We start from the raw sequence: 57,671 nt of genomic DNA, 5'->3' as shown, positions 1-57,671 counted from the left end.
CCCTGTTTGCCGTCCACCCGATGCCTTATCGCGTTCACCCGGAACTGCCTTTCCTGCATATGCACATACTGCTCCATCTCCGTCTGCATGGCTTCCTCCGCCTGCTTGATGAGTCCCGCTAACGAAGGCGAGGAGAGGATGAGGCTGCTTCCTTGAAGCTGATCCTCCTTAGTCCCGAGAGGCCGGCATGCCGCCTGATTGGCATAACGAATCGTTCTGGTCTCATCCAGAACGACGATTCCGCGTGAGTCCGCAGCCATGATTTGTTCATAAAAACGCATTTGTTCCCGCCCCCGGCGGTACACCTCGTACACCCTGCGAACGAGATCCAACGCTTCCGTGACCGACTCCCGGCCGGAGGTGATCAGGATTCCGTGATAACCCATCTCCTGGGCCGTCCGTACGGTGACGACGTCGCCGAGCACGATTTTCACCCCGGAACGAAACGCTTCCCGAAGCGCGCCTTCCACCTGGGATTCATGGTCGACAACGTATGCCGGAATATCGATGTCGAGCAAGCTCGAAACGGCTGCGCCCCCATGGCAAACGTTCGGGAAACCGATGATTGCCACTTTGGAGTTGGCATTTTTGATCAGCGTCAGCACGCGCAAAATATCGTATCCGGAAACGGGAATATCGACAACCGGCAGCGCGGTATGCTTTCGGATTAACGTTGCGGTGCCGCCCCTGCTGACAATGATGTCGTACCCTTTCCGTTCGGCCTGCTGGGCAAGCGGAATTGCTTCCTGCAGATCGGCCGTCTCCACATCCATATCGATCGAGCCGTCATCCCCAGCCATATCCACCAGCAGGTCCTTTAAACCGGGATACGGCGCGATAGCCAGCACTCGGATTTTCATACTATAGTCCTCCCCTTGTTGCAAAATGAATCAATTTAACCATAGTATACTACAAATGGAGCAACCTTCTGCAAAAGAAGTGGATCCCCATGTTGATAAAAGAAAAAGCCCCGATCGTTTCCGATCGGAGCGTATATCGATTTTTATGGAATATTTCAGAGTAAAAGCAAAGGGATGTTACGTCGTTTCCAGCTCTCCTACGAGACGATCGAACAAGGACAACAAATCGGTGATCGGCTCCGGTGTCAACAGATCGACGCCTGTATTGCGGAGCAGCTCCAGCGGGTACTCCGAGCCGCCGCTCTTCAGGAACGTCAAGTACGACTGGACCGTTTCCTGATCCCCGTCCAGTATCCGCGTAGCGATGCTGATCGCGGAAGCGATGCCGGTAGCGTATTTATATACATAGAACGCGTTATAAAAATGTGGAATGCGCGACCAGCCGTATTTCAACTCGGGATCGAGCACCACCTGCTCGCCGTTATAGGTGCGGAACAACGATTCATACGTTTCGCTGAACGAATCCGCGGTAAGCGCTTCTCCGCGCATCGCCTTCTCGTGGACGATTTTCTCGAATTCGGCGAACATGACCTGCGTGAAAAAGGTACCTTTGATCGTATCGATAAAATGATTGACCAAGTATCGCTTCAGCTTCGCGTCCGCCGTGTTGTTCAAAAGATGATGAATGAGAAGCACTTCGTTGACCGTACTCGCCACCTCGGCTACGAAAATCGTGTACTGCGCGGAAATTTTCGGCTGATTGGCGTCGGACAAATACGAGTGCAGCGCATGCCCCATTTCGTGGGCAAGCGTAAACATGCTGTCAAGCGTGTTGTTATGATTGAGCAGCACATACGGATGCGTGCCGTAAGGCCCCCAGCAGTATGCCCCCGACCGCTTTCCCTGCGTCTCCCGCACATCGATCCATCCCGACGTTTTCGCCTGCTTCAAAATGCTTATGTATTCTTCGCCAAGCGGCGCAAGTCCGGCCAGCACCGTGTCGTAAGCCTCCTCATACGGCTTAACCAGCTCAAAATCCTCTACGAGCGGCACGCTCAAATCGTAGACGCGCAGTTCGTCCAGACCTAGTCTTTTTTTCCGATAGTCGACATATCGGTACATCGGAGCCAAATGATCGCGCGTCGTCTGGATCAAGTTTTCATAAACCGACACCGGTACGTTATCCGCAAATAAAGAGCGCTGCAGCGGCGATTCGTAATTTCGCATTTTCGAGAACAGCACGTTGTTTTTCGCCGAGGCGCCCAGCGTGGCCGCGATCGTATTCTTCAAGCCGACGTAAGGCTTGTAGTACGCTTTGAACGCTTCGGCGCGGCGCTCCCGGTTATGGCTCTCCAAAATGCGGGAATACATCCCCCGGGTCAGCGTCACTTTCTTTCCGTTCTCGTCGGTTACTTCGCCAAATTGAATGTCCGCGTTGTTGATCATGCCGAATACCGTTTTGGGGACGGACATTACTTCGCCCAGTTGCGAAAGCACTTCTTCCTTCTCCTTGCTCAACACGTGCGGTTTATATTTAAATTCCTCGTACAAATCTTTCTTGAAGTAGTCGAGTCCCTGTTCTTCCTCAATGTACCGGTCGAGCGTCTCCTTCTCCATGCTGAGCAGAAACGGACGGAAGAAGGACGTGGCGGATTTGATCGTAACGCCCAAGCTTCTGGCCTTATCGACAAACGCCTGCGCTTCGGTTACCCGCGTATCTTCGTCCTGTTTGAGCGAGGCGTAGACGAACAGCTTCTCGTAAACAAACGATAAGTCCTCATTCAGCTTCAAGAAAGCAAGCAGTCCGGCCGCATCGTGAATGTTATCCTGAAAAGCCTCAATCTCTTTGCTTAATGCCTGTGCACGGTCATAGTCTTCCTCCCATTGTGACGTATCCGCATAAATATGCGTTAAATCCCATTTTTCGTGTGCTGAGACATCCGATCGTTGCAGTTGATCGCTCATCGGGGGAACACTTCCTTTTTTATAATAGTGGTGGTATAACCTATCCCATTCTTATGATATTCGCGGATTTCAATTGAAACCCTTTATTTTCCACCATTTCTCGTTTACAGAAGTTTAATGCAATAAGGATTGACATTGAATAAAGCAGATAATAAACTTATTTGTGCAAATACAAGCGTATTCAAGCATAAAATCGATACATACAAACACAAGCACGGCGGTCCAACCTGCCGCTTCGCCTGAAGCGGTATGAAACAGGAACATCTACAACGTAAAGGAGTGATTCCTATGGGCAAGCAGTTTCATGATCATGATCACCTCGACCGGCCGCAGCTAGAGTCGAATGGAACGCGAATCAGCCGCAGAAAGCTGATCGCTTCGCTCGGAACGGTAGGCTTGGCCAGCATGGCCGTATCCGCCGGCGTCTACAGCCAATCGGTGAGTGAGAGCGTCTACGGGCCGCCGGATGCGCCCGATTCCCCCAATAACAAGCGGCCTGCCGTCAGCACCACCATAGCGGCGCTGCGTGCGGAATCGCGCCCCTTGCATTCCGACTTGTTCTACGTCACCGACCCGAAACGCGAAGGCTTCTTCGTACACGACCCGAACGATCAGATTACGGCGGACAATAACGGCACCGTCCTTGTAACCGCTTCCGGAGCGAGGCTGAAGCGCATCGTGGAAGGAAATACCGTCTCCGCGACTTGGTTCGGCGCCATCGGCGATGGAACGCATGACGATACGTCCGCCCTTCAGGCCGCATTGAACGAAGCCGTCAACCGGTCGTATACGATCGTCACTATTCCTTCAGGCACGTACAAGCTGACGCAAGAGCTGTTTCTGGTCAAAAACACGAGCGTCGTCATGGAGCAAAAGACCGAGCTGCTTCGCAGCCATGGAAATAATATATTTCGCAACTACCGCACATCCGACGTCTTCAACGGCTACGAGGGCAATGGAAACATTACGATCGAGAACGGTATCCTGAACTGCAATGCGCTGCAATATCCCCATATCGCAAGCGGGATGGCGTTCGCCCATGCCGAGTGCGTTACTTTGCGCAATGTGACGATCAAAGATCTTCCTTCGGGGCATGCCGTGGAGCTGACCGCGATGAAGAACGTAACGTTCGACCGCTGTTCGTTCCTCGGATTCTCCCATGACGGCTCCAAATATTATTCCGAGGCGATACAGATCGAAACGGCGACGCAGGCCGGTTTCATCGGGTACTCCAAAGATCATACGACGACTCGCGACGTGACCGTCCAGAACTGTTATTTCGGCAACAGCAGCACGCCGGGCATGGTTCCGTGGCCATGCGGCATCGGGGCGCACGGGTCTTCCTATAACGGCTATTACGACCGGATCCTCGTCGTCAACAATACATTCGACGGTTCCTCTTATTGGTCGATCCGTCCGTTCAAATGGACGAACTCCGTTATTACGGGGAACGTCATGAACAATGTCAGCGGCGGCATCTTCGTCACGATGCCTGCTCCCGGCTCCGAATCGACGAAAGACGTGAACGGTGTCGTCCAGCCAACGCAGCCGGCCAGCAGCGTCGTGATCGCCGACAATATTATCAATACGGCCAGCAACACCGGCATTTACGTCGAAGGGCAAATCTCCGTAAATATTCATAAAATCATCGTTACGGGAAATATCATACATAAGACGGGCGGACATGCCGTCAACATCAAGGCATGCAACAATGGGATTATCGCCGACAATATGATCGAAATCAGCAGTAAAAACGGCTTCATTGTGGCGGATTGCAGTAACACCGTATTCAGCGGCAACATCGTCCGGGACGTCACATTTTACGGTTTCAACGTGAGCGGCTCCTGCAAAATGCTGACGATCGAAAACAATAAAATTACGAATGCCAGTCAAACCGGCAACAACGTCTACGACGGCATCATGCTGACGGGCACCGGCTCGGATTTACGCATCATCCATAATGTCATCCGTACCGATCTGGGGAAAGCGAGACCGAGATACGGCCTCAATATTCATCGAACAAACGAAAAAGTCGTCCGCTATGGGAACGACTTGAGATGCGACGCGGTATCGGGCGCTTTGAGCGACCTCTCCCCTGCTCCCGTCACGAGCCAGGAAGATTTATTGTCCTGATACGGTCATATTGATTTTCGGCTTTTTCACGGGATCGATGATGCCCAGAAGGCGAACCAGATGTTCGTAAGCCACGGCGACGCAGCCTAGTGTCGGCGTATCGCCGCTCTTCCAGCGATGAAGGAATATCGCGCTTCCTTTGCCTTTGACGACCGGATCCTCATTATACTTGATGATAATGGCGTGGGTGTAGAGCGGATCGGTTAGCCGCTCGAATGATTTCCAACGTTCCGAAGCGTTTCCTTCGTAGTGCACCCAGCGGTTATAGTCATCGGACTCCGGATCGTCGACCCAGTAATCATGCTCGGTCACGATCCGGTAAGGGAGAGCCGTGCCTTCCGGCGCAGGCGATGTCCCGAACGCCTCGCCCAATTCGTAAAGCCCTTGAGGCGTTTTCTGATCGCCTTCTACTTTATGAGCGTCGATGCCGTGCTTTCCTACGACGGCGGGGATGTTTTCCATCGTCTGAACCCAGCCCGCCCCGTCGTTCTGGTAAACCGCAAGCACGGCGCGGATGGACGTCGGGCTCTCGCTTTCTACGGTAATCAACTGCCGGCAAATCGCTGACGTATCGCTTACATTCGTCATCGCGTACCTCCTGATATTCGTTTCTTGTTGCAGCACACGCAGAACCACCTCCACTGCATCGTCAAAGGGCGATGCAGTGGAGGTGGCTTGTCAAACGCATTCGAGCAGTTCTTCCATACGGTATAGCACGTGAGTGGCTATATAGTCCGGCGGAAGCGGAACCGCGGCAAGCGACGGGCTCTCCGCTTTTAATTTATTCTCGCAGATCGCGATAAATTCTTCACTCGCCGAACGCTTCTCGATCGGAAGCTTCCGCAGCGCTTCCGGAAGGTCGCGGTAAATGAACATGGACGGAACCCCGAGCCGGTTGGCCAAATAGACGTCGTGATCGAGACGGTCGCCAACATGCGCCACCAGCTCGCCGGATTGCCGCAGCTCACGCACCATGTCAATGTTCGGTTTGCCGCAGCCGACCTTTTCCGGCGTAATGATCTCGTCGAACCATTCGGCAAGTCCCAGCTCTTTCATTACGGGAAACTGGTATTTATAAAATCCGTTGGTCGCTACCGCTAAGGAATATCCTTTTTGTTTCAGTTTCTCGAGCGTCGTCAGGATCGTATCTTCGAGCAAATAGATTTTCGGCTGCACCGAATGCTTGAGCACCAACTGCTCGATATCGATATCGAGCTTTACGTTCAATTGCCCCATCAACTGCTGAAGCATCTCGTCCCAATCGTAAGCGGCGACGGTTTCATTGCGATCCATGCGGGACTCATGCTCACGGACGAGCGCCTTTCGGACTTCGTAAGGCTCGCTCAAGCCGGCGGAGACAAGTGCTTCCACCTCCGGAAAAATCCACTTGCCAAACGGGTTTTGCATCAGCGTGCCGTCCAGATCAAACGTTATCCATCGTTTCATTACTTCACCGCTCCTGACGTCATTCCTTCAATAAGCTGCTTGGATGCTAGCAAGAAAGCGATAATCATCGGGAGCGATGACAGCGTCAAGCCGCAGAACAGCAAGTTCCAATCCGTATCGTGCTCGCCGAACAAGGTCAGCATGCCGAGCGGAATCGTGTTTAATTCCGAGCTTTTGATAAAAATAAGCGGGTAAAAAAAGTCGTTCCAAATGCCGATCAAATCGACGATGCTGACGGTTGCCAGCGCCGGGCGCATCAGCGGCAGCACGATTTTGTAATAAACCTGAAAGTCGTTGCAGCCGTCGATCCGCGCGCTTTGGTCCAAATCTTTCGGCAGCGTCCCGAAAAATCCATAGAATACGAACACCGCAAACGATATATGACCGGCCACGTAGACGATGATCAGCGAGGCGTACGTGTCGAGCAGATGGAGCTTCAGCATCATCATGTAGAGCGGCGAAATCGCCAGCTTCATCGGCAGCATCAGACCGAGCATGAAGAAGAACAGCAGCGCCCCGTTCCAGCGGAACGAATAGCGGGACAAGTAAAATGCGGCCATCGACGAGACGAGCAAAATGAACAGTACGGAGACCACGCTGACGAATACGCTGTTTAAGAAATTATCGGCGAAATGGATCTCTTTCCAAACCATAATGTAGTTTTCGAGCGAAAACCGGCTTGGCAGCGCGAGCGGCTGCGTCGTAATTTCTTGCTTCGTCTTAAACGACGAGGCGATCATCAGAAATATGGGATAGATCGACACCAATGCGAAAAATGTCAGGATGATGTATTTTAAAGATTGCTGCAGTCGCAGAGCCATGTCTAACCTCCAAGGATGAATCCCGGGTCCTGCTTTCCCATACCCGAGTTTGGCAAATTTTCTAGTGCTCGACTTCCTTGCGTTTAAAGAAGAACATCGAGATGGCCGTAGCTCCTGAGATCAAGATAAGCAATACGACGGCCAGCGCCGAACCAAGACCGATCGAGTCTCCTCCGCTTACGGAACCGAAGGCTAAACGGTAGAAGTATAGTCCCAATACGTCGGTTGAAAAATACGGCGAACCGGACGAGCCCTGCATCGCAAAAATAAGCTCAAACGTTTCGAATGCCCCGATAAAGGTCAGAATGGTCATGATCATGATGGACGGCATCGCAAGCGGAATCGTGATCTTGAAAATCATTGTCCAACCAGATGCTCCGTCAATGCGGGCCGCTTCGTAAATTTCAGTCGAGATCGCCTGCAGGCCGACAAGGAAGATGAGCATCGCAAAGCCAAAACCATACCAGCTGTTAACCAGGATGATCGAATTCAGTGCAGTCTTCGGATCTCCGAGCCAAGGCCTAGCCCAGCTCTCCAGGCCGATGACGGTCAAAATTTGATTGAGCGCCCCGTAAGAGGGATTCAAAATCAAGCTGAACAAGTAACCTACAACGATGACGGACAATAATTTCGGCAGGAAAAAGAGCGCCTTGAACAGTTCTTTTCCTTTGATTTTGCTGTTGATCATCATTGCAAGCGCAAACGCGATAACGAGCTTGAACACCATCGTGCCGACAAAATAGATGACATTGTGTCCCAAAGCCCGGGAAAACGTTTCTTTAAATGGCGATTCGGTAAACAGTCGAATAAAGTTTTGCAACCCGATAAAGTCGCCCCGCACAAGCCCCTTCCAGGAGAAGAAGCTGTTTAGCAGTGCCTGAAAAATCGGGTAAACCATGAAACCTACATAAAACAGAAGCGACGGAAGCAAAAACAGGTGCACCAGATGCTTCGTAAATCGTTTCTTTTTCGCTGCTTTCGGTTTCAGTGCATCGAGTTCCTTGGCGCGATCGATAGCCGTCATAAGCTGCTCCTTTGCTTTGCAGTATTCGCGTAAAGATGTAATTAAGGACTTTGCGCTTCGCCCGGCGACGGAAAAAGCGCGGCGGCAATTTCATCATGCAGTGTGCGGCGCAGGTGGCGAACCGGATTGTTGCGACCGAAATGCACCGCATTCGTTAAAAAGACGACCGCGAGCTCGCGGACAGGGTCGATCCACAGGCTTGTACCGGTAAACCCGGTGTGACCGAAGCTGCCCTTGGTCCACGTGGCGCCGCAGCTGGCGGGAATTTTATCCGGATCCTGCCATACTTCCCAGCCGATGCCCCGGTTTTGAAACGGATCCTGAACGCATTCGCGAAGAAGCTCGGGCGGAAGAAGCGCCGCTTTCTCCGGATGCAGCCAAAACTGCGCGTAACGGGTCAAGTCCTCCGCCGTTCCGAACAGGCCGGCGCTGCCGGAAACGCCGCCGAGATGCAAGCATTTCTCGTCATGCACTTCCCCGTGCACATAAACGCCGTCCACAAGCTCCGTCGCGGCAATCCGCGGCTTGAGGCTTGCATCGGGGTTAAAGCTTACGCTGTCCATGCCAAGCGGCTCGAAGATGCTGCGCTGCACAAAGCGGTCGAGCGGCTCGCCGGAAACCCGCGCAATGATTTCTCCGGCCAAAATCATGCCGAGGTCGCTATACGTGACCTCCGTTCCCGGCGGGGCGACCGATTCCTGCTGCAATACTTCGGATAAAACATCGCGTCCTTGAGCGGCGCGGTTTTTGTATGGTAGATCGGCGCGCAGGCCTGACGTATGCATTAGCAAGTGTTTTATCGTAATGTCCGGATACGCGAATTCGGCAATAAATTGGTTAACCGGATCATCCAGTTTGAGCTTTCCCTGCGCAACTAACGTCAGCATCGCAGGAAGCGTGGATACGACTTTGGTCAAAGACGCAAGGTCGAATAACGTATCGAGTCCGATTGGATTATCACGAATTCCGTCGGAATACGAACCGTACGCTTTTTGAAATTGAAAGCGATTGGCCACGGTGACGCTTAACACGCCACCGGGTATTTTATGCTCACGAACCCATTCGTCAACCAAAACGTCAAAGCGATACATGCGTGTTAGCCCCTTATCCATTACATTGATGCTGCATTATGTCCAGTATCGTCTCGATGTGCAATGTTCTTCAGCAAGCCGGAACCCGCTAAGTTCAACGAGCTCCACGGCACCTTTCGAATCCGGCGAATGCAGCATCCGGTTCCCGCCGGCGTAAATACCGACATGGTGAACTCTTCCTTTTCCTTTGTCATGCGCGAAAAAGAGCAAATCTCCCGGCTCCAGCGATTCGTTCGCGATCGCCCGACCTTCACGGGCTTGATCGGAAGCGTCCCGCGGAATCAGAATGCCTTGCGACTTGTACATGCTGCAGGCGAAGCCGGAGCAGTCGTAACCGAAAGCGGACATGCCTCCCCATAAGTAAGGCAGCCCCAGAAAACTCATTGCTTGATCGACGATGCGGAACCCGGCATGCAGGTGTTCCGGTGCCTGTTGCCCGATTCCGTCGCCAATGATTCGCACATCCTTGGCGGCGAGAACCCCGATGCCGTCGTCCGGTGTACGGACGATGATTTCTTCCCCTGCCGTTTCTATGACCGGCAAACGCGTCAGATAGCTGATCTGAATCGGAGCCGCCCCGGAGCGGGATTGCAATCCGGCCCGCGGTGAGACCACTTCAGCCCAAATGCCACCCGTTGTCGTGTCCGGCGCATGCGTCAATTGACGCTTCGGCAGCCAACCCGGGTAGCCGAGCATATTTTTGGAAGTGAGCTGATCCGGAATCCGGACACTGACCCATTCACCCTTTTCTTCCGTAACGGTAACTTCCGAACCGTACAGCAGCTGCGTCTGCACCCGATTCGCATCGCTCAGGTCCAGCTTATCCTCCAGCGTCATCGATGCCAGCCAGCCTTCGATATTCGCCGGGTTTGCCGTTGCAGGCTCATCCAGCGGTCTGGGCGATTCGGGAGAAGTCCATACGGTTGCAACGGACACGGCTACCTGCATTTTCCTCGATCCGCTCATCAAACGACCTCCATGCCGAATGTGTTCACCACATCTTGAATGCCGAGACCCGGTGCCTTAGGAAATGTCATGAAGCGGCCGTCGTACTGTACCCCTCCGATGACGGGATCCTCTCGCAGCATCAGCGGCGCGTCGAGATCTACTCGCGTAATATTGCGTTTGCTTGCTGCCAGATGGGCAGCGGCCGTCGCGGCAATGCGCGATTCGATCATGCTTCCCACCATGCATTCTACGCCGTATTCCTCCGCCAACTGATTAATGATCTGCGCTTTATAAATGCCTCCGGCTTTCATCAGCTTGATATTAATCATATCGGCCGCGCGGCGCCTTAGAACCTCGAATGCCTGCAAAGGTGAAAATACCCCTTCGTCTACCATAATGACCGTTTCGACCGAATCGGTCACGTATTTCAATCCTTCCAGATCATGCGCCTTGACCGGCTGTTCTACAAGCTCAAGGTCCAGCCCCATCTCTTCCATGCGGCGGATCGCTTTCACCGCTTCCTTCGCCTGCCAGCCTTGATTCGCATCGACCCTGATTTTGATCTCGTCCCCGACGCGGCGCCGAACTTCTTGAATTCGCTTGATGTCGTCCTCGATCCGGCCTTTGCCAACTTTTATTTTCAATACGCTAAAGCCGGCCTCCACATAACGCTCGGCGTCCTCGCCCATTTCTTCCGGCGCGTTCACGCTCACCGTATAGTCCGTTTCCAAAATCTCCTTGCTTCCGCCGAGAAATTGATACAGCGGCAATCCGCAGTACTGGGATACAAGATCGTAAATGGCCATATCGACCGCCGCTTTCGCGCTGCTGCAGCCGACCATGGCATGGTGCAAGGATTGCAACAACGGCTCGTAAGCGAGCACGTTTTTGCCTGTCAGCAGCGGTGCGAACACTTCCGTAATCGCGGACTCGATGCTCGCCAGGCTGTCGCCGGTGATGACCAGAGTAGGGGGGGCTTCCCCCCACCCGACTCTGCCGTCATCCGTTACGATCCGCACGATGATGGAATCGGCGCGGTGTACAGTTCGAAGCGACGTAATAAACGGCTTTTTTAAAGGAACGGACTGGCGTATGACTTCCACTTTTTGAATTTCCAACTGGGCCGCCCTCCAAAGCGCTGTTTATTTTTGAGGCTTGAACCATTTGTCGGCGGATGCTTGCGTATCTTGCGCTACTTTATCCACCGTCAGCTTGCCGATGTACATCCCTTGCAGCGAATCTTCAAATGTTGTTTTCGTCGTCGGCGTACCTTGACTAAAGTTCGTGAGCAGCAAGTAAGGCGTGCTGCTTTTCTCGCTGAGCGTCGCCATTCTCTTAAGCAGAGGATGTTTCGGCTCAACGCCTTTGATCGGGCTTACCCGGGTAAGCTCGTCGCTGAACAATTGACCGAACTGCTTCGAAGCGATAAATTCGATGAACTTCTTCGCTTGTTCCGGGTACTTGGAGCTTTTCGCAATAGCATAGGAACCGTCAACCCAAGTTGCGATTTGCGCCGGCTCGCCCTTCTTGGCGGAAAGCCCAGGGATAAAGTCGATCGGGAAGTCCACTTTGTTCGCTTCGAATGTCTCGATCCGGTGGCTGCCGTTGATGTACATAGCGGCTTTGCCGGTGTAAAACAATGCTTGTGCGTCCTTATCCTCAAGCGCCACGAAATCTTTAGGGAAGAACGTATCGAGTTGCTTCATCCGGTTAATGGAATCGACAAATTTGGCATCGGTAAATTTCGTTGTCCCTTTAAGCAAGGCTTGTACATAATCGTTGCCACCGTAAGCGCTCGGTCCGATAACGGTGTGCGTCATAGAGAGCAGATAAGCCGCTTTGCCCGATTGCGCGATCGGAACAATGTTTTTGCTCTTCAGCGTTTCGCCGACTTTGACGAATTCGTCCCAAGTCTCCGGCACTTGAATGTTGTTGTCTGTGAAAATTTTCTTGTTGTAGAAAATGACCGCATTGTTCAGCATGAACGGTACGCCGTATACTTTATTGTCGCTGCCTCTGGCCGCGTCCAAGTATGCGCTTGGAATTCCATCGAGGCCTTTTACGCCATCGACAGGTACCAGGTAATTCGCATCCGCCAGCGCTCTCGCGCCGTCATACGGGCGAAGCTGCAAAATGTCGACGCCGATGCCGGATTGCAGCGAATTGGCCAAAATCGTGTTGTACTCCGTCGATTTGAGTGGTTTGAAATCCACTTTGATGTCCGGGTTGTCTTTCTCGAATGCCGCAATAATTTTTGCGTAGCCTTCTTTGTCTTCCGGTCTCCAGCTGTACATCGTCAGCTTCACCGGATCCCCCTTCGGTTTGCTTACTTCGCCCCCTGCTCCCGCTTTTGCATCATTTGGTGTGGAAGCGTTTCCACACGCACTTGCCAGTGCAGTAGTCAACAGAAGCATCGAACTGAAAATTAACTTGCTCCGTTTCATTTTTACGTCCTCCTCGGAAAAGTCGTCCTCTTCAACTATGATTATATAAAATTATGTTTCTTATTGTAAACAGTTTCGTGAAATTTTGTTTCTTGTTTTTTTCAATCATTTCCATAATTCATTTACATAACGGAATTATAACAAAAAAGACCGACCGCCAATACGGGGTCGGCACATGCAATATTTTACTGTTATTCGTACCACGGATTAATGTGAATTAACACTTCATCCACGTCAGCGTGCCTGTCGGTAATTGCCTTTTTGATTTTCCTCGAGATGTCGTGTCCTTCTTGAATCGTCTTGTCGCCCGGCACGCTGACGCGAACGTCCACCAAAATGTAGTGACCGTGCTCTCTTGCGCGCAGCCGGTCGATGCGTTTGACTTCGGGCACCGACATCACAAGCGCCGCGTATTGCTCGAGCTTCTCTTGGCTAACCGCCTTCTCCATCAGCACATCGGACGCTTCCTGTCCCATGTGGTAAGCCAGCTTAAGCACGAGTACGGATACGATTATACCGGCGAACGGATCTCCGTATGTCAAGTAGTGCAGCCCGTAATGCTCGCCGATCAGGGCGAGCCCGATGCCGGCAACCGCCGCGAGTGATGCATACACGTCGGCCAGATGGTCGTAAGCGGTCGCGATCAAGCCTTTACTGTTGGCGCTTTTGCCTATGCGAATCGTGTATACATACAAAATCTGCTTCCATATTAGCGAAACGACAGCGGCGATCAGCGCGGCTACGCTCGCCCTCGCAGGCTCTTCGAAAAATGCGGTGACCGATTCGTATGCGATATACAGCGCCGCGATCGCGAGTATGATTGCTACGATGCCCGAGCTGAGCACTTCCGCCTTGCCGTGTCCGTAAGGATGATCTTCGTCCGCCGGGCGCTTGGAAATGCGCATGGAAGTGAGCGATGCCGCCGTCGCGATGACGTCTCCCGCGTTATGAACGCCGTCGGCGAGAAGCACCTGGCTGTTGAATATAAAACCTACGACCAGCTTCATGACCGTTAATACAATATTGCTGATCAGACTTATCCACGCCGCAATCATCGACGCATTGTTACCTTGACCCATCTTTTATTACCCCCGCCAGAACTTTTTCCCCAAGGAAACAAAAAACCTTGACCGTCTCCGGTCAAGGTTTGGTAGCCATTGGCATTGTATAAGTTCGAAATGTACACCGTGAATTATTCGCACGCACTATCCATCACCACATTCATAATATAAGCGTTAGATCAATATAGCATACATTCGTCGATACGGCAAAGTGTCTTTCGCATATTTTAGAAACGACTGCGTCGGGGGATAGATCCAATTTTCGCGCGAGACCGTGGTAGCCCGCTCTCCTTATTCAGCCGTGCCGGCGCGGTTCGCTGCCATCGGCGCACGCATATACGTTGCGAGCGGCTCGATTCCCGCTTCCTGAACGCATTCCGCTACCAGCCTCGCAATCTCGATCGCCCCTCGCTCTGAAAAATAGGTGTTGTCCTGCAGCCCCTCCGGGAAGTTTACACATTCGCCAGGCGCTGCCCAAAGGAAAATGTGTTTCGTCGCATCCTCGCCGAGCCGCTCGAAATACGTTTTGCTTCGCGCCGCCAAATCGATATACGGCACACGCTCCGCCTCGGCCAGCTGCTTCATCGCTTCGATATAATCGCCATGCGTATTGCGGATGTTCCCTTGCTCGTCGAAAAACCGTCTGTGCATCGGGGATACAAGGACGGGATAAGCGCCGCGATGTCTTGCCCCGTCGATATACAATTTCAAATGCTGCTGATACGTCGAAAACGGCTCCGTTCCGCCGTCGTTGTCTTTCTCGTCGTTGTGGGCGAATTGAACGAGCAGCACATCGGAAGGCCTCAGTTTCTTCCATATTTTATTCAGACGGCTTTCACTAATGAAGCTCTTGGAGCTTCGGCCCGAACGGGCCTGGTTCGATACGGCGATATCGGATGTCAAAAATAAACCTATCATTTGTCCCCAGCCGGAATATGGATACTGGCCGGAGGGCTGATCCGTCACCGTGGAATCCCCGGCCAAATAAAGCGTCGGCAGGACCGGGGCCCGTTCGATTTCAACGGATCGGATCTTTGGCGCGGCGCCAGCCACTGCAAGCTTGAGTTGTCCGTCTTCCACGTGAACGGCGAACGACCTGCGAACCGTTTTGCCCGGCGGCAATGCGAAGTCTTTCAACAGGATATGTCCTAATCCCGCTTTCACCGTCGTATCCGATGCCGATTCTTCGCTCCCCAGCGTGATCGTTACTTTATAGTTCCCGTACGGGACGTCGATAAGCAAAGTGGGTACCGGCTGATCGAAGTAGTCGCCGGGCCAGGAATCCCGCAAATCCTCGTTCTTCGAAGCTTCCGCAGCCACGGTAAAACCGAATCCCGAAACCGGATCGTACGGATCGTCAAGTGCGAGCCTGGTCCATCCCGGTTCCTCATCCCGCTGCGCATCGTTGATCGCAAACTTCCACTGTATGTTCATATTCATTTTCCTTTCGCGCAAAGGCGTAAACTAAAAAGACCACCAGCCAAGGCCGATGGTTGAATCGGATCGATTCCGTTCATTTCGCTTCCGCTAGCTTCTGATTCGCCTGCTCTTCCATTTCGCGCGCCACCGTATTTACATCCTTAGAGCCGGTAGCAAGCTCCTTTCTGGCATTGTCCGGAAAGGCGCGGATCAAGTTTTCGTTCTTGGTGATCAAGTAAGGCGCCCCAGGCTTCGTCTTGAATAACGCCTGGCTGTTCTTTCCTTTATATTGCGCCACTTGCGTCCCATAGCTTTTTTTGATTTCTTCGTTCTTCAACACGCTAGGCGTCCCGAGTTGGCTCATTTTCATCTGAACTTCATCGGATGTAATCACTTTCAGCACTTCCATGGCGGCATCCTTGTTTTTACTGACGCTGGAAACGGCGAGCATATGAATATCGACCGAGCGGCCCTGGCCCAAACGCTCCTTGAAATTCGGCACCGTTACCATATCCCAATTCATGCCCTCCAGCTCCTTCTGCGCATTCAGCACCTGCAGTGCCCAGACGGGAAGCATCGCTACCACTTTGTCTTTCACAAAACCGTTCATGCCGTAATCGAATTTGCCGTTCTGTACGTAGCCGGGAGCCGAATATGCGTTTTTGAACTGGGCGAAAATACGTTTCCAATCCTCGTTATTGAACAGCGACTTGTTCGCCTTTTCGTCCAAATAAGTCAAAGAAATGCCCGAAGCCATATTCGAAACCGTCCCCGGATCAAATCCGATGTATTGAACGCCATTGTCCACACGCGTCAGCTTGCGGCCAAGATCGGTGACTTCGTCCCAGGTCATGCCGTCCTTCGGGTACGGCACGCCGAAACGGTCGAAAATATCCTTGTTGTAGAGCAGCGCGCCATAATTGGCCGAGAACGGAATGCCGTACATCTCCCCGTTGTTCCCGAACAGCTTGATCGCATCGGTGCTCCACGGCTCAAATCGGCCTAAATCGACGTTATGCTTTTTAAATAAATCGTTCATATTGTTTTGAAGATTCATCGTTAAATAAGAAATAAACCCTACGTTGCTGCCGTAGTACAAATCAGGGAACGAGCCGGCGGCAACGAGCTCCTCGAGCGTCGAGCCCTTCTCGTGCTTGATCACTTGAAGCGTTACATGCGGCAGCTTTTGCTTCAGCGGCTCGATTAAAAATTGCTGGATGCGGTCTTCGGATATATTGTTGAAGTGGTTGTACATGGTGACGGTGACCGGCTCTTTCGGTTTGTTATCCGCGGTTTTGTCCGTAGCGGAAGGATTGTCCGCCGTGGCGCTCTCTTTGGCGCAGCCGGCAAAGACGGAGGCCGTCATCGCGGTGACAAGCAGGAATGCGGTGAGTTTCGTTCTACTTTTCATCGTAGCTTTTCCCCTCTCGCTATATACGTCGGCTTATTGATTTCGCAGGCAACCATTTCGTTTCGTTTATCCTTAACATAACAAACCGTGAAGCCCAAAGTCTTTGCACGATGTTTCTCATTATTTGTACGAGGAATAACACGATGATCTCCATTATTTGCACACCTGCCGGTCATTCGGAAAAAGCCTTGTTTGCGAAAAAAGGAAAGCAGGATGCCGAGCAGCCGGATACAATCCCGTTGCCGCTGCGGCAGCCATGCGTATGAAAGAAGTGGCAGCCTTTGTGGGCGGATGCCTGACGAAAGAAGAGTATGAAGAAGAAGATGCCGCCGCTTGCACCGGATCAATCTCTTGGCGGCAACAGCGCGAGGCGTTCCTTGAAGCTGTCGCGCATTGTTTTATTCGTAGCCTGTAAATCGAAGCATATATGTAAGCCCGGCGCCAACTCGGTGCCGGGCAGCTTGGAGCCGACATCTCAAAGCCGGCTTAAGCGGAGTATATGTGCGGGTTCTGTCTGCGGCATTCCTCCATGACCGCCATCTGCAGCCTGACCTGCTGCGGCGTCACTTCGAGCGCTGCTCCGTCCACCATCGAACGGTGGAGCATCCGGTAAAATTCACCCGTCATGAAGTCGAAGGAAGATACGCCCGCAGGGAGCGACAATTCCCAATTGTCGTTATACCATGTAAGCGTTTCTTTGCAATACGCCGGATTTCCGTTCTGGTCGAACAACGGCTCCTGCGTAAGCTGTTGAGCCGGTGCTTCTTCCGGCTTGAAATATTTCCACTCCAACTTGTTCGTATTGCCGGTAAGCCCGCCGTTCGTTCCTTGAATATTGAATTGCGGTCTCGAATACGAGCAGCAGGACGAGATCTCCAGATCAATGACCGGTCGTCCCGGGGCGCGCATGATCAGTTTCACGTAGTCTTCGGCATCGCCGAACGTATTGGCGCGATCCATGACGCAGAGCACCTGCGGCATATCCGGCCCCAGCAGCTGCAGCGCCTGATCGACCGGGTGCGGGCCCGTGTTAAGAAGGTTGCCTCCGTTGTTGCTTTGCAGCGTCTGCCAGTCCCATCTGCGGGCGAATCCGTTGTTCGCAAAATCGACCTGCACAATGCGGCCCAGTACGCCGGAGTCGATCACTTTACGCAGCTGCACGTAAGCCGGCATGAAGCGGGATTGCTGAAAGACGGCGAGCATTTTCCCGGATTGCGCGGACGCCTCGATGAGCCGATCCACTTCTTCCGGCGTCTTGGCCAGCGGCTTTTCGCATAGCACGTTGAAGCCGCGGTTCAGCAGCTCGAGTGTGCTGGAGAAATGCAAATGGCTCGGGGATGCGTTGACGACAAGATCCAACTCTTCTTGCTCAACCATCTCGTTCCATGTAGCATACGCATTGCAGCCGTATTCCTTCTTCGCCCGCTCGCGCCGGTCCTCCAGACCGTCAGCTACCGCAGTTATTTTGAATAATTCCGGCCATTTGATCAAATTGTTCCCGTGAATGTTCCTACCGCTACGTCCTTGTCCGATGATCCCGACCTTCACCACGCGACCGCTCATTGAATTGTTCCTCCTCTTCGCCATTCCCGTTTAATGATAAGTACAAGTTCCCCTGATGATACTGCCACCTGTTCGTAACGGTTTCACCGTAAAATTCGCCGAGCCCGCTATCAAACGACTGGTAGTTCATTTCTGGTTCATATCCATAATAAGCGGTTTCATTCCATCTTGTAAACACTAGATTTCGTCAATTCAAAATCTCTTCGAGTCTGCTGCACACCGTCTGCTCCGACGACAATCCGGACCAATACAGCTTCGCTTCGCGCAAAGCAGCATTGAGCTGCGACTCCTTCAAATTCAAATCGGTGTACAGACTAAACGTCGGCGCAATCTCGCGATACAGATGGAAGCGCGACGGCCGGTACATCGATTCTTTCCCGACCCATTCGGCTGCCGTCTTCAGACTCGGCACACTTAGCGTATGCTGCCGGATCAGCAGTTGAGCGCGATACGAAATCAAGTAATCGATCAAAATTTGCGCCGCTTCCTTCTTCTTGGAATTCGAACAAAGCGCAAGCCCGATTGTCAGCATCAGCGTCCTGGCTTGGTTCAAATACGGAATCGGTGCGATGTCATAAGGAAACGAGGCGCCGGACAACCGGTTCAGCCGGAAGTAGTTCGTCATAATGATCGATACATGCTCCTCCAGAAACAGCTTCTCGGCTTCCGCTTCATTTTCGAAGATCGGCGGTATTTTGAATTGCTGCAGCAAATCTTTGCAGACGCGCAGTCCTTCAATGCACGAAGTTCCGGTCACCTGATAGCGCCCGTTTTCTCCTTTTTGAAACCGGTAGCCGCTTTGCAGCAAAAATACGGGCCATCGGTTATTCGAGAACAAATGCACGTAAAAGCCGAGCCCGTCATTTTTCTCGCTCAATTTCAGCGCGTTATCGATCAAGTCTCCCCATGTCCAGCTGCTGTCCGGTTCAAGCAGGCCCGCTTCGGTAAAATGCTTCTTGTTATAGCAAATGACCAGCGGCGAGAAAATGAAGGGCTGAACGAGCAGCTCGCCATCGCTGGAGAACGCTTTATTCAAATACGGATAAATTTGCGGACTTGGCTCCTGAGGCTCCAGCATATCCAGCAAATCCGCTTCCATGAACGATCGGAAATTGTTGTAGTTGAGCGTCACCGCATCGAGCAGCCCCGCTTTGATGTACTCGTCGATGCTGTTGTTCTGGATCGGGACGGGTACGACTTGAATGTGGGGAAACTGGTCGTGAAAGTCGTTGAGCAGCAAGTGCAGCGCCGCTTCTTCCAGCACTGTCGGATGATACCCGAACCGGATCGTAAATTCCGTATTGCCCGGAGGGGTTACAATTTTGTTGCCGACTTTCGGAATTTTCTCGATCAGTCCTTCGGCGAGCAGCACGTCGAGCCCTTTGCGGATCGAATTATTGCTTAAGCCGAACTGCCCGCTGAGCGCTTTTTCCGAAGGCAAAAAATCGCCGACCTGGCGTTTCCCGGAAAGAATGTCGCTTCTTATCGATTGTATAAATTGTTCTAATTTCACCCGAAACTTCGTTCGGCCGCTTGGATTCGTCAATTTTTATCCCACCGCATGATACGATTTTTTTGATAAGCCCGATACTCCCGTGACGACTCGTCATGGAAGGCTCAAATTCTAGCATATCGCAATGGTCATAACGTTGCAACAAGCTTGGGTATCGGGATGATCTCGGGCTTAGGCGCAATCCCTCGAGCAGCAGGAAAAGGAAAGAGCGATTGCGGCCCTTTCCATCATCATGCGTATTCATTCATTATGCCATCGTCTCCAGCATTTTGAGCGATACCCGGTACTGGAGCGCTTCCTCCTGCACATATCTGCGAAATTCATCGATCGCGTATTTGGCCATACGCTCGACTTCCGTTTGGTTGCTGCCCGCGATATGCGGAGTCAAAATGACGTTGTCCAGCTTCAGCAGCTCGCTTTCCGGCGGGACGGGCTCCGGATAAGTGACGTCGAGTACGGCGGTTCGGGTAGGTACGTCGCTAAGCGCGCGGATCAAATCGGTCTCAACCACCTGTTTGCCCCTGCCCGTATTAATAAAAGTCGCATACGGGAGCATCCGGTCAAAATGTTCTTTGTTCAGCATCCCTACCGTTTCCGGCACATTCGCCAAATGATTGGAAATCGTCTGGCATTGCGAGAAAACGTCAATCAGACCGGTCTTGGCGACATTCAGCCGGGCGGCCGTTTCATCGGGCAAGAACGGGTCGAACACCCAAATTTCAAGCTGATACGGCTTCAACATCTCGATCACTTTACGTCCGATCATGCCCGCGCCGATGATGCCGACCTTGGCGTTGTAATTGCCGGGAAACGCCCTCGCATACCGCGCCGCTTCCTGACGGCTTTGCTTGTTCAGGAGAGCGCTTTGAAAGTAGCCTTTGTTGGCAAGCACGATTTGCGCGGCCGCATACTCAGCCACGGGGACGGCGTTGGCAGCCCAGGCGCTAACGACGGTGACGCCGCAATGCAGAAAAGGCCGGGCGAAAGATTGCACGCTGCCCGCCGCATAAAATAGCGCTTTCAAATTTGGCAAATAGCGCCGTATTTCATTCTCGGTCAGTGCCGGCATGCCCCAGGTGGAGAATGCGACTTCGATCGATTGTAGTTCGGAGGCATGTTCCTCCAACTGTTCCCTGCTCACGATTTCCGGATAAATGTCCGCAAGCTGGTAGAGCTCATTTCGTATTTCGGGATTGTATACCATCTGAATGCTTTGCGGCCTTCCAATAAACAACGCCTTTTTCTTCATTGAACCTATCACCCACCGATCATAGCATCGTATGACAGAGCTCGGTCTAAGCTGGTTCCCATCTAAACGATTATAATTATAGATCAGGCGGTTTGTGATGTAAATCATTCCTTTGATTCCTTTTTTCCTATGTAACGCCGATGATGTAACGCAGCGGATCGCTGGCGCTCACGATCCGAAGCCGGGTTCCCGACTCGATCTTGGCTACGAATTGGCCGCCGGCGGTCTGAACATGAATGTAATCGGTTCCCGGTCTGAAGCCTTCCGCCTGCCAGCCTCTGGCCGTTTCATGACGAAGCTCGCCGGAGGAAACGGCTCCGGTCGCGACGATAACGATTCTATATTTCGAAATATCGTCGAGCAAATCGACCGTTCCGGCGGAAATATTCAAAGTCCCCGTGAGCATCGTCTCCCGGTTCTCCGGAGCGATCCGTGTATCAGCCGCTTCGCTGCGAACCGTGCCCGAAGCGCCTCTCGCCATGTAATTGCCGCTCGCCGTGGTTCCCGCATTGCCGGCAGCGATATACAAGGCGTAACCGTAAAGCTTGTCATACCCGTCATTGCTTACGTGATTGCCGCTTGCTTCCGTGTCAGTACAGCCTTCAAGACGAATGGCGTTGTACCCGCCCGCCTTCTCCTGAGACGCCCCGCGCAGCACGTTGCCCTTCACCGTGAGCCGGCGCGTGTCAGAAATAAAGACGGCTTCCCGGTTTGCGGCCGCGCTGCAATTGCCCGACAACGTAATTTGATCGCCGGAAATGACCCGAATCGCGCTGTATTTCACATTGTGAATCACGTTGTCCGATACGCGAATGTGTACGGACGGTTCTTCAAAACCTCCGTTTACGCTTTTCCGTGAGACGGCGATGCCATGCTGCCCGATCTCGCGAAGCACGTTGCCGCTGATGAGCACCTGATTGCAAGAGTACAGTGCGATCCCGGCGCCGCCGGTTTGCTCAATCGTATTTCCCGTCACGACGGCATTTCTGTAGCTCTCCGGCTTGATGGCGATGTCGGCCAATTGTTTGAAGTGGTTGTTGACGATTCGAATGTTTTCATGAAACACCTGCTTGCCGGAAGCGTCATACTTGGAGCCGTGCGTACCGACTCCCCTATGGCCGTTCGTAAACGTGCATCCTTCAATGAGCACGTCGCGGCACGGCGTGTCGTCGAAAGCGCCGAATGTCGGGAAAGCTTCCTTCGATGCAAAATCGATCTGCACCATCTCATATTGCCCGTCCGAAGCTACCTTTTGATCCTGGAATACGCAGTGAAGCAGTTTGACGTTCCGGCTTGAGTTGAATTCGATGATGTGCCCGTTATGCCCGTTGATGAAACGAACCCGTTCGATATGGATACGGTCCGCATGGGCGATGGCAAACGCTTGAAAGTTTTTATTCGGATCTTTCGGCGGATGCGTATTGCCGCACAGATCGATCGTCCCGCCGATCACCGTAATGCCGCCGTCGCCTTCGTATCCTTTGGCATATTGGTCGTTGCCGACGTCGCCGTTGACAAACAGCTTCAGGTTCGCGTCGGGCGATCCCATCTTCCGCAGCACCGCGCCTTCTTCCATTCGGATCGACGTATTCCGATACAACCGAAGCACCCGCGTCACGACATACACGCCGGGCGGAACGTACATGGTCCCGAACCCGTTCCGTTGAATTTCGCCAAGCACGCGCTCAAAAGCAGACGTGTCATCGCTCACGCCGTTTCCGGCCGCGCCAAATTGTCTCACGTCATATACCGGAGCGGGCGTGGTGTTGCCGTTTTTTTGTCTGGACACATCGTCGGCCGCTGCCGACGTCTGCGAACCGTCTCCCCGGGCATCGCTCGCGAGCGCAGCCGCAACGGAGCCGACCGCCATTACCGTCCCGACAGCACCGAGCGATTGAAGCAGCTTTCTTCTGCTGAGCAGCCGCTTCGAAGTGTTATTGCCATGATCGGACATGTACGCTTCACCCCACCATCAATATCGTTCTACGCGACGCATTAACATGTATGCAGCTATTTCAGCTTAGCCTCGATGTCTTTATTAATCTTCTCCTCCGCTGCCCGCAAAGCCGAATTAACATCCTTACCTTTGGTGAACATTTCCCTTAACTCGGCTTGAATGGCGCTCATGGCAATCGTATCGTGCAAGGTCGGCGTATAAGGTTTGGCTGCCGACGTTTTGAACGGAGCGGCTATGTTTTTACCTTTGAGGAAGGCCAAATCTTTACCGAACGCGGTTTTGAACTTGCCGTCCTTCATTACGCTCGTTTTTCCTTGTCCCGCCATATCGAGCTGCACTTCGTCGGAGATTACCGTCGTAATGACACGATATACATCGTCCTTGTGCTGGCTTGTGCTCGTCGGAACCAAGATGTGCATGTCAGGGCCCATCCCTATACCCGGAGCATCGGGAAACACAGGGTAAGACGCCATATCCCAATTGAAATCGGGCAAATCCCCGAAGCGTCCCGTAGCGATAATATTCACATCGGCATGCATCGCAAGTGTGCGGTCCTTTACGAACAGGTTGATTCCCGCCGTTTTCCATGCATGCTTGCCATTGCCGGGAATCGTATAAATGTCCGCCGCCTGCTGCATCACTTTTTTCCACTGCTCCGTATTTACAAGGGCGCGATTCGTTGTGGCATCGACCAGCGGAACCGACAGCTGCGACCCCATGCGCTCCGGTACGTTCGGCTCCAGACCGCGGTATTGCACGCCTCCGTCCACCTTCGTCACTTTTCGCGCAAGCTCCGCCGCTTCCTGCCAAGTCATGCCGTCTTTCGGATAAGGAACGGCGAATTTATCGAAGATGTCTTTGTTATAGTACAGCGCGCTGAAATTTTGTGTATAAGGCAGGGCGACCAAATCATTTGAACGCGTTGCCGCTTTGATGGCCTCGAGCGCTTGCGGCTCAAAACGCGACAAGTCGATGTTATGCTTCTTGATGCCTTCCGTCATCGGTTCGAGCAGCTTCATTTCGCTGATGATCGGAATGCCGTTTACGTTATTCGTAATGATGATGTCCGGCACTTGCTTTGCCGTCACTTGCTCAGGCAGCAGCTTATCGTCATAGGCAGTCTTCTCTGCCGTAATCCATGGATACTTCTTTTTCACCGGCTCCGCGATAAACCGTTTGAATTCCTCGTCCGTTAAATAGCCGCTTGCCTTCACGCCGACCTTAACCGTCACCGGCTCCTGCTGCTCCGTCGTCTTGGTTTTGGACGCGTCATCCGGCGCATTTCCGTTTCCGCAGCCGGACAACAGCGCGGTTATGAATACGGCAGGTATGCAGAGATACGTCGAAACTTTGCATTGGGGTGATGAGGACGTGAAGCTTTTGAATCTTTTGTTCATGGTTAGGACTCCTTTTCAAAAATAGGATGAGTTTCGTAATCGATTACATTTTTACATATAAAGGTCGACCGGCATTTATCGTAGCAATCGGCTGTTAAAACCATACCCGAATAGTGTAAACTTGCGATAAAAAGGGTTCGTTCGAATTACCGCTGTTTTCTAATAAACGTTTCCATGTCGGTCATCCCGTATAAACTGATTCCGTAGAATGTGATCGTACGGCCTTTCATTACCGTCTCGAGACGGCCGTGCAGTTCATCCACTGCGGCTTCCGCCAGTGCGCCAAGCTCCTTATTGGCAAAATATCCGATCGATACGTGCGGCCTGTATTCCGTCGTCGAGGTGGCAATGCCGTACCGCTCAAGGAATAGCTGATTCAGCTTCGACCGATTGTCCTCGATCCGTTCAAGTCTGTAAACGGATTCATCGTTGGCCGGCTTGATCCTGGCGACAATCGAGCTGTTGTTCCACTTCTCCAGTTTATCGTACTTAAATTGGATAGGAGTGGTTTGTATCGTTAGAGGTCTCGCATCTTCCATGAACAAGATGGAGCGGTCCGTCAACATCGTACCCGGCAGCCCTTTCAATAATGCGGCTACTTGAGTCCGGTCGCTTTCCCGCAATTTGTTGACGTTATAATCATTGAGCCCATCCCATACCGTCACATGGTACGAATGCAGCGGCAGCGGACAAAACAAGTACTTTCGTTCCATATGGCCCGTTTCCTTCGCCTGTTCCCATAGCGTCTGGTAAAAAGACAGCTCCTTCACTCCCGTCCGGCAGCATAATTTCTCGAGACCGTCCGTTCTGGTTATCGGGCAATAACTGTCTCCCTGATGATCGAACAGCAGCGAGAAACCGTAAAACGGAGCCCATACGGGCTGAAATCCTTGCACTTTTCTATTTGTAATGGTAATCATGTTCCGAATAGACCTCCTGAATGTATCCTTGCTCGCGTGTTAACGTTTAGTGCTCTGATCGGTCTTAGCCATGAACTTTCCTTGCTTTCTCGAATTCGGCCCCCGCTTTCCCGACAGCTGATCGAATGATTTACATAGGCAGCGCCACCTTTCGTAATCGATTACATTTTTGTCCGACTTAAGGATGCACACAAATCTCCAGGCGCGCATTTCCCTCGCTGCAAGGCGGTCGGTTCAACCCTACAGGAGCTCCTTATAGTCCGGCTTCATGTCTCTCTTATGACCAATTCATGCGGCAAAATCACAACCCCTTGCGGCGCTTCCGCCAGATCGTTCTGAAGCTTCAGCACCAACTGGTGCACCGAAGTATAACCCAGGTCATACAAAGGCTGCACGATCGTCGTGATGCTCGGATTCGTAATTTCGGCGATAAACGTGCCGTCAAAGCTGATCAGCCCGATTGAAGCTTCGAGCGGGATCAGATTCTCTTTGATACCCTTCAATATATACGATGCCTGCAAATCGGAGTGAGTTATGACGCCGTCGATCCCGAAGCCTTTGCCGAGGATGCCGTTCATCGCCTCCGTGACGTTTTCGAAGTTATTTTTGGAGCCGGCAACGAGCTCCGGGTTGTACTCGATTCCCGCTTCGATCAGCGCCTCTTTGTATCCTTCGATTCGTCCGAGAACGGAGCTGGATTGTCTGTTGCCCGCAATATAAGCGATAGACCGGTGTCCCCGGCGCAACAGCTCCCTCGTCGCTTCATACCCTGCCTGCTTGTTATCGATCGATACGCACGTAGCGCCGATTCCCGGGTAGTTCTCGGTGCACAGCACGATAGGATAATCGCCCACCAACGTTTGCAGGAGCTCCCGGTCTGCGCTGGACGATACGAAGATCATCCCTTCCGCCAAATTCGTTTTTAACAAATTGACGTAGGTGTCCAATATCCAGCGTTTCGACTCCATCGTACCGATAATGATATGGTATCCGAAATCGTACGCCGCCGCCTGCGCTCCCCTGGCGATTTCCGCAAAATATGGATTGGACATCGCAGGCAGCACCATGACGATCGTTTTGCTCGCTTGCTTTCGTAAATTTTTGGCCAATAAATTCGGCTTGTAGTTCATTTCCTTAATGACTTCGAGCACTTTCTCTTTCGTTGACTGCTTAACGACCGGATCGTTGTTCAAAACCCGGGATACGGTTGCGACGGAAACGTTGGCCCGTTTTGCTACCTCTTTTACCGAACTCATGGTGGCGGACCTTCCTTTTACTCAAAATGTAATCGATTACGAAATGATGCCGCAAAAAACGACTTCGCTTAAGCCGTTTTTTAAAACGTATCACAACCGCTCTCCGGATTCAAGCTTTTATTGTAAACGTCTCCGTCCCGGTTTTCTTCCCGCGTTCGGATCGCCATCACCGCTTAGAGCCTGATGCGCAGATCGCTAGCCAGCTCGTATAATTCGGCCAAATCCGGCCTGCCTGTTTCGATAAAACGCGCCTTCGCTTCTTGAAGAGTCATGACTTCAACCGCTGAGACCTTCTCTCCACCGTCAGGAACGGTCGGCGCCGAGACGATCTCGACGTTCCCGTATCCGACGAGCCGATAAAATAGCGGATGCGGCAGATGGGGCTTGTACGGCTTCTCGGCCGTTGAATGATACTTCCATGCACCGAAAGCGATAAACGGCGAAACGAGCCGCGCCCCCGCTTCCTCGATCAGTTCGCGACGCAGCGCCGTCACATAATGCTCTTCCGGCTCCAGCGTTCCGCCGGGTATTTCCCATTGGCCGTTTTCCAGCCTGATGACAACACAGTCGTCGCCCTGGAAAGGAACCATATTTACGTTGCTGATCAGCGATTCGGACGGCACGGCGTCGAACAATTCAAATTGCGAAATACGGTTGGTCCAATGATGCGGTTGAAATAAATGGGGATACTTCGCTTTCGCATCCAGCATGCTCATGCCTATTTCCTCCTCTTGAACGAACGATTTTCTCTCTAATTGTGATTCGCGTGATTGATGTCGTACGAGAAAGCAAAGATTTCGTCGTATACATCGCACAGTTCCGGTCACGAATGCGTCTCGAACGACTCGTTGCCCGAAGTTAAATTTTACCTATGATATCATCATCCGTTCCTATGAAGCAATAGTGAATCAATAAAATAAACCGCCTTCATTCGAAGTCGGCTGAAGTATCATGATTGTGAATCAATACATTCAACGATAAAGGCTATTTACTTGCCGAGCACGACGATTTCCGATAATCCGGTACCGGCGCTGCCGGATGCAAGCGTTTCGTTTACTTCGAATCTCATCCATTTGATCTTTTTGCCGTCTCGTCTACATGCAAGACGGCTGCCGCTCCCGGGGCGTTCGGCAATTGTACTTCCGTTGCCTTGTTTCCATGGCTGATCGTGACTTTGCCGGATTTCAACGCTCTTTGCGGATCTACGCTATCATAGATCCATATGCTGTCGACTTCCGTATTTTATCCCATTCCAGTTTCACCCACGCGCCCGTCGTTTCGCCATCGGTGACCCAACAATAGATACAGCATGTCCATCTGTCCGTCCGTCAAAAATAAATAAGCCTGCCGCTGTATGGAGCGGCAAGCCCATGCGTTCTATCGCTATGCGATTTTATGTTATTGCGATTACTCCGTATCGATCATCGCCAGGACGGCGTCGCTGACTTCCATCAGCTGCTGCAGATCGTCTTCCTCCAACTGCACGTTCGCCGCTTCTGCATTATCTTTCAAATGGGATATGCTTTGCGTGCCGACAATGGCTGAAGTCATAGCCGGCCGGTGAAGCAGCCAGCTGATCGCAAGCTGCGACATGGATATGCCCTTCCGTTCGGAGATATGCTGCATCAGGTTGATCAGCTGCGTCTCCGCTTCCAGATGCTCCGGCAGGAACAGTCTGCGCGTCGCGCGGAAATCGTCCGTTTCGAGCTTCTTGCCGCCAAAGTGGAACGCGCCGGTCAAGATGCCTTTTGCGATGGAGCTGTAGCTCATAATGCCGATCTGCTGTTCCAGACAGTAAGGGATTATTTCTTTTTCGATTCCGCGGTGGAGCAAGCTGTATTCCGGCTGAATCACATCGATCTGGGCATACTGCGAAGCTTCCTTCAACTGATCGATCGAGAAATTGGAAACGCCGATCGCGCGGATCTTGCCTTCTTCCTTCAGTTTATTAAATTCTCCAAGCGTCTCGGCGACCGGAATATCATAACTCGGCCAATGAATATAATAAATGTCGATATAATCGGTGCGCAGACGCCGCAAGCTTTGTTCCGCCGACTTGCGGACATTGTCCGGAGCGAGGTTCGCACGGCTTACTTTGGTGGAGATGATGCAATCTTGCCGGCGGCCTTCAAGCGCCTGACCGACGATCTCCTCCGAATGTCCGCTGCCGTAGCCTTCCGCCGTATCGAACGTCGTGATCCCTTCATTCAAAGCAGCATGAAGCGTCCGAATATTGTTTTCGTCACTTGTAAATTCCCAAGGGCCTCCGCCCAGTTCCCAGCAGCCGAACGTTACCGTAGAAATAGAAACGCCTGATTTTCCTAAAGGTCTATGTTGCATGGCAGTTCACTCCTTCTTATTGTTGTAACCACAGCAGCGGCTCGCGAATCGCAATGTTGCGGCGCACTTCCGCGTCCGTCGGATCGGGATCGAGACGTTCCCACAGCGCTACGTATTCAGGCCTGTCCAGAGCAAGCCCGGCAAAAAGCAGGGACGGCACCTGAGCGGGCCAGCCTTCGTCATGCTCGACATCGGGCGGCAGCGGCCAGGAAGCTTTGTCGGTTAAATAAGGGAATAAATAATCGAAGCCTTTGCGAATGCCCCGGCCGTCCGGCAGCTCGTAACGCCACAGATCGTCTTCCGGGGAAGACAGAATGTGGCACAGCGTCGTCATATTGTCCAGCACGAAAATGGAATAGCCGTATGGCTTCGTACGGGCGAGCTCTCTGGGGAAGCTTCCGTCCGGCGCCATCTGATCGGGCAGCAGCGACTCCTTGTACCGTATGCGGCAAAAAGCGAGCATCTCCCCGTCGCCGGTAAACGCCGCAAAGGCCGCAGCCTGCACGAACCAGCATACCCCGTGGTTATTGTCCGCGTTCATTTCCTCAATGCCGTTAGGATGCGTGCTCATCCACTGCAAATAGTCCGCAAACCATCGCTTCAGCCCTGAATAGACCGGTTCCGTCATGGCGGCGGATCGCTTCAGCGCTTCGATCGCGTAAGGCACATCGATCAGATGCAGCGTATCGATAATGCCGATGCCGCGGCCCGCGCAAATGCCCGGGATCGCTTGCGCATACAGCAAATGAGGATTCATCCTTGTCGCATCGTCCAAAAAAAACTCCCGCAGCCATTGCACCGCTTTATCGGCATAAGCTTCCTTCGACGTCAATGTATAGGCCGCCGCCAAGTGAGCGACATGCGTCCTCATCGTTCGAAGCATTTGCCGGTGGCTGTCGAAATTGCCCGGGTTACTCTCACCATCACGGCGAACGTAAGGAAGCCCGTCCGGCGTATTCGGATTGGGCCACCAGTAATCGCCGTTAGAATAATAATCGTGAATACCGCCTTCGCTCATCGGAGCGACGGCATCCGTAATATGGACCGGGCTGGCCGCAAGAGCCGCGTCGGCATGGTTCAAAATCCACTCGCGGTCAATGTATTTCATGTCAGTCCTCCTCGCGCAACGTGAAAAAAGCCGGATATCTCCATTATATCGGAGCCTGCTGCTGCGCAACATGGACATTCTTCGTTTGTTTTTGTTCATTCTTCAGCTTTTGCCATTATCGGTTACTGCTTTTTTTGCCGCTACCGTGCGTCATATTACATGTCTTCCGACGTTTCAATCAGCATCTCGTACTGCCGCTTCGTTAACGTAAGCTCGCCTTCCGCTTTACGCTTGGCCGTCTCGAGTTGATCCGTAATGCTGCGTACCTCGCTGCGCTTTTTCCCCACTTGCAGGAGCGTATCCTTGATTTTCCCTTGCACAATCCAATCCGACACCAGGCCGTCGAAAAAATAATCGGAGAACTTCAAAAAACCGCTAATGTCGATGCGAATATGGAGCGTTACCCGAACGTCCTTCAATTCCTGTTCGAACCGGTAAAGACTGTTTTGGGCGCGGCGTATCGAATCCATTGCATCGTCGATACGGCTATGCTTTATTCGGGTGGACATGTAACCGCCGCCAAGCATATCGTAGGTCCCCCAGTTTTTGGCGGACCCCAGCAGCTCCAGCGCATTATTCAAATAGACCAGGACGGAAACGCCTTCGCTCAGCGCCTCCGAAAGCTCCTTTACGCTCGCCTGCAGTTCCGTCTTCCGTTCCGCCAGCGCAAGCAGTTCCTTGCTTTTCCCGGTGCCGGCTTCGCGGATGCGCCGTTCTTTTTCCTGCAAAATCTCTTGAACGTCAAGCTCCCATCCCTGAACGTCCTGCAGTTTTTGTTCCAGCACGGCTATTTGCGACTGGAGGTCAAGCACGTTCGAACTTGCCTCGTCATGCTTGAGCTTCGCTTCCAGCACCACCTGCTGCTCTTTCGCCAGCTTCTGTTCCTTTGATTGCAGCAGCGTATATAACACGGAAGCGAACGAAAGCCGTGTCAGCTTCTCGACATCCCGCTCCTCCATAGCCAGCTGCTCTTCCCAGAGGCGCTGCTTTCGCTCCTCCGCTGTCAAATCTTCCTTCAGCCGCCCGAACCGTTCCCGCCATACGGTTTGCAAACGTCCTTTTTCCCTGGTTTCCGCCAAACGATCATTCAGTTGTTCGAACATGCGCCGCTCCCCTCCGACTCCTCAGTTGATATATACAACGAATCGGCGTCGGGAAAGTTTCGCTTTCCCGCCTACATGTCGAGCGGTTTCTTCTCCCCCGCTTTGAACAGCTTGTTTGAGGTAAACCATAGAACGGGAGGTACCGCAAAAAAACCGATCACCAGCGCGCCGCTGAACCCCGCAGTTCCATACATTTCGCCAAACCACATGCACGCCGCTATCCAAATGATCAGCATCAAAACAAATACGCCGCACAACATACCGATCTTTTTCAACAAAGGGACCGCCTCCTTGAGCATGTCGGTGACTTTTCCGAGCTGAGCGTAACGAAACTGTTTTTACCGTTCGGAAAGTTTGACAATCGTCCTGCCTTTGCCTGTTCCGCCGAGCGTTCGCTCGAGCGTCTTGGGGAGCTCGTCGAGCGTAATCTCCTGGCTGATGCCTTCCAGCAGCCCTTTCGGCTTTAAATCTCCAGCCAGCCGTTTCCATAACGCCAACCGGGTATCCATCGGGCAGTAGACCGAATCGATCCCTAACAGGTTGACGCCGCGCAAAATAAAAGGATACACCGTCGTCGCAACGTCCGCCCCGCCGGTTACCCCGCTCACCGCTACGGAACCGCCATACCGCACCGTACCGAGAACGAAAGCCAGCGTCTTTCCGCCGACCGCGTCGACGGCACCGGCCCATCGCTGCCGCTGCAGCGGCGGAATGGCATCGGGGGTCAACTCGGAACGATGCAAGATTTGACCGGCTCCAAGCTGCCGCAAATAGTCATGCTCCGCGTCTTTCCCTGTGCTTGCCGCAACTTCATAGCCGAGCCCCGTCAGCATCGCCACCGCCAGACTGCCGACGCCGCCGGAAGCGCCGGTGACCAGCACCGGCCCGCTGCCGGGAGTAAGCCCGTTCTGCTCCAGCCGGTGAATCGATAGCGCGGCCGTAAAGCCTGCCGTTCCAAGCGCCATCGCTTCACGGAGCGAAAGGCCTGACGGCAGCGGTACAAGCCAATCGGCCGGCATTCGGACCAGCTCGCTATAGCCGCCCCAATGCGATATCCCCAGCTCGTAACCGGTGGCGATCACCGGGTCACCCGGTTTGAACCGCGCGTCGCTCGATTCCGCAACCGTCCCGGCCAGATCGATTCCCGGCACCATCGGGTATGCTTTGACTACTTTATTGTTCGGCGAGGCCGCCATCGCATCTTTGTAATTTACGCTGGAATAGGCTACCCGCACGGTAACATTCCCTTCCGGCAATTCAGCTGCCGTCAGCGTCTTTATATCCGCTGACCATGTGTCCTCTGTCCGGTTTACGACAAAAGCCCGAAATGTATCCTGCATCGTCATCATCCTCTAATATAAGGCTAGTACTGTACGGTTCGCATTTGTATTATCGGACAGCGGACAAATACCGTTCTCTGATCACGCGGCAATGATGAAGCTCATGTCCGGCGATCACATAAGCAAGCGCACGCGCGCTTGTTTCCGCGCCGTTGACGTTCCCTTTTCTCAGCCACGCCTCAACGGGCATCCCGTTCAGCAAACTGAGCGTCGACCGGCGTACGACGGCCAGCTCTTCGATCAAGTACTTCAAGGGCTGCTGATCAAACGAAGCACCGGCGACAAAAGCCTCTTCGCTAAATCCCGGCAGCATCGTCTGGTCGCCCCGCGCAACGCGCAGCAGGCGGTAGCTCATCACTCGCTCCGTATCCGCCATGTGGCCGAGTACCTCCTTCAAGCTCCACTTGCCCGGCGCATAACGGAAGCTCCCCTGCTCCTCGGTCACTCTCTCAAGCATACTCTTCATTTGTTCCGACTGCTCGACAAGCAGCTCTACGAGACGGCCCTCAGGCACCAAATTTACGTAAGCGCCAAAATGCGAGGCATACTCGCTCGATTCCGGTTTCCGCAACATCGACATGCCGCTCCCCTCCCTCAATCGTTCTTTGCAAGCACTCCCATTATAACCCATTTATATGAACATTGTTAACCTACGATCATGGTCAATCGAGGGGGAGGAGTGAACATCGCGTGTGGGTGAGCTTTTCGTCTATAGTGTTTGTAAAATGGTGTAACAAGAGACCCAGTGATATTGATGGGACACAGACGGTTTGATCTTAGTAACCTGCGCTTGATGGGCAGCTCCACTTAGCGTCTGAACCACCTACGATTTTCCAATTTTATCCATAATATTCTGAATTAGTTATGCTGTTCGGCCGCAGCTCAGCTGTCTAATATGTAAAAACCTACAATTAATAAGGCAAATCGTATTAATTTCTGTTGATTTTATCCAAAAATCGTATGTAATTGCCCTAGCCTTACTATCCAAAGGACAAACCCTTCGAATAATTCGATTTTGCTTACTCCAGCAGTAGACACGGCTCTTAGACCGTAAATTTAGTTAGATTTAACCTATAAATCATTCGATTTCCCCCACTCTATGCTTCAAGCACCTCATTCGAGCAGCGAGCTCCTTCTCCGTTTGCCTTTCCTTGCTCTGCTCCATGCTGCCTTCCCATGTTGCGTGCTTTACTGCCCAGAGCCTCTCCCGGGCAGCTTCGCTTCCTGCCCCTTAGCCTCTCCCGGGCGCTTCCACTACTCCTGTCCCATAGCCTCTCCCGAGCGCTTCCCTTACTCATATCCTATAGCCTGTCCCGCGTGCTTCCCTTCTTACGAGCTCAGACTCCGCGAACTCACCATCTTACCACGCGTATCGGAGCCGAGATGTGCTCGCCCGCCTCAACAAGAAGGAGCATCCGGAACGAAACTCCGGATGCTCCTCATTCTATCTATGGCTGCTTCCCGTTCCGCTCCAGCACGAGCACATACCCGCGCGTGCCGTCCAGCCGGATGCGGTCGCCGTCGCGGATCAATTCGGTCGCCCGGTCGATGCCGACGACTGCCGGCAAGCCATACTCCCGGGCGACTACGGCGCCGTGCGTCATAAGCCCGCCGACCTCCATCACGAGGCCGACCGCGGAATGAAACAGCGGCGTCCAGCCAGGGTCGGTGAAAGGCGCGATCATGATCTCGCCTTTGCTCAGCTTCGCCTCTTCCGGCCGCAGCACGACGCGGGCGATGCCCTCAACGACGCCTGCGGAAACAGGCGTTCCGAGCAAGGCTCCTTCCGGCGCGTCCTGCTGCTTGCGCCGGCCGGTAACGATTTCGCCCTCGCTCGTCATCAAGCGGGGCGGAGTGAGCGTGCGGTACCGCTCGAACTCTTGCTTGCGCTGGTCCAGCAGGTGTTCAAGACCGGCGGGCCGTTCCCCCCGGGTCAACTGGAGCAGCTCATCCAGCGACAAGTAAAAAACATCCTCCGCGTCTTTCAATACGCCAGACTCAGCCAATAGGCGCCCTTCATCGCACAGCGCTTCGCGAATCATCCCGAAATGCTGCATCATCAAATATTTGGGGTGCTCGCGCAGACCCATCATGCCGCGAAATACGCGGATCCCTCGCGACATCAGTCGGGCTTTCAACCAGCCCAGCGGCTGCGCCCGCAGCCGCGCCAGCACATCGCGCTCCGCCGCCTCCGCCTCCTCAGCCCCTTGTGCAAACTTCGACCGATGCTCGCCGGGCTGCATGCTTCGCAGATGGCTCTCGATGGAAGGGAGCAGCGTTCCCGGATCATCGCGCCATCGCGGCCGCGTCACGTCGATTTCGCCGGGGCTGCGCATGCCGTATTTCTCCATGAGCCGGTCCCACGCCAGACCGAACGCATCGCCGCCCTCCACCTGCCGCAATCTCTGGCGGAAAAGCTTCGGCTCGCTGCTCCGAATCAGCTCAATCACCTGTGGATATGGCCGGGCGATGTCGGCCAAATCGCCGATGATAAGACCCATCTCGCTGGTTACGTTGCCAGGAAGCGATTTGTTCAGCACATGCACGATATCCGGCTCGCCAAGCCATCGATCCGACAATGCTCTGATGATACGCGACGATAGGATTCCCGATAACGGATAAGGCATGAGCTCGAGAAACATCATCCGCAATAGCGCCCCGATCTGCTCCTGGATTCGAGCGACCCGCTCCGGACCGGTAACCCCGCTCAGCCGGCTTTTGCCTTGCCGAGCAGAGGCTTCGATATATGCGTTGACCGTCGGATGACCTTTCGAGACGGGCGCAAACAGCAGGTTGCGGGCTCCGCGTAAAAGGATGCGTCCGGCAAAACCGGCCACCTGCTCTTTCAATCCAGGCACGCGGGGCAAATGTCTTACAAACGAATCCCGCTGCACAAATTCGGCGACGCCGCTCCCAATCATTTCGTCAATACCGCTTACCAGCTTCGGGAATAGGATCCGCGCCAGCTTCAAAGAAAGCAGCGGCGTTATATCGATGAACATGCGCCCCCCGGCTGTCACCGTATATTTGCTCTCGGCGCGCACCGTCGATTTTCCAAAAGGAAACATCGTCCGCAGCAGCGAAAGTCCCATCGGCTTGATCGCATCGGTCATCATCTGCTGATGGCCGAACGAAATGAGAAGGTGCGGGCTCTCTCCGGGAGGAGCGGATACGTGTGCGAGCGGATAAAGCGACGTAATCGGACGGCTCTGGACAATATAAAACCGCCCCTCCGCGAAGCACCATTCGATATCTTGATCCGAACCGTAATGCCGCTTGATCTTCTCTCCTAGCGCGGCCAGCTCCATAATCTGCGGATCGCCGAGAGCCTGGCGCTCCTGTTCTTCGGGCGCAAGCTCCCGCGTAATCGTGCCTCCCTCGGGCAAGCCAAATATCGCGAGTTTTTTGCGGGCAATTTTTTTACTGATAAGTTCCCCTGACCGGACTTGATACAAATCGGCGGAAACCAGACCGGAGACGAGCGCTTCTCCTAACCCGAAGCTGGCATCAATCGTCAACGTACCTCTATGCCCGCTTATCGGATCGGCGGTGAACATAATGCCGGACACTTCCGGGAATACCATTTGCTGTACGACAACGGATAACAGAACGGCGCGGTGATCGAAACGGTTTTTGGCCCGATACGAGATCGCCCGGTCGGTGAACAGCGAAGCCCAGCATTTGCGGATCGCAAGCATCAGTTGCTCTTCTCCGCAAACATTCAAGTACGTGTCCTGCTGACCTGCGAACGACGCCGTCGGCAAATCTTCCGCCGTAGCGCTGGACCGGACGGCATAAGCCCGCTCTTTGCCCGACCTTCGCAAACCATCGGCGATGGCGGAACGAATGTACTCCGGAATAGGGAGCGAAATCAGATGCTCGCGAATCGCGCTACCCAACGAGGCGATTTCTTGCAGCTGATCCTCCCGGACCAGGTCAAGCTGCCGGAAATATCCGGCCATCTCCGCACTTTGTCCGATAAAGGCGGAGTAAGCTTCCGTAGTTACACAAAAGCCGGACGGCACGGGTAAACCGGCCTGCGTCATTTCTCCCAGGTTGGCTCCTTTGCCGCCTACAAGCGAAAGGCTGTTCTTGTCGATCCGTTCGAAATCAAGCACCATACCGTTCATCTCACGCACGCTCCTTTACATTTTCCCGTCCGCACGGAGCCCTTCCACAAACAATACGAATAACGTATCCGCTACGTCCGGCATCGTAAAACCATGCTTCGCGGCATAATCCGGCCGCACCATTCGCTGTATGCTATCCATCATCATCGCGGCCACTAGGCGGGGGTGGACGTCCCGGATTTGTCCGGCTTGCTTCGCCCTCGTAAGCAGCTCCTCGATAAACACGAGCTGGCGGGCACGAAATCGTTCCAACCGTTCCCACAACGCAGGTGCATGCTTCTGGATATCTTCCAAAAAAATCGGGTGCAATTTGACGATCTCATTTTTAATGCTTCGGAACGTTTCCTGCAATACGCCGAGCGGATCGCCGTCACGCTTCATTTGCTCAGCTACGAAGCCCGCGATCGCATTCATCGTTAATCCGAGCACCGCCTCGGCGATCTCTTCTTTCCCGCTGAAGTACAAATAAAGCGTCTTCTTGCTCATCCCCAGCCGCGCGGCCAGCTCGCTGAGCGTTACGTTTCGGTATCCTTTTGCATTAAACAGCTCAGCCGCTTCTTTCACTATGCGCAATCTGACCGTTTCTTCCATAAGCTGACCTCCAAAATGTTAACCAAGGAAACCCACGAGGTATTTCTGGTTTCCATTCTACGCTGTTCCGCTTCCTGCGTCAATCCTGCAAATACATCATTTCCGAAATCATGGCATCGTTTGCGGATAGGAAACATTCCACAACATAAAAGATAAATGCAAATCCCCTTCGCTGCACAGCTTCGTTTGCAAAAACACAGGAATGCCGATTCCAGTCCGTTACTTATCTTCCTTCTTAATTTCGGCGTTATCCCACGTAGTCGGTCGGAACAGCGCGACAAAAAAAAGAGCCCTCCAGCGGCTCTCTCAACCATGAAACATGATTATGGGGTCAAACATGATATTTCCCAACTGGTTCGTTCAGCACCCACTCCAGCAAACCTGCCAGCTCTTCCAACTGAGCGGACTGGGCTTCCAGCGATTTGATATCGGCTTCGCGATCCGACTCTTTGGCGGCAGCCAAACGTTCATCGACGTATTTTTTCAGCTCCGTCAATTCATTCAGCTTTCTTTTGATTTGATTTTCCGTTCGCATGCATAATACCTCCGGCTGTGTCAATTGCTAGATCGTATTATATGAAAACGGCCCAAACACTTCAACATTTCATGCAGCCGACCTAACAAGCATTTAATGGTGCGCCTTAGTAAGAACGATCATTATTCCGCGACATGACGCTAACCGGACGCCAGCTGCGGTCAGGAAAACGTATTTATTTTTTTCTTCAACGACTCCGATTGCTTCACCAGAGCCTCCAGTTCCTTATGCATTTGTTGAAGGTCCTTGAACATTTTCTTCATATCTTTATCCTCGGTCAAAATTTTGAGCGACTGATTGAACATTTCTTTTCTCACCGTTCATCCACTCCTTTCCTACTACAGCATACGGGCTGGCAGGCTCCTTCGCGTCCGCCTGTGTCCCCGATAAATAAATTCGGGCATCGCGAGAAATAATACAAATGCTGTCAAGATACGGTGAAGGAGGAATAGGCATGACAGGAACGAACAGCGGCGATACGAAAAGCTTCGTCGAAAAAATTCATGAGAATCAAGCGAAAGACGAGAAAAACCGCAGCTCGCACGGAGACAATCATCCGGAAAAACGTTTGCCTAACAAGCAGCACTAGTACCACCGCGATCGGACCTATGCCCCGCGAAGTTATAGCATTGCGCCGCCGGAAGCCGGCAATCGATGCGTCTTCCATCATACGATAAAGGCCTCCACCCAACTGCGGGTGCAGGCCTTTCCAACTTAGTTGCGCTTATACACCAGCGGGTTGAGCGGGCTTGCCGCGAGCTCCCCCGGCTGAACACCCGGCAGCCAGCGGTTCAAATCGTTCCGTCTCGCATTGCTATCCGGTTCCAGCGCACGGGTTCCGTCGGCAAAATAAATGACGGTCATCACCTCACGCATCGTATCCGTCGGGTTGCCCGGCGCCGAATGAAGCGTCCAGCCCGAATGAAACGTTGCGTCCCCGGCCGACAGCGCTCCGTAATTGACGGTTTCGATCGTCTTCGCTTCAATATAACTGCCGAACGTCCGGTGTGACTCATCGGAGATCAACTCCTTGCTTAGCGAACCTGCCCGGTGCGTAGCGCTGGCGAACGTCATCGATCCGACTTCCTCAGATACCGGAACGAGCGGCATCCACATCGTGATCGTATGCATCGTATCGAGCGGCCAATAGATTTGATCCTGGTGCCACGGCGTGTGTCCGCCTCCCGGTTCTTTGAACAGCGCCTGATCATGATAAATCCGCACGCCGTCCACACCCATCAGCTCGGCTGCGATTTTGGCGAATCTTCTTGCCAGAACGAAACGTTTGGCCGCTTCGCTCATTTCCCACAAATTGCCGACCTGAATAAACGCTTTCCCGTACGTATTGCGTTCATGAACCGGCCTCGTATGCTGATTATGCTCTTTTACCAAGGTTTGAATGACCGGTTCGTAGCGATCGACTTCCTCGGGCGAAGCGACGCCGCGCAGCGCGATATGGCCGGTTTGCCGGTATGATTGTATTTGTTTATCCGTTAAAAGGTACGTGTCATCCAGTTTCGGCAAAGAGTCTAATACAATGTCATGTTTCATTGCACTGCACCTCTTTCGATTTGATAACTCCACCCATGAGCATAAGGCGGGAGCATTCCTTTCTTTCTAACGCAATTATACGAGCACCGTTCGGGAAAAGCTTTGTTCAGGAATACCGATCCGTTTGTCAAAAACAACTGGGGTATAGCTGCCCTCCATGGTAAAATAACAGTAAAAAAAATAAAACCGGGAACCTTCCGTTCTTATGAAAATTACAGCGTAAATTCCATCTCTTGAAAAGCCGGACACAGATCGGAGGTGCTTCATGTATTTAGCGGAGCTAATCGAGAAACAACCGCTCCTGCCCTTTATCCGGCAAAGCAACTTCGCCGTACGGTCTCCGTGGTCTACGGCGGAACGCAGGCTGCTGGACTATTTGATCGTGTACATTCAAGAGGGGGAGTGCGTGTTCCATATCGATGGCGAGGCGTATGAATTCGGCAGCGGCGAGTTTTGTCTGATTCAACCGAACAGCGTCACTACGCTGGAAGGCCGAACAAACTCCATCACGCCTTTTGCCCATTTCGATATGTTCTACCATCCACAGCGAGAGGAGAGCTTCCCGACACGCGCCGGACAGCTTGATTTATCGGCTCACCTCCACCTGATGCAGCCGCGGTTGAACGACTTGCAAGGCGTGCATGTGCCGGTCCGTCTTGCGCCGAAACGCCCCGTACAACTCCGCGATACGTTTCTGGACATGGTAGAAAGCTGGCAGCATCGCGAGACGCTGCCCCAACTGAAGGCGCAGACGCTGGCGATGGAACTCGTTCTGACGATTCTCGAGGATCATACGGCTCCGGGCGCTGCCTCCGCCAGTCATGCGCCGCAATCGCTCAATTGGATTACGTCTTTTTTCTCGTTTCATCTGTCCGAGCCGCTGTCGATCGAAGAAATGGCTCGCCGCGCCAACTTGTCCCCTTCGCGTTTCAGCGCCGTGTTCAAGCGGCAGTTCGGCGTTCCTCCGCATCGATATTTGCTCGACTTGCGCATCCGCCATGCCGAAGAGCTGCTCGAAACGACGGCGCTGCCGCTGGAGGAAATCGCCTCTTACTGCGGTTTTGCCGACATCCATCATTTCTCAAAATCGTTTAAGCGCAAAACGGGCGTATCGCCAGGCATGTATCGGCATATGAAAAGACCGCATTCCTGAAATGACTTTCAAGGATGCGGTCTTTTCACTTGCAGTCTCCTAGCGAAGGCGCCAGGCGATATCACTCCAGCGCAGGTCGCTGCGGAACGATTGCGGGGATGTATGCTTGCCGATCACAGCGCATTCGATGCCTGCCATTTCCGCCCAATCCGTCAACTGCTCCGCCGTAACGGCGTAAGAGAAGCCGGTGTGATGCGCGCCGCCGGCCAGAATCCAGGCTTCCGCCGAATCGCGCAAGGACGGCTGCGGCTTCCAGAGGACGCGCGCCACCGGCAGCTTCGGCATCGGCTTCTCCGGCTGCACCGCATCCACTTGATTGACCAGCAGCCGGAAGCGGCTGCCCATGTCGATGAGCGACGCGTTGACGGCCGGGCCGCCGCGTCCGTCGAATACCATGCGCGCCGGGTCGGCCTTGCCGCCGATTCCGAGCGGATGAACTTCGATGCGCGGGCGCGTCGCCGCGATGGTCGGACATATTTCCAGCATATGAGCGCCGAGTACGAGCTCGTTGTCCGGCTCCAGATGATACGTATAGTCCTCCATGAACGACGTCCCTTCCCCGCCGGCGATGATCTTCATGATTCGGACGAGCGCCGCCGTCTTCCAGTCTCCCTCGCCTCCGAAACCGTAGCCTTCAGCCATCAGCCGCTGGACGGCAAGGCCGGGAAGCTGCTGCAAGCCATGCAAATCCTCGAACGTCGTCGTGAACGCCCCGAACTCCCCGGCTTGAAGGAAAGCCTTCAGCCCCAGCTCGATCCGTGCCTGATAACGGACTGCATCCCACACGGAAGGCGTATGGCGTACATCGGACGCAATCTCGTACAGCTCCGCGTATTCGTCCAGCAGCTCATTCAACTGCGCATCCGTCACATCGGTCATCAACTGGACGAGATCTCCTACGCCGTAGCCGTTTACCGACCAGCCGAATTGCATTTGGGCCTCTACTTTGTCGCCTTCCGTTACGGCGACTTGTCGCATATTGTCCCCGAAACGGGCCACTTTCAGCTTGCGGCTTTCCGTATAGGCGGCAGCAGTCCGCATCCATTCGCCGATCCGGCGGCGCGTATTGGCATCCTCCCAATAGCCGACAACCACTTTGCGTGCGATGCCCAGCCGCGCTCCGATAAAACCGAATTCCCGGTCGCCGTGTGCGGCTTGATTCAAATTCATAAAATCCATGTCGATGCTATCCCATGGAATATCCCGGTTATACTGCGTATGGAAATGAAGCAGCGGTTTTCTAAGCTCCGACAAGCCGGCAATCCACATTTTGGCCGGCGAGAACGTATGCATCCAGGTGATCAATCCGGCACAACGATCGTCCGCATTCGCTTCGAGACAAAGCCGGCGAATTGCATCCGGTGTCGTTACGACCGGCTTGAACACCACCCGGAATGGAATCGCATCGTCGAGATCCAGCCCTCCCGCCATTTGTACGGAATGCTCTTCGACTTCTTTAAGCGTCTCCGGGCCGTACAAATGCTGGCTCCCGGTTACAAACCAAAATTCGTAAGGCTGAATAAACAACATCGAATCTTTCCTCCCATGTATATGTATGCGATAAAGGGCAATACTTCGGAACGAATCAAAGACAAAACTTCATGCATACCGGCTTCTTGGCGGACTGACACCTGACTCTCAAGCATACTCGACGCAGCGCAAAGCCTCTGCAAGTGTGAAGCTTGCGTCAGCTTCAATTTCCGAACATTCCGAACGCACCTGCAGCATCTATGCGCACAGGTCACGGTTGGAATCATCCGCGACGGTTACGCCTGCAGCGCGGTTTCTTTAAGCGCCTTCAAGCGCTTCATCACGTCGTTTCCGCCCCGGCCGAAATAATCGTGCAGCCGGTTGTATTCCACATACAGCTTATCGTATAACGCTACATGTTCCGGAATCGGCTTGAACGTCTCCTCCCGGATGCGGGCCATCCGCTGCGCCGCTTCCACGATCGAATCGTAGCCGCCAGCCGCGCTTCCCGCCGCAACCGCACCGAACATCGCCGCGCCGAGCGCGGGCGTCTGTTTGGAATCGGCGATCTTGATCTCCCGGTTCGTCACATCGGCATAAATTTGCATCAGCAGCCGGTTGCGCTGCGGCAGGCCGCCGCAAGCATACAACTCCTCCACCGGCACGCCGCTATCGTGGAACGCTTCGACGATCTTGCGCGTACCGAATGCCGTCGCTTCCAGCAGGGCGCGGTACACTTCCTCCGGCTTCGTGAGCAGCGTGTATCCGACGATCATTCCGGTCAAATCGGTGTCCACCAGGACGGACCGGTTGCCGTTCCACCAATCGAGCGCCAGCAAGCCGGTTTCGCCCGGTTTATATGCCGCAGCCCGCCGTTCAAGCCAGTCGTGAACGCCGACGCCTTCCTGTTCTGCCGCTACCATCACGTAGGCCGGAACGCCATGTTCGACAAACCATGCGAAAATATCGCCGACCGCGGATTGCCCCGCTTCATACCCGAGATAGCCGGGAATGATGCCGTCCTCCACGACGCCGCACATGCCTTCGACCTGCTTCTCCTCCGTCCCGAGCAGCATGTGGCAAATCGAGGTGCCCATCGCCATCACCAGCTTGCCCGGCGTGACGACGCCGACGCCCGGTACGGCCGCATGGGCGTCTACATTCCCGACGGCGACCGCAATCCCCGGCTTCAGCCCCATTTGGCCTGCCATCGCCTCCGACAAAGTCCCAGCCTTCGTGCCGAGCGGGAAAATATTGCCGCGGAGCTTCGTATCGGCAAGCGATTCCAGACGCGGATCAAGCTCTTTGAAAAAAGCAGCGTTCGGAAATCCTTCCCGCTTGTGCCAATTCGCTTTGTAACCGGCTGTACAGCTGTTCCTTGCGACTTGGCCGGACATCTGGAACACAACCCAGTCCGCCGCTTCAAGGAACAGATCGGTGCGCTCGTAAATGTCCGGCGCTTCATTCAAAATTTGCCACGCCTTGGCAAGCATCCATTCCGAAGAAATTTTCCCTCCGTATCGCGGCAGGAACGCTTCTCCTCTCGCAGCCGCAACTTCGTTAATCCGGTTGGCCTCGGCCTGCGCCGCATGATGCTTCCACAGCTTAACCCAGCTGTGCGGGTTCGTTTGCAGAGACGGGTCGAAGCAGAGCGGTTCGCCCTGCGCATCGACCGGCAGCATCGTGCAGGCGGTAAAATCGATGCCCAGACCGATCACCTCTTCCGGCTGTACCCCGGACAGGCGAATAACTTCCGGAACCGAACGACGCAGCACTTCCAAGTAATCGCCCGGATGCTGCAGCGCCCAGTCGTGTTCCAACCGGATACCGGAGCCCGGCAGCCGCTCGTCGATAACGCCGTGAGGGTACGGCGTCACATGATCCGCCACTTCCGTGCCGTCGGCCAAATCGACCAGCACCGCGCGCCCCGATTCCGTGCCGTAATCGACGCCGATCGCGTATTTTTTGGACATAAACCATCCTCCTTCATCCATTCACAGGCAACCGCGTGTTCAGGCGCTACTTTTGCCCGTAATACGCCTTCGCTCCGTGCTTTCGCAAAAAATGGCGGTCCAGCAGTGTACGATCCATGGCCGGGACGCCGGGCCTCAGCGCGAACGTATGAAGCGCCATCTTCGCGACTTCTTCCAGTACGACGGCGTTATGCACGGCGTTATGCGCATCCGTCCCCCAGTTGAACGGCGCATGACTGTGCACAAGCACGCCCGGAACTTCTAACGGATCAAGCCCGGCAAACGTCTCAACGATCACGCGTCCCGTCTCCGCTTCGTATGCTCCCTGAATTTCAGCTCCTGTCATCGCCCGCGTACATGGGATTTCACCATAGAAATAGTCCGCATGCGTCGTTCCGAGCGCCGGGATCGCCAGGCCGGCTTGCGCCCAACTGGTCGCCCATGGCGAATGTGTATGTACAACCCCCCCGATGGCAGGAAAAGCTTGGTACAACACCACATGCGTCGGCGTATCGGAGGATGGCTTGAGCCGGCCTTCGACAACGCTTCCCTGCAAGTCCACCACGACCATGTCGTCCGGTAGCAAATCCTCGTACGGAACGCCGCTCGGCTTAATAACGACAAGCCCTGAGGTACGATCGATACCGCTCGCATTGCCCCATGTAAACGTTACCAATCCGTGGCGAGGAAGCGCCAAGTTGGCCTCCCACACTTCCCTTTTCAATGCTTCGAGCAACAGGACCTCACCCTTCCTGAAAAACAGTCATGGTTAACCGACAAATCCATTATACATTTGTACGTACAAATTTGTCACCATTTTTTTCATAAGGCTTGGTCGAGTCCCGCAATACGATATCCGGAGCGAAAATAATATCCCGGTTTCGAGATGGCGCGCTGCCTTCCATCATGGCGATCAGCAGCTCGGCGGCCTTCATGCCGAGCTCAGCTTTCGGATGCGAGACCGACGTCAGTTTGACTTCCGTGGCCGTCGCAAGAAACGAATCGTCGAAGCCGATCATGGACACGTCCTCCGGCACGCGCAGCTCCGTCCGGCGAACCGCCTCCAGCAGTCGCACCGCCAGCTCGTCGTTATAGCATACGATTGCGGTCGGCCGCTCCTCCGGCTTCTCCAGCATCGTAAGCGCCAGCTCGAAAGGTCTCGTTTCTTTGTTTTCCGTCGCGTAATGAACGACATGTTCGGGACGCAATTGCACCCCGAACTCGCGATGCGCGCGCAAAAACCCTTTCAGCCGCTGCGTCCCCTGCAAATCGTCCGTCTTGAAAAATCCGGCAATCCGGAAGTGCCCGAGCTCGATCAAATGCTTGGCGGCCAAGTAACCGCCGAGCTCGTCATCCACTTTGACGCAAGGGCAATCCAGCTCCGCATAGCGCTCGTTGATCATCAAGTAAGGAATCTTCATATATTCGAGCGCCAAATAACAATCCAGATTCGGATTGCCTTGCGCGCTTTTCGTCGGCTCGATGATCAATCCTTGCAGGGGGCCGGCTTGCAGCATCAGCAGATTGTCCCGCTCCTTCGCTTTATCGTTATCCGTGCTCGACAGCAGCATCAGGCAGCCCTGCTCCCGCAGTACCGACTCCGCCCCGCGGACGATCTGCGGAAAAATATAGTCTGAGATGTACGTCGTCAGCACGCCGATGGTCGGCATATCCGCCGTTCTTCTCTCCGATAAAGCGGCAACGTAAGTGCCGCTTCCTTGTTTGCGGTAAAGCCGTCCTTCCTGTACGAGCGTCCCGAGCGCCTGGCGGACCGTCTGCCGGCTCGTTCCGGACAATTCGGACAGCTCGTGCTCCGTCGGCAGTTGATCGTTTGGCTTATAACGCTCGGATTCGATCCAGGACAGGATCATTTCTTTCACTTGCTCATGTTTCGGTTTCGTTTTTTCGTTCAATGTCGCACCTCATGTATGTAAAATACAATAATCCGTATTATAGCACGTATTGCAATGCAAGCTAACATGTACGTACAACTTCAAAATTGATAGCAATATCCATCGTTTTCGGCTTTTTTTGTATGGTGAGGACTGCCGGATGTTGTTACAATACATGTGAACTTACAATATTGGGAGGGATAAGATTTGAAAATCGGATGGTGCACCTCGATCCAGAACGCCGAACTGCTGAAGGAAATAGGGTATGATTTTATTGAATTGCCTGTCGCTCCGCTTCCGCTGGAGCAGGACTCGGGATTGGCCGATGCCATGAAACCCATTTTGGCCTCGCCGATCCCAACCTCCGCTTTCAATATCTTATTCCCGAAGGATATGAAGCTCGTCGGACCCGACGCGAACGACGCGCGGATACGTCATTATATTGCGCGCGCGGCGGCGGTTTTGAGCGAAGCCCGCGCCGGAATCATCGTTCTTGGCAGCGGCGGGGCCCGCAATGTGCCTGATCATTGCGAACGCTTACGGGCGGAACAGCAGCTGCTTCAGGTGTTGGACTGGTGCGCGGATGAACTGAAAGGCACAGGCGTCACGCTCGCCATCGAACCGTTAAACCGGAAAGAATCGAACATCATAAACAGCGTGGATGAAGCGGTCGAGTATGCGCAGCAAATCAACCGTCCTGAGGTTCGGGTGCTCGCAGACTTTTACCATATGGACGAGGAGCAGGAGCCTCTGGACGCACTGCGAACGAACGGCGCGTGGCTAGCCCACATTCATTTGGCGGATACGGGACGCAGGCATCCGGGTTCCGGGACGTACGATTACAACACCTTCTTCGGCATTTTGAAGGAGATAGGTTATACGGGAATGATTTCGGCGGAATGCAAAGCGGATGACCCGGCGAACGATATGAGAAGCAGCCTGCAGTTTCTAAAGCAGTTCGTGAGCTGACAGGCAGACCGAAGGCAATCATAGATTGGACGAACCGTCCACAGCGAATCGCAAACCACTCGGCCACCGCGACTATCGTCCAAGCCGCAGAATCGAGCTCCCGGAATACGCCGGACGCCGTCGGGTGTCGGGACCATTCCCGGCAACAAGTTCGTTTGCAAAGCTTTCATACTCCGGCGCCTGGACGAAGCGTTAGGGCGCGATGTTCCGCGGTTTTCATCAAACCTACAAGAGGGAGGAAAAGCCCGGCCTGGCTTAGTTCCTCTCTTTTTCTTTATTCCAAAGGCCCTCCCAAGACTTCTTGATCAGCCGGATACCCTCTTCCATCTCTTTCTCATGAACGCCGCCAAAACCCAAATAAATTTGCGGATCCCCGGGTGGACGCGGTCTCATCCGCATCTCTTGCAGATCATAAATTTTGACGCCTTCTTCTGCCGCCAATTTCACAAGAACATCCGACGTTTGACGCGTGTTGACGGTCAGTTGAACGTGAAGGCCGGCATTGTGGCCGGTAATTTGGACACGCTCTCCCAAATGGGTCCGAATCAGCTCGATAAACCGGTGATGCTTTTTACCGTACGTTTTGCGCATTCGCCGAATATGGCGGTACCAGTGGCCCTGCTCGATAAAAGACTGCATGGCCCATTGATCGATGCGCGACGGGCCGTCAAACAAATACTGCACCTGTCTCATCTTCTCGATCAGAATTAACGGCAATACCAAATAATTCATCCGCAACGCCGGAGTGAATGCCTTGGAGAAAGTACCGATATAGATGACCCTCCCGTCGCGGTCAAGCCCTTGCAAGGACGGAAGCGGCTTGACGAAGTAACGGAATTCCCCGTCGTAATCGTCCTCAATGATGTATGCATCTCTCGTCTGCGCCCAGTGGAGCAAGCGTTCACGTTCCGGATACGGCATGACACTGCCGGTAGGAAACTGGTGAGAGGGCGTAATATACACCGCCTGCGCGCCGGAATTCTCCAGTCCCTCGAGCGAAATGCCATTATCACGCACTTCAATCGGAGAGACTTGAAAGCCGTACTGGATGAAATGCTCGCGAACCGGCGCAAATCCGGGCTCCTCGAACGCAATATGATCGATTCCCGCCGCAAACAGTTTGGCCAATATCCCCACGCTGTAATGAATGCCGGTGCCGACTACAATTTGTTCGGGCACGCAAACGACGCCTCGCGAATTTCGTAAATATTCCGCTAAAACGCTGCGAAAGGCATATTCTCCCTGCGGGTCGCCATATTTGTTAATTTTGCCCTGGGAATGATCCAATGCTTCGTGAAGCACTTTTCTCCAGCTTCGCATAGGAAACAACTGTTCATCGACGGCGGAAGGCCTGAAATCGATCCGGTAGCAATCATCCGCCGGAAAAACTTGAAGCTGCAGAGGCTGTTTTGGAGTCGGCAGCAATTCGGCCGTTGATTTAGCCGGTTTCGCCACGCCAAACGGATTGGTTACATAGAGGCCCGATCTTGGCCGGCTTACGGCATACCCTTCGGCAAGCAAAATTTGATAGGCGGATTCTACCGTTGTTTTGCTGATGCTCAGCTGCTGCATAAGCGATCTGACAGAAGGCAGCCGCGAACCGTACGGAATGCCCCCGCTTCGAATTTGATCCCTGATTTGCGTATACAGCTGCATATAGCTCGGCTGGGCGGAACGGTCGGTCAAGTTAAGATTCAGCATTCGGCGCAACAGCTCCCGCTAATCTGACATGAAAAAACAATGCTAAACTGACCCTTTTTCAAAGGTCAGTTCTAGTATAATGTAAACATTAGCTTTAAGAAAGTTACAATGTAAAGTGGGGTATATCGATGTCACGAACATCATCAGTGGAGACAGCAAAACTTCAAGCGACATTGACTTTACCGCAAATCGTCGCCCTGTATATCGGGTCGGTCATTGGTTCCGGCATATTGCTCGTGCCGGGACTGACCGCCGAGATGGCCGGGCCGGCATCGGTCATCGCCTGGCTGCTGATGTCCGTTCTGGTCATCCCGATGGCGATCACGATGGGACTGCTCGCGGCGAAGTACCCAAGCTCGGGCGGCGTCTCCCACTTTGTGCGGCTCGCTTACGGCAACAAGGCCGGCCATCTCGTCGGCTCGTTTTTTCTTCTCTCCGTGCCGATCGGCGGCCCGGTCGTCGCCGACACCTGCGCTCAATATTTGGCCGTATTGCTGCATTGGGGCGACGTTCAGACTTACACGGTTGCATCGCTGATCTTGATCATACCGCTGGCGATGCATGTCTTCGGGTTGCATCTGGCGGGCAAAGTGCAGACGGTGGTCATTTCGTTCATCGTCGCCATCCTGCTTCTGGCAATTGCATCGAGCATTCCGCACGCGTCCGTCGACAACTTTACCCCGTTCATGCCGAGCGGCTGGAAGAGCGTGCTTCAGGCGGCGGGCTTGATGTTCTGGTGCTTCATCGGCTGGGAAGCGGTCACCCATCTGTCGGCCGAGTTCGTCGACCCGCGCAAAAATGCGATCCGCGGCGTCTTATGGAGCGCCGGAATCGTATCCTTGATCTACTTCGCCGTCGCTTTCATGACGGTAGCCACGCACAGCTACGGTGGGTCAAGTTCTGTGGCTGCGCTAAGCGTGATGGTGCAGCGCTCTTTGGGGCCTGCCGGCGGCTGGATCGTGGCCGTCACCGCCATCTTTATTTGTTTCGCCGCATTCAACGCATATTCCAGCGCAGGTGCGCGCATCGCCTACACCATGGCCCAAGCGGGAGAAGCGCCCAAATGGCTCGGCGCGCTGCACCGCAAATACCGTACGCCGATCGGCGGCCTTGCTTTTATCGCCGTCGGCAATGCGATCAGCATGGCGGCGCTGTTGTTCAAGACAGTCTCGCTTTCCCAGTTGATTGCGCTCCCCAATGCAACCTTTATCGCAACGTACATCGGCGGCTGCCTGGCCGGCATTCGCCTGCTCCGCGACACCAGACTTGGCCGGATGTCGTCCTGGATTTCGCTCATTGTAACGTTAGGCTTGTACCCGTTTTTGGGCTGGCCGGCTTTGTATCCTTTGGCCGTCGTCGTTATTATGATGATTTGGAATTTGCGACGGTCGCGTCCCACTGATACTACTGACCGGAACCCATTTACTTCGTAAAACCTTTATTCGAAACCATGTCCATACAGGGGGCACTCCATATGATCATGACGCAGGATGAAATCAAATCGTATTTGAAAAGAATCGGTATTGCAGATATCGAAGCTCCGACGCTGCCATACCTCATTAAACTGCATAAGGCTCATGTAAGCCGCATCACATGGCAAACGATCGATATTTTTGCCGGACAACCGGCATCCATCGACGTAAGGGAGTCGGTGCAGCTGATGATTAACGGCCGAAGCGGTTATTGCTTCCATCTGAACGGAGCGTTCTGCACGCTTCTACGCTCGTTGGGCTACCGCGTTTCCATGCACAGGGCCGGCGTTCAGCCGCTTGGCGAAACGCCGCGGATCAACTCGTTTCACCTCGGTTTAATCGTTACGCTGGAGAATGAAGCGAACGAAGAAGAACCATGGATCATCGATGCCGGGCTCGGGGATTTGCCGTATGAACCGATCCCGCTCAAGCCGGGGGTCTATGCGCAAGGTCCGTTTACTTATAAAGTGGTCCCTTCCGGCGTTGCGGAACGAGGCTGGCGATTGGAGCATGATCCGCGGGCGTCTTTTACCGGCGTTGATTATGCCCCCGAGGTTGTAGAGGATATTGCGGTGTTTCACCCGAAGCACGAGCATTACAGCCGTTCGGCGGACTCGCCTTGGATCGGACTGTTTCTCATTCGCAACCGGATGGCAAACGAAAGCAATGAGCTTCGAGGGTGTGTATGGAGCAAGCAAGACGGCGGCGGCATAACGAAGACCGAGCTGCAAACGAAGTCGCAATGGTTGGCCGTACTGGATGAAGTGTTCGGCGAACATCTGGTGCGGTATAGCGATCTGGAGAAGGATGCCTTATGGCAAAAGGTCAGACAAAAGCATGAGGAATGGCTCCGAAAGAAAGAGCTTTCTCAGCGGGACTAAGCGGGTGTTATAAGAAAAAGAAAAGCACGCAGTTCCGGCGCCGGTCGCTCCGCAATGCGTGGAGTCAAAGGCAGGCAACCCAGGAACGAGCGTGCTTTATTATTTTAGCGGACAGATTGCAGACGATATAACCAGCTCTTGAAATCGCCCTTTACGACCGGCAAATGGACGCCAACGTGCATCAACTCGTCGCCGCCGAACAGCGGACTGCCTTCCAGCTCTTGCTCCGCTGCAAACACGCGGTAATCCCGGTCCAAGTCAAGTCCTCTTAGACGCAGCTTCTGCAACGGCGGGTTCGGCTTTGCGAGCACCTGGAAGTGAGCGACAAGCGCCTCCGATCGGTCTTCCGACACGAACATCCATGCCGTCTCATTGCCTTCAAACGGGCTAAGGAGCCGGTAAAAATCTCCGAACTGAATAAGCGGGCGCAGTTCCTTGTAAATGGCTACCTGCTGCTTCACGGCCGCTTTCTCTTCCTCCGTAAACTTCGTCAAATCCAGCTCATACCCGAAGTTGCCCGACATGGCGACATGGCCGCGCATCGCGATTGGCGTCATCCGGTGCACCTGATGGTTCGGAATCGCCGACACATGCGACCCCATGCTGCTAATCGGATACACGATGCTTGTGCCGTACTGAATTTTCAATCGTTCGACCGCATCCGTATTATCGCTTGTCCACGTCTGCGGCATATAGTAGAGCATGCCGGGGTCGAAACGCCCGCCGCCGCCGGAGCAGCTTTCGAACAAAATATGCGGAAACGCGGTAGTGATCTTCTCCAGCACCTCGTAGAGGCCAAGCATATAGCGATGCGCGGTTTCACGCTGGCGTTCCGGCGGCAGCAGCGCGGAGCCGATCTCGGTCATGTTGCGGTTCATGTCCCATTTGACATACGTGATCGGACAGCTTGCCAAGATGTCGGAAATCACTTTCACGATATATTCGCGCACGTCAGCGCGGGAATAATCCAGAATGAGTTGGGTACGTGCGGTCGTTCTTCTCCGATCCGGCACGTGCAGACACCAATCCGGATGCGCGCGGTACAGCTCGCTGTCCGGCGACACCATCTCCGGCTCGAACCAGAGGCCGAACTGCATGCCGAGCTTCTTCACGCGGCCGACTAAATCCTCGAGTCCGTTCGGCAGCTTGTTCTTATCCACAAACCAGTCGCCGAGCGAGCTCTTGTCATTATCCCGCTTGCCGAACCAACCGTCGTCCAGCACGAACAGCTCAATGCCGAGCTCCTCCCCGGCCCTTGCGATCGCTTCGATTTTGTCGGCGTCGAAGTTAAAGTACGTCGCCTCCCAGTTGTTGACGAGCACCGGTCTCGATTGATCGCGGAATTCGCCGCGGCACAGCCGCGTCCGGTATAGCCGATGATACGTCCGGGACATGCCCCCAAGCCCTTCTGCGGAATACACAAGCACCGCTTCCGGCGTCTGGAACGACTCGCCTGCCTCGAGCAGCCAGCTGAAGTCGAACGGATTGATCCCGAGTACGACACGCGTCGTGCTGTAAGGATCAACTTCCGCCTGCGCAACGAAGCTGCCGCTGTAGACGAGGCTGAAGCCGTACGCTTCGCCGTGTTCTTCTCCGGCGTCTTTGGACAGAAGGGCGATGAACGGATTGAACGAATGGCTGCTAGCGCCTCGGCGGCTTTCAATGACGGCGCCCCCCTTCGTTAGTGGTCGCGTCTCGATATGGCGCTCGCGCGCCCAGGAACCGGACAAATGCAGCATATCGAATTCGGAATGGGCAAAGTCGATGCTCATGCTAAGCGCGCGGAGCAGACGAAGCGTTTGTCCGCCTTCGTTGAGGTAGCGGACCGACCGGGCAACGGCGTTATGGTCGTGAAACACGGTATACGTGAGGATCGCCTTAAGCCCGATCAGCTCGTCCTTCATCACGATTTCAAGCGTCTCGGCTTCCGCTTCATGCTCCACGTAAGTGGCCGGAAGCCCGTCCAGAAGCGGCTTCCCGGGGTAAATCCGATGCGAATCATAGATCAGCTCGCTGACCGTAGACCCGTTCACCGTCTGCACCTGATAAGCAGGAACGCGAAAATCGCTGCTGCCGTACGAGGGCAGCTCTTGAGGCAGCGTATCGAGCGACAAGCTCTTGTCTTCCGGATCGGTATTGGGCGTAAACGAGCAGCGGCCGCGGATAGCCAGAAGCGACGACAAATTCGTGCCGCGAATTTTACGGCCCCAATGCACATGGGCGATATATTTGTTTTTGACGATTTGCATAATGTAACTGGCTTGCTTTGCTTGCAGATGGAACGTTTGCGTCTGAGAATCGAAATGAATGCTCATATGTGTCCTCCCATGAATCGGCTTCGCTTTCCATTATAAAGCCAATCCTGCCGCGGGCATATGGAGAAAAGCGATTTCGTATGGACGAAATTAGTTCAATTTCGGAAGCGCGCGAGTGATTCGTGCGTGCCACGAACTTGCTTTTCTGTTCCGCTCACTTGTTCAGCCCGTGCAACGGCTGCATCATTGGCGGAGTGAACGACCATCGCTTTCGGTCTTGCTCATGAAAAAAAGAGGCTCATCGCCATCCCGAGAAAGGATGACGTGAACCTCTATACTTAAGGATTACTTGCCTTGAAGCACAACGTTATCGGCAACCGCCCAATCGCCGACCGGCGTAACCCGGTACGAAGCGCTCGGATTGAGCTTGCTTCCCGCCGTCAATTCGAACGTGCCCTCCGCCCCTTTGCGGGTTTGCACTTTATATTGAGCCGTCAATGACTGCCCGCTCTCGTCCGTTAACTTGACCGACCTGCCGGAGAACAGCTCGTCCTTCGGATCGGCGGCCAAAGTGATCGTCAGCGTCGTCTCATTCACCGCCTTGACGGATTGAATCGCGAGCGGCGCGATTTCTTTGGCCGTGAACGTGTCTTCTTTCAACGTAAACCAGTCGGACGTTACCGTATATTTGACGCCCGGCTTCAGCTTCTCGCCGCTCGGCAAACGGAATTTCGGCGCCTGGCGTCCGTCGGTCGCCTGCGTATACGGCACGTAATCGACGACGATCGGCTGCCCGTTCTCGGGAGTTAACAGCGCTTGTCGCGATCTTAGCGACGAGATGACTTGATAAGTGACGCCGTTATACGACTGGTTCCCGTCAATCGCGATCTCTTTGCCGCCGCGGCTGCCGAAGTACGATTCGACGAGGTACCCGTAATCCGCCACGCCGTCTTGTTGGCTGGACGTGACCTCGAACGTGTCGGACGTGACTTGCGCCGTGCCGTTCAAAGAAATTTTATTCGTCATCGCCGCGAACGTGCCGGCCGCTTTCCCCTTATACGTGAGCGTATAGGTCGTCCCCGGCTTATGCAGAGTGACCGGAACGATGTAAGTCGACACGGCGCCGTTCTTCAGTTGCGGCACGTTAACGATGGACATGCCGTCCGTAAATACGAAGTTTTTCTTCGCCATTTCCAAATCGACGTCCTGCGCTGTGAGCGGCGCGGAGAACGTCACTTCCAGCGTAATCGGATTGACCGCCTTTACGCCGGTAACCGCCGCATCGGCGGAAGGCTTGCGAGGCTGAGCGATCTGCATCAACGATGCGGCTTGCCCGCGGCTGACCGGCTTCTCCGCCTGGTAACCGTCCTTGAACCACGTTTGGATGATGGCCGACTTCTTAACCAATAGTTTGGACAGCGCATCCGTAAGGTAAGCTTGCGTTACCGGCTTGTTCGGCTGGAACATCGCCTCCTTGCCCGAAATGACGCCGTTATCAATCAGCGCCTCCACCTCGCCGGCATACCAGTCGTTGTTCGCGACGTCGCCAAAGGCCGCGTCCTTTGTTCCGTTTTCGATCAAGTGGAACGTTTTGACAAGCACTTTTGCCAGCTCCGCGTGCGTAATCGGCTGGTTCGGGCGAATCATCGCGTCACCGTAACCGGAGAAAATGTTCTGATTCAGCATCTCCGTCATTGCCGCTTGAAAAGCTCCCGCCTGGGACAGGTCCGTAAACGAGGCTGCATCTGCACTTGCGGTTTGGATATGGGAAGGAAGGAGCGCCGCCGAGCCGATCGCTGCGGCCAATATAGCTTTTATCGCTTGTTTTCTCATGTTTCGTATGCCTCCTATGAATGAATTGCTCTACAACATTCATCTTACCGGAGGATTCTAAACGGGCGAGAAACAAGAGATTAAATAATTATTAAATACTGCCGCCGCTGCGGCCGGAGGCAAAGCGATAACCGGCTCCCCACAACGTTTCGATATACTCCGGGCGCGACGGGTCGGTTTCGATTTTTTCCCGGATGCGACGAATGTGAACGGTAACGGTCGCGATGTCGCCCAGCGAATCCATCCCCCATATTTTCTCGAACAGCTCCTCTTTGCCGAACACCCGGTTCGGATGAAGCGCCAGGAACGTCAGGAGGTCGAATTCTTTGGCCGTCATCGTCGCTTCCTTGCCGCCCACGTACACTCTGCGCGCGACCGTATCGAGAACGAGGCTGCCGGTCCGGATTTCCCCGCTCTTGTTTTCTTTGCCGCCGGTCAACCGCTCATAACGGGCCAAATGCGCCTTCACCCGGGCTACCAGCTCGCTCGGACTGAACGGCTTTGTAATGTAATCGTCCGCGCCGCCCCCCAATCCGCGTATTTTATCCACTTCTTCCTTCTTGGCAGAGACGATGAGGATCGGGACGTCCTTGACGCTTCGGATTTGCCTGCATACTTCCATGCCGTCCATGCCGGGCAGCATTAAATCTAGCACGATCAAGCCGTAATCTTCCTGGAGCGCCTTCCGCAGTCCCTCATCCCCGCTGGCGCAAATGTCCGCGCTGAAACCGTTCAGTTCAAAATAATCCCGCTGCAGGTCCGCAATGCTTGCTTCGTCTTCAATAATTAATATTTTTTTCATGAGAATCTCCATTGCCGTTTGATGTGTACCGCTCCAGCGTAAAATATATCGTCGTGCCCTGTCCGTACACGCTTTCCGCTCCGATCGTTCCGCCGTGTCCTTCGATGACTTGTCTGGCGATCGCCAGCCCGAGCCCGCTTCCGCCGGTTTTGGAATTGCGCGAGCTTTCCGCCCGGTAAAAGCGATCGAAAATATGCGCCGCGGCGTCGCCCGGTATGCCGGGTCCGTTATCGGTAATGCGAACCGTCACATCTTTCTTCCCGGGCTCCGCGCGAACGGTAATATGCTTTTCTTCTTTGTCCATAAATTTGACGGAATTATCGATGATGTTGGTTACCGCCCGCTCGAGCTTCTCCGGATCGATGTGCACATAAACCGGCTCGCCCCCCCATTCGGTATAATGCAATTGAAATCCTTTGGCCTCCAGATCGAACCGCTGCTCCTCCAGCACATCGGACAAAAACCGGTTCAGGTCGAGCTTCTCGAAATGAAAAGGCACCTTCTTCAAATCGAGCTTCGAATATAAAAACAACTCGTCGATCAACCGGTCCATCGCTACTGTTTTGCCGAAAATGGTGTTGACGTATTTATCCATTTTTTCCGGCGTATTGGCGACACCGTCCCGAATTCCCTCGATATACCCTTTGATAGACGAAATTGGCGTTTTCAAGTCATGCGATATGTTCGAAAGCAGTTCCTTGCGGTTTTCCTCGTACTGCTGCTGCAGCTCAAGGGAATGATTCAGCTGCTTGCGCATTTCTTCGAAGGCGGTGGACAACTGTCCGATTTCGCCCCCAGCAGCCGGTTCGATCCGAAAGTCCAGGTTGCCTTCCCTGATTTTATCCGCCGACAGCCTGAGCTTCTGCAGAGGTACAATGATGCTGCGCGTGATGAAATAATAAAGCATGACGTTTGCCAGCAGGAGCAAAATAAACAGGATGGAAATGAGCAGCGGCAGAAGCTTCCGCGTCAGCTCGGCAAAAGGGCTGCGCTCTCTCAGGACGAATACGCTCCCGCTCGATTGATCGCCGAATACGAAATCATATTTCGCATATGAAAAAAAGCGATCCCCGATATTAAACGTGCCCCGAATCTGAATATTGCCTGCATCGTACTCGGGGAGATGCGCCTCGGGCTGAAGCGTCTTCCATGGCGGCGAAGCGTAATAAATGCCTTGGCCCTTCCGGATAATCAGCGTTGCCTGCGCAATGCGGAGCTTGTTATCGTAGTCTTTCAGCAAACCGGCATCGAGGAGCCGGTCGGGATTGTCGTTCTTGGTCATATATTTCAATTCCATGAACAAGCTTTCGACTTCCGGCGATAACGGATTCAGCGCATAATGAATTTTGTAAAACTGCTTGATGCTCTTCATGTCTCCCGTAACCGCCACCGTGATGAAAAATGTCGTGGCTACGAAGATCAGGATCGTAATCAGCAGCGTTCCCGTATACGAAAAAAGCAGCTTTAATCGGATGGACATACATTCCCTCCTTCCGTTTCAATAGATCGGTATTACACAAAATGTAACGAAAGTCGGCGGCGAATTCAATGAAAACGCCGTGATTTAAGGATTTGTTAATATATGCGGATACGGAAAGCGATTGCAGTCGTAGAGGTTCCATCTCCATAAAGCTAGTTTGATACGTTTAACGGCATCTTAGTAAAATACGCAAAAAAGAACACTTCAAGCCGCAGTTCGCCCTGCGGCTTGAAGTGTTCTAGACATATATCGTCTATATCCGTACGGATGTATTGCCCCAAAGGCAAGCTTTCCTACGCCGACTGCCGCATCGCTTGGGTGGCGGCAGTCGGATGGATGAGCAGGACGGCAGCCGGTCACGCGAACGGCTATGCATCCATGCCGTTTCGCCGCATCATTCGCATGCAGTTGCACCGGCTTGGCCGATGCCGCCGGGGAGCATGAGCATGCGTCGACTTGCGGTTACTGCTGCGATATCGTGCCCGGCTGAATCAAGTGCCGCTGTCGCCGGAGCCGGCAGCGTGCAAAGTTCCGATCGCAACCGGCAGCTTGCCGGTCGCTTCCCGCTGTCCGAGCAGCACCTTAGCCGCGCTTCGGAGCGTGTGCGGCCGGCT

At 53.8% G+C, this 57,671-nt stretch carries 49 protein-coding genes (2 of these 49 running past the window's edge); 7 read left to right on the top strand and 42 right to left on the bottom strand.

The features are described 5' to 3' along the window. Together ACFQI7_RS10645 and pepF are read right to left on the bottom strand one after the other, a co-directional pair. Window positions 1-860 carry the beginning of a sigma-54-dependent Fis family transcriptional regulator gene (locus ACFQI7_RS10645; protein WP_218099277.1) on the bottom strand. It extends 979 nt beyond the left edge of the window, so only the first 860 of its 1,839 coding nucleotides appear in the window; the start codon lies at window positions 858-860; its stop codon lies beyond the left edge, outside the window. 177 nt (window positions 861-1,037) lie between these two features. Next, window positions 1,038-2,825 (bottom strand): oligoendopeptidase F, encoded by a 1,788-nt coding sequence (gene pepF / locus ACFQI7_RS10640; protein ID WP_218099278.1) that lies wholly within the window; start codon window positions 2,823-2,825, stop codon window positions 1,038-1,040. Window positions 2,826-3,113: 288 nt separating this feature from the next. On the opposite strand from pepF, the gene ACFQI7_RS10635 reads away from it, so the two are divergent. Further along, window positions 3,114-4,958, top strand: a complete 1,845-nt coding sequence (locus ACFQI7_RS10635; RefSeq protein WP_218099279.1) for a right-handed parallel beta-helix repeat-containing protein — start codon at window positions 3,114-3,116, stop codon at window positions 4,956-4,958. On the opposite strand, the gene ACFQI7_RS10630 is transcribed toward ACFQI7_RS10635, so the two are convergent. The 11 genes from ACFQI7_RS10630 to ACFQI7_RS10580 all read right to left on the bottom strand — a co-directional run bounded on the left by ACFQI7_RS10630 (window position 4,947) and on the right by ACFQI7_RS10580 (window position 16,623). After that, the gene (locus ACFQI7_RS10630) at window positions 4,947-5,546 is read right to left on the bottom strand and encodes a L,D-transpeptidase family protein (protein ID WP_218099280.1); all 600 of its coding nucleotides are present in this window, start codon (window positions 5,544-5,546) and stop codon (window positions 4,947-4,949) included. The genes ACFQI7_RS10635 and ACFQI7_RS10630 overlap by 12 nt on opposite strands. A gap of 90 nt (window positions 5,547-5,636) precedes the next feature. Continuing rightward, window positions 5,637-6,404: an HAD family hydrolase gene (locus ACFQI7_RS10625; RefSeq protein WP_218099281.1), complete on the bottom strand. Its 768-nt coding sequence runs from the start codon at window positions 6,402-6,404 to the stop codon at window positions 5,637-5,639. Beyond that, on the bottom strand, window positions 6,404-7,225 hold the full coding sequence (locus ACFQI7_RS10620) for a carbohydrate ABC transporter permease (protein WP_218099282.1): 822 nt from the start codon (window positions 7,223-7,225) through the stop codon (window positions 6,404-6,406). Before ACFQI7_RS10620 ends, ACFQI7_RS10625 begins: the two co-directional genes overlap by 1 nt. A 61-nt stretch (window positions 7,226-7,286) precedes the next feature. After that, entirely contained in the window at window positions 7,287-8,249 is a 963-nt protein-coding gene (locus tag ACFQI7_RS10615; protein ID WP_218099283.1) for a carbohydrate ABC transporter permease, read from the bottom strand. 41 nt (window positions 8,250-8,290) lie between these two features. Next, complete coding sequence (locus ACFQI7_RS10610; RefSeq protein ID WP_218099284.1) at window positions 8,291-9,340, bottom strand: serine hydrolase domain-containing protein; 1,050 nt, start codon at window positions 9,338-9,340, stop codon at window positions 8,291-8,293. 36 nt (window positions 9,341-9,376) lie between these two features. After that, window positions 9,377-10,306, bottom strand: a complete 930-nt coding sequence (locus ACFQI7_RS10605; RefSeq protein WP_218099285.1) for a C40 family peptidase — start codon at window positions 10,304-10,306, stop codon at window positions 9,377-9,379. Further along, window positions 10,306-11,406: a dipeptide epimerase gene (locus tag ACFQI7_RS10600; protein ID WP_218099286.1), complete on the bottom strand. Its 1,101-nt coding sequence runs from the start codon at window positions 11,404-11,406 to the stop codon at window positions 10,306-10,308. Before ACFQI7_RS10600 ends, ACFQI7_RS10605 begins: the two co-directional genes overlap by 1 nt. A 24-nt stretch (window positions 11,407-11,430) precedes the next feature. Then, window positions 11,431-12,732 (bottom strand): ABC transporter substrate-binding protein, encoded by a 1,302-nt coding sequence (locus tag ACFQI7_RS10595; protein ID WP_218099287.1) that lies wholly within the window; start codon window positions 12,730-12,732, stop codon window positions 11,431-11,433. Window positions 12,733-12,923: 191 nt separating this feature from the next. Further along, window positions 12,924-13,811, bottom strand: coding sequence for a cation diffusion facilitator family transporter (locus ACFQI7_RS10590; RefSeq protein WP_218099288.1), 888 nt, complete (start codon window positions 13,809-13,811; stop codon window positions 12,924-12,926). A 273-nt stretch (window positions 13,812-14,084) separates the two neighbouring features. Beyond that, window positions 14,085-15,227, bottom strand: coding sequence for a rhamnogalacturonan acetylesterase (locus ACFQI7_RS10585; RefSeq protein ID WP_218099289.1), 1,143 nt, complete (start codon window positions 15,225-15,227; stop codon window positions 14,085-14,087). A gap of 79 nt (window positions 15,228-15,306) precedes the next feature. Next, window positions 15,307-16,623, bottom strand: coding sequence for an ABC transporter substrate-binding protein (locus ACFQI7_RS10580; protein ID WP_218099290.1), 1,317 nt, complete (start codon window positions 16,621-16,623; stop codon window positions 15,307-15,309). A 262-nt stretch (window positions 16,624-16,885) separates the two neighbouring features. On the opposite strand from ACFQI7_RS10580, the gene ACFQI7_RS10575 reads away from it, so the two are divergent. Beyond that, window positions 16,886-17,038, top strand: a complete 153-nt coding sequence (locus ACFQI7_RS10575) for a hypothetical protein (protein WP_218099291.1) — start codon at window positions 16,886-16,888, stop codon at window positions 17,036-17,038. A gap of 71 nt (window positions 17,039-17,109) precedes the next feature. On the opposite strand, the gene ACFQI7_RS10570 is transcribed toward ACFQI7_RS10575, so the two are convergent. From ACFQI7_RS10570 to ACFQI7_RS10485, 18 genes are all read right to left on the bottom strand, one after another. Next, window positions 17,110-18,186 (bottom strand): Gfo/Idh/MocA family protein, encoded by a 1,077-nt coding sequence (locus ACFQI7_RS10570; RefSeq protein WP_218099292.1) that lies wholly within the window; start codon window positions 18,184-18,186, stop codon window positions 17,110-17,112. Between the two features lie 187 nt (window positions 18,187-18,373). Continuing rightward, the gene (locus tag ACFQI7_RS10565; protein ID WP_218099293.1) at window positions 18,374-19,732 is read right to left on the bottom strand and encodes an extracellular solute-binding protein; all 1,359 of its coding nucleotides are present in this window, start codon (window positions 19,730-19,732) and stop codon (window positions 18,374-18,376) included. A 214-nt stretch (window positions 19,733-19,946) separates the two neighbouring features. Next, the gene (locus ACFQI7_RS10560; RefSeq protein ID WP_218099294.1) at window positions 19,947-20,948 is read right to left on the bottom strand and encodes a hydroxyacid dehydrogenase; all 1,002 of its coding nucleotides are present in this window, start codon (window positions 20,946-20,948) and stop codon (window positions 19,947-19,949) included. 127 nt (window positions 20,949-21,075) lie between these two features. Continuing rightward, entirely contained in the window at window positions 21,076-22,902 is a 1,827-nt protein-coding gene (locus ACFQI7_RS10555; protein WP_218099295.1) for a right-handed parallel beta-helix repeat-containing protein, read from the bottom strand. 56 nt (window positions 22,903-22,958) lie between these two features. Then, complete coding sequence (locus ACFQI7_RS10550) at window positions 22,959-24,302, bottom strand: ABC transporter substrate-binding protein (RefSeq protein ID WP_218099296.1); 1,344 nt, start codon at window positions 24,300-24,302, stop codon at window positions 22,959-22,961. Between the two features lie 146 nt (window positions 24,303-24,448). Further along, on the bottom strand, window positions 24,449-25,222 hold the full coding sequence (locus ACFQI7_RS10545) for a hypothetical protein (RefSeq protein WP_218099297.1): 774 nt from the start codon (window positions 25,220-25,222) through the stop codon (window positions 24,449-24,451). A gap of 266 nt (window positions 25,223-25,488) precedes the next feature. Further along, window positions 25,489-26,478 (bottom strand): LacI family DNA-binding transcriptional regulator, encoded by a 990-nt coding sequence (locus ACFQI7_RS10540; protein ID WP_218099298.1) that lies wholly within the window; start codon window positions 26,476-26,478, stop codon window positions 25,489-25,491. A 173-nt stretch (window positions 26,479-26,651) separates the two neighbouring features. After that, the gene (locus ACFQI7_RS10535) at window positions 26,652-27,194 is read right to left on the bottom strand and encodes an NUDIX hydrolase (RefSeq protein ID WP_218099299.1); all 543 of its coding nucleotides are present in this window, start codon (window positions 27,192-27,194) and stop codon (window positions 26,652-26,654) included. 691 nt (window positions 27,195-27,885) lie between these two features. Continuing rightward, window positions 27,886-28,818: an aldo/keto reductase gene (locus ACFQI7_RS10530; protein ID WP_218099300.1), complete on the bottom strand. Its 933-nt coding sequence runs from the start codon at window positions 28,816-28,818 to the stop codon at window positions 27,886-27,888. A gap of 16 nt (window positions 28,819-28,834) precedes the next feature. Then, complete coding sequence (locus tag ACFQI7_RS10525; RefSeq protein ID WP_230414965.1) at window positions 28,835-29,926, bottom strand: alginate lyase family protein; 1,092 nt, start codon at window positions 29,924-29,926, stop codon at window positions 28,835-28,837. 155 nt (window positions 29,927-30,081) lie between these two features. After that, window positions 30,082-31,029, bottom strand: coding sequence for a hypothetical protein (locus ACFQI7_RS10520; protein WP_218099301.1), 948 nt, complete (start codon window positions 31,027-31,029; stop codon window positions 30,082-30,084). A 71-nt stretch (window positions 31,030-31,100) separates the two neighbouring features. Beyond that, on the bottom strand, window positions 31,101-31,307 hold the full coding sequence (locus tag ACFQI7_RS10515; protein WP_218099302.1) for a hypothetical protein: 207 nt from the start codon (window positions 31,305-31,307) through the stop codon (window positions 31,101-31,103). Window positions 31,308-31,367: 60 nt separating this feature from the next. Then, window positions 31,368-32,369 (bottom strand): NADPH:quinone oxidoreductase family protein, encoded by a 1,002-nt coding sequence (locus tag ACFQI7_RS10510; RefSeq protein WP_218099303.1) that lies wholly within the window; start codon window positions 32,367-32,369, stop codon window positions 31,368-31,370. A gap of 49 nt (window positions 32,370-32,418) precedes the next feature. Further along, window positions 32,419-32,943 carry a DinB family protein gene (locus tag ACFQI7_RS10505; protein ID WP_218099393.1) on the bottom strand — a complete coding sequence of 175 codons (525 nt, stop codon included), beginning with the start codon at window positions 32,941-32,943 and terminating at the stop codon, window positions 32,419-32,421. 874 nt (window positions 32,944-33,817) lie between these two features. Beyond that, entirely contained in the window at window positions 33,818-36,499 is a 2,682-nt protein-coding gene (locus ACFQI7_RS10500) for a phosphoenolpyruvate synthase (protein ID WP_218099304.1), read from the bottom strand. A gap of 15 nt (window positions 36,500-36,514) precedes the next feature. Further along, a complete protein-coding gene (locus ACFQI7_RS10495) occupies window positions 36,515-37,090 on the bottom strand; it encodes a TetR/AcrR family transcriptional regulator (RefSeq protein ID WP_218099305.1) in 576 nt (191 codons plus the stop codon). A gap of 331 nt (window positions 37,091-37,421) precedes the next feature. Next, window positions 37,422-37,625 (bottom strand): hypothetical protein, encoded by a 204-nt coding sequence (locus ACFQI7_RS10490; RefSeq protein WP_218099306.1) that lies wholly within the window; start codon window positions 37,623-37,625, stop codon window positions 37,422-37,424. Between the two features lie 161 nt (window positions 37,626-37,786). Further along, the gene (locus ACFQI7_RS10485; protein WP_218099307.1) at window positions 37,787-37,942 is read right to left on the bottom strand and encodes a hypothetical protein; all 156 of its coding nucleotides are present in this window, start codon (window positions 37,940-37,942) and stop codon (window positions 37,787-37,789) included. A 137-nt stretch (window positions 37,943-38,079) separates the two neighbouring features. Between ACFQI7_RS10485 and ACFQI7_RS10480 the strand changes: the two genes are divergently transcribed. Beyond that, complete coding sequence (locus tag ACFQI7_RS10480) at window positions 38,080-38,214, top strand: DUF4023 domain-containing protein (protein WP_218099308.1); 135 nt, start codon at window positions 38,080-38,082, stop codon at window positions 38,212-38,214. Between the two features lie 125 nt (window positions 38,215-38,339). Here the strand turns inward: ACFQI7_RS10480 and ACFQI7_RS10475 are convergent, their stop codons facing one another. Beyond that, the gene (locus ACFQI7_RS10475; RefSeq protein ID WP_218099309.1) at window positions 38,340-39,176 is read right to left on the bottom strand and encodes a phytanoyl-CoA dioxygenase family protein; all 837 of its coding nucleotides are present in this window, start codon (window positions 39,174-39,176) and stop codon (window positions 38,340-38,342) included. A 265-nt stretch (window positions 39,177-39,441) separates the two neighbouring features. Here ACFQI7_RS10475 and ACFQI7_RS10470 point away from each other — a divergent pair, with 265 nt between their 5' ends. Then, the gene (locus ACFQI7_RS10470) at window positions 39,442-40,329 is read left to right on the top strand and encodes an AraC family transcriptional regulator (protein ID WP_218099310.1); all 888 of its coding nucleotides are present in this window, start codon (window positions 39,442-39,444) and stop codon (window positions 40,327-40,329) included. A gap of 39 nt (window positions 40,330-40,368) precedes the next feature. On the opposite strand, the gene araA is transcribed toward ACFQI7_RS10470, so the two are convergent. From araA to ACFQI7_RS10450, 4 genes are all read right to left on the bottom strand, one after another. Beyond that, window positions 40,369-41,859 carry an L-arabinose isomerase gene (araA, locus tag ACFQI7_RS10465; protein ID WP_218099311.1) on the bottom strand — a complete coding sequence of 497 codons (1,491 nt, stop codon included), beginning with the start codon at window positions 41,857-41,859 and terminating at the stop codon, window positions 40,369-40,371. 236 nt (window positions 41,860-42,095) lie between these two features. Continuing rightward, complete coding sequence (locus ACFQI7_RS10460) at window positions 42,096-43,772, bottom strand: ribulokinase (RefSeq protein ID WP_218099312.1); 1,677 nt, start codon at window positions 43,770-43,772, stop codon at window positions 42,096-42,098. A gap of 46 nt (window positions 43,773-43,818) precedes the next feature. Beyond that, window positions 43,819-44,508, bottom strand: coding sequence for an L-ribulose-5-phosphate 4-epimerase (gene araD / locus ACFQI7_RS10455; protein ID WP_218099313.1), 690 nt, complete (start codon window positions 44,506-44,508; stop codon window positions 43,819-43,821). Between the two features lie 49 nt (window positions 44,509-44,557). After that, window positions 44,558-45,685, bottom strand: a complete 1,128-nt coding sequence (locus ACFQI7_RS10450; protein ID WP_218099314.1) for a GntR family transcriptional regulator — start codon at window positions 45,683-45,685, stop codon at window positions 44,558-44,560. A gap of 186 nt (window positions 45,686-45,871) precedes the next feature. Here ACFQI7_RS10450 and ACFQI7_RS10445 point away from each other — a divergent pair, with 186 nt between their 5' ends. Beyond that, window positions 45,872-46,633, top strand: coding sequence for a sugar phosphate isomerase/epimerase family protein (locus ACFQI7_RS10445; protein WP_218099315.1), 762 nt, complete (start codon window positions 45,872-45,874; stop codon window positions 46,631-46,633). Between the two features lie 255 nt (window positions 46,634-46,888). On the opposite strand, the gene pdxR is transcribed toward ACFQI7_RS10445, so the two are convergent. Beyond that, window positions 46,889-48,334, bottom strand: coding sequence for a MocR-like pyridoxine biosynthesis transcription factor PdxR (pdxR, locus tag ACFQI7_RS10440; protein ID WP_218099316.1), 1,446 nt, complete (start codon window positions 48,332-48,334; stop codon window positions 46,889-46,891). Window positions 48,335-48,462: 128 nt separating this feature from the next. On the opposite strand from pdxR, the gene ACFQI7_RS10435 reads away from it, so the two are divergent. Beyond that, window positions 48,463-49,767 (top strand): APC family permease, encoded by a 1,305-nt coding sequence (locus ACFQI7_RS10435; RefSeq protein ID WP_218099317.1) that lies wholly within the window; start codon window positions 48,463-48,465, stop codon window positions 49,765-49,767. 41 nt (window positions 49,768-49,808) lie between these two features. After that, complete coding sequence (locus ACFQI7_RS10430) at window positions 49,809-50,687, top strand: arylamine N-acetyltransferase family protein (RefSeq protein WP_218099318.1); 879 nt, start codon at window positions 49,809-49,811, stop codon at window positions 50,685-50,687. Between the two features lie 104 nt (window positions 50,688-50,791). Here ACFQI7_RS10430 and ACFQI7_RS10425 read toward each other — a convergent pair whose 3' ends face one another. The 5 genes from ACFQI7_RS10425 to ACFQI7_RS10405 form a co-directional block, all read right to left on the bottom strand. Further along, window positions 50,792-53,002, bottom strand: a complete 2,211-nt coding sequence (locus ACFQI7_RS10425) for an alpha-galactosidase (protein WP_218099319.1) — start codon at window positions 53,000-53,002, stop codon at window positions 50,792-50,794. 285 nt (window positions 53,003-53,287) lie between these two features. Further along, window positions 53,288-54,775, bottom strand: a complete 1,488-nt coding sequence (locus ACFQI7_RS10420) for an S-layer homology domain-containing protein (protein WP_218099320.1) — start codon at window positions 54,773-54,775, stop codon at window positions 53,288-53,290. A 91-nt stretch (window positions 54,776-54,866) separates the two neighbouring features. Further along, window positions 54,867-55,577 carry a response regulator transcription factor gene (locus tag ACFQI7_RS10415; RefSeq protein WP_218099321.1) on the bottom strand — a complete coding sequence of 237 codons (711 nt, stop codon included), beginning with the start codon at window positions 55,575-55,577 and terminating at the stop codon, window positions 54,867-54,869. Then, window positions 55,555-57,057 carry a sensor histidine kinase gene (locus ACFQI7_RS10410; protein ID WP_218099322.1) on the bottom strand — a complete coding sequence of 501 codons (1,503 nt, stop codon included), beginning with the start codon at window positions 57,055-57,057 and terminating at the stop codon, window positions 55,555-55,557. The genes ACFQI7_RS10415 and ACFQI7_RS10410 overlap by 23 nt, the downstream gene beginning before the upstream one ends. Window positions 57,058-57,548: 491 nt before the next feature. After that, window positions 57,549-57,671 carry the end of a glycoside hydrolase family 3 protein gene (locus ACFQI7_RS10405; RefSeq protein WP_218099323.1) on the bottom strand. 1,494 nt of this gene lie beyond the right edge of the window, so 123 of the gene's 1,617 nt are visible here — the last part of the coding sequence; the start codon falls outside the window, past its right edge; the stop codon is at window positions 57,549-57,551.

Source organism: Paenibacillus allorhizosphaerae (genome assembly GCF_042659105.1).
In the GTDB taxonomy this organism is placed as follows: domain Bacteria; phylum Bacillota; class Bacilli; order Paenibacillales; family NBRC-103111; genus Paenibacillus_G; species Paenibacillus_G allorhizosphaerae.
This window is presented reverse-complemented; position numbering and strand designations above follow the sequence as displayed.

Bases quoted from the DNA above. Each gene is read 5' to 3' on its own strand.
- pepF (WP_218099278.1), bottom strand. From the start codon at position 2,825: ATGAGCGATCAACTGCAACGATCGGATGTCTCAGCACACGAAAAATGG.
- ACFQI7_RS10635 (WP_218099279.1), top strand. From the start codon at position 3,114: ATGGGCAAGCAGTTTCATGATCATGATCACCTCGACCGGCCGCAGCTA.
- ACFQI7_RS10630 (WP_218099280.1), bottom strand. From the start codon at position 5,546: ATGACGAATGTAAGCGATACGTCAGCGATTTGCCGGCAGTTGATTACC.
- ACFQI7_RS10625 (WP_218099281.1), bottom strand. From the start codon at position 6,404: ATGAAACGATGGATAACGTTTGATCTGGACGGCACGCTGATGCAAAAC.
- ACFQI7_RS10620 (WP_218099282.1), bottom strand. From the start codon at position 7,225: ATGGCTCTGCGACTGCAGCAATCTTTAAAATACATCATCCTGACATTT.
- ACFQI7_RS10615 (WP_218099283.1), bottom strand. From the start codon at position 8,249: ATGACGGCTATCGATCGCGCCAAGGAACTCGATGCACTGAAACCGAAA.
- ACFQI7_RS10610 (WP_218099284.1), bottom strand. From the start codon at position 9,340: ATGTATCGCTTTGACGTTTTGGTTGACGAATGGGTTCGTGAGCATAAA.
- ACFQI7_RS10605 (WP_218099285.1), bottom strand. From the start codon at position 10,306: ATGAGCGGATCGAGGAAAATGCAGGTAGCCGTGTCCGTTGCAACCGTA.
- ACFQI7_RS10595 (WP_218099287.1), bottom strand. From the start codon at position 12,732: ATGAAACGGAGCAAGTTAATTTTCAGTTCGATGCTTCTGTTGACTACT.
- ACFQI7_RS10590 (WP_218099288.1), bottom strand. From the start codon at position 13,811: ATGGGTCAAGGTAACAATGCGTCGATGATTGCGGCGTGGATAAGTCTG.
- ACFQI7_RS10585 (WP_218099289.1), bottom strand. From the start codon at position 15,227: ATGAACATACAGTGGAAGTTTGCGATCAACGATGCGCAGCGGGATGAG.
- ACFQI7_RS10580 (WP_218099290.1), bottom strand. From the start codon at position 16,623: ATGAAAAGTAGAACGAAACTCACCGCATTCCTGCTTGTCACCGCGATG.
- ACFQI7_RS10575 (WP_218099291.1), top strand. From the start codon at position 16,886: ATGAAAGAAGTGGCAGCCTTTGTGGGCGGATGCCTGACGAAAGAAGAG.
- ACFQI7_RS10570 (WP_218099292.1), bottom strand. From the start codon at position 18,186: ATGAGCGGTCGCGTGGTGAAGGTCGGGATCATCGGACAAGGACGTAGC.
- ACFQI7_RS10560 (WP_218099294.1), bottom strand. From the start codon at position 20,948: ATGAAGAAAAAGGCGTTGTTTATTGGAAGGCCGCAAAGCATTCAGATG.
- ACFQI7_RS10555 (WP_218099295.1), bottom strand. From the start codon at position 22,902: ATGTCCGATCATGGCAATAACACTTCGAAGCGGCTGCTCAGCAGAAGA.
- ACFQI7_RS10550 (WP_218099296.1), bottom strand. From the start codon at position 24,302: ATGAACAAAAGATTCAAAAGCTTCACGTCCTCATCACCCCAATGCAAA.
- ACFQI7_RS10545 (WP_218099297.1), bottom strand. From the start codon at position 25,222: ATGATTACCATTACAAATAGAAAAGTGCAAGGATTTCAGCCCGTATGG.
- ACFQI7_RS10540 (WP_218099298.1), bottom strand. From the start codon at position 26,478: ATGAGTTCGGTAAAAGAGGTAGCAAAACGGGCCAACGTTTCCGTCGCA.
- ACFQI7_RS10535 (WP_218099299.1), bottom strand. From the start codon at position 27,194: ATGAGCATGCTGGATGCGAAAGCGAAGTATCCCCATTTATTTCAACCG.
- ACFQI7_RS10530 (WP_218099300.1), bottom strand. From the start codon at position 28,818: ATGCAACATAGACCTTTAGGAAAATCAGGCGTTTCTATTTCTACGGTA.
- ACFQI7_RS10525 (WP_230414965.1), bottom strand. From the start codon at position 29,926: ATGAAATACATTGACCGCGAGTGGATTTTGAACCATGCCGACGCGGCT.
- ACFQI7_RS10520 (WP_218099301.1), bottom strand. From the start codon at position 31,029: ATGTTCGAACAACTGAATGATCGTTTGGCGGAAACCAGGGAAAAAGGA.
- ACFQI7_RS10510 (WP_218099303.1), bottom strand. From the start codon at position 32,369: ATGCAGGATACATTTCGGGCTTTTGTCGTAAACCGGACAGAGGACACA.
- ACFQI7_RS10505 (WP_218099393.1), bottom strand. From the start codon at position 32,943: ATGTTGCGGAAACCGGAATCGAGCGAGTATGCCTCGCATTTTGGCGCT.
- ACFQI7_RS10500 (WP_218099304.1), bottom strand. From the start codon at position 36,499: ATGAACGGTATGGTGCTTGATTTCGAACGGATCGACAAGAACAGCCTT.
- ACFQI7_RS10495 (WP_218099305.1), bottom strand. From the start codon at position 37,090: ATGGAAGAAACGGTCAGATTGCGCATAGTGAAAGAAGCGGCTGAGCTG.
- ACFQI7_RS10490 (WP_218099306.1), bottom strand. From the start codon at position 37,625: ATGCGAACGGAAAATCAAATCAAAAGAAAGCTGAATGAATTGACGGAG.
- ACFQI7_RS10480 (WP_218099308.1), top strand. From the start codon at position 38,080: ATGACAGGAACGAACAGCGGCGATACGAAAAGCTTCGTCGAAAAAATT.
- ACFQI7_RS10475 (WP_218099309.1), bottom strand. From the start codon at position 39,176: ATGAAACATGACATTGTATTAGACTCTTTGCCGAAACTGGATGACACG.
- ACFQI7_RS10470 (WP_218099310.1), top strand. From the start codon at position 39,442: ATGTATTTAGCGGAGCTAATCGAGAAACAACCGCTCCTGCCCTTTATC.
- araA (WP_218099311.1), bottom strand. From the start codon at position 41,859: ATGTTGTTTATTCAGCCTTACGAATTTTGGTTTGTAACCGGGAGCCAG.
- ACFQI7_RS10460 (WP_218099312.1), bottom strand. From the start codon at position 43,772: ATGTCCAAAAAATACGCGATCGGCGTCGATTACGGCACGGAATCGGGG.
- pdxR (WP_218099316.1), bottom strand. From the start codon at position 48,334: ATGCTGAATCTTAACTTGACCGACCGTTCCGCCCAGCCGAGCTATATG.
- ACFQI7_RS10435 (WP_218099317.1), top strand. From the start codon at position 48,463: ATGTCACGAACATCATCAGTGGAGACAGCAAAACTTCAAGCGACATTG.
- ACFQI7_RS10430 (WP_218099318.1), top strand. From the start codon at position 49,809: ATGATCATGACGCAGGATGAAATCAAATCGTATTTGAAAAGAATCGGT.
- ACFQI7_RS10425 (WP_218099319.1), bottom strand. From the start codon at position 53,002: ATGAGCATTCATTTCGATTCTCAGACGCAAACGTTCCATCTGCAAGCA.
- ACFQI7_RS10420 (WP_218099320.1), bottom strand. From the start codon at position 54,775: ATGAGAAAACAAGCGATAAAAGCTATATTGGCCGCAGCGATCGGCTCG.
- ACFQI7_RS10415 (WP_218099321.1), bottom strand. From the start codon at position 55,577: ATGAAAAAAATATTAATTATTGAAGACGAAGCAAGCATTGCGGACCTG.
- ACFQI7_RS10410 (WP_218099322.1), bottom strand. From the start codon at position 57,057: ATGTCCATCCGATTAAAGCTGCTTTTTTCGTATACGGGAACGCTGCTG.